The 57,671-nt window shown below is 43.0% G+C and carries 52 protein-coding genes and 1 pseudogene (2 of these 53 only partly in view); 21 read left to right on the top strand and 32 right to left on the bottom strand.

What is annotated here, in order from left to right; genetic code table 11:
- From C8D84_RS03195 to C8D84_RS13725, 3 genes are all read right to left on the bottom strand, one after another.
- Positions 1 to 868: the 5' portion of a M16 family metallopeptidase gene (locus C8D84_RS03195; RefSeq protein WP_109589996.1), read on the bottom strand. The gene continues 686 nt to the left of window position 1, outside the view; 868 of the gene's 1,554 nt are visible here — the first part of the coding sequence; it begins with the start codon at positions 866 to 868; its stop codon lies beyond the left edge, outside the window.
- 69 nt (positions 869 to 937) lie between these two features.
- Entirely contained in the window at positions 938 to 2,449 is a 1,512-nt protein-coding gene (locus tag C8D84_RS03190; RefSeq protein WP_109589994.1) for a M16 family metallopeptidase, read from the bottom strand.
- Positions 2,450 to 2,533: 84 nt separating this feature from the next.
- Positions 2,534 to 2,698, bottom strand: a complete 165-nt coding sequence (locus C8D84_RS13725; protein WP_157908393.1) for a hypothetical protein — start codon at positions 2,696 to 2,698, stop codon at positions 2,534 to 2,536.
- 866 nt (positions 2,699 to 3,564) lie between these two features.
- On the opposite strand from C8D84_RS13725, the gene ftsY reads away from it, so the two are divergent.
- Together ftsY and C8D84_RS03180 are read left to right on the top strand one after the other, a co-directional pair.
- Positions 3,565 to 4,476 (top strand): signal recognition particle-docking protein FtsY, encoded by a 912-nt coding sequence (gene ftsY / locus C8D84_RS03185; protein WP_228244446.1) that lies wholly within the window; start codon positions 3,565 to 3,567, stop codon positions 4,474 to 4,476.
- Positions 4,477 to 4,554: 78 nt separating this feature from the next.
- Positions 4,555 to 5,127, top strand: coding sequence for a methylated-DNA--[protein]-cysteine S-methyltransferase (locus tag C8D84_RS03180; RefSeq protein ID WP_109589990.1), 573 nt, complete (start codon positions 4,555 to 4,557; stop codon positions 5,125 to 5,127).
- 101 nt (positions 5,128 to 5,228) lie between these two features.
- On the opposite strand, the gene C8D84_RS03175 is transcribed toward C8D84_RS03180, so the two are convergent.
- Positions 5,229 to 5,978, bottom strand: a complete 750-nt coding sequence (locus C8D84_RS03175) for a YebC/PmpR family DNA-binding transcriptional regulator (protein WP_109589988.1) — start codon at positions 5,976 to 5,978, stop codon at positions 5,229 to 5,231.
- A gap of 409 nt (positions 5,979 to 6,387) precedes the next feature.
- Here C8D84_RS03175 and C8D84_RS03170 point away from each other — a divergent pair, with 409 nt between their 5' ends.
- Complete coding sequence (locus C8D84_RS03170; protein ID WP_045446426.1) at positions 6,388 to 7,218, top strand: ion transporter; 831 nt, start codon at positions 6,388 to 6,390, stop codon at positions 7,216 to 7,218.
- Positions 7,219 to 7,266: 48 nt separating this feature from the next.
- Here the strand turns inward: C8D84_RS03170 and C8D84_RS03165 are convergent, their stop codons facing one another.
- Positions 7,267 to 8,568: an ABC1 kinase family protein gene (locus C8D84_RS03165; RefSeq protein ID WP_109589986.1), complete on the bottom strand. Its 1,302-nt coding sequence runs from the start codon at positions 8,566 to 8,568 to the stop codon at positions 7,267 to 7,269.
- 141 nt (positions 8,569 to 8,709) lie between these two features.
- On the bottom strand, positions 8,710 to 9,246 hold the full coding sequence (gene aroQ / locus C8D84_RS03160) for a type II 3-dehydroquinate dehydratase (protein WP_109589984.1): 537 nt from the start codon (positions 9,244 to 9,246) through the stop codon (positions 8,710 to 8,712).
- A 477-nt stretch (positions 9,247 to 9,723) separates the two neighbouring features.
- Between aroQ and C8D84_RS03155 the strand changes: the two genes are divergently transcribed.
- Together C8D84_RS03155 and C8D84_RS03150 are read left to right on the top strand one after the other, a co-directional pair.
- A complete protein-coding gene (locus tag C8D84_RS03155) occupies positions 9,724 to 9,939 on the top strand; it encodes a cold-shock protein (protein ID WP_011513806.1) in 216 nt (71 codons plus the stop codon).
- A 289-nt stretch (positions 9,940 to 10,228) separates the two neighbouring features.
- A complete protein-coding gene (locus C8D84_RS03150) occupies positions 10,229 to 11,383 on the top strand; it encodes a DEAD/DEAH box helicase (protein ID WP_045452864.1) in 1,155 nt (384 codons plus the stop codon).
- Positions 11,384 to 11,532: 149 nt separating this feature from the next.
- Here C8D84_RS03150 and C8D84_RS03145 read toward each other — a convergent pair whose 3' ends face one another.
- The 9 genes and pseudogenes from C8D84_RS03145 to ilvA all read right to left on the bottom strand — a co-directional run bounded on the left by C8D84_RS03145 (position 11,533) and on the right by ilvA (position 19,106).
- Positions 11,533 to 12,435: a sulfite exporter TauE/SafE family protein gene (locus C8D84_RS03145; protein WP_109589982.1), complete on the bottom strand. Its 903-nt coding sequence runs from the start codon at positions 12,433 to 12,435 to the stop codon at positions 11,533 to 11,535.
- A 208-nt stretch (positions 12,436 to 12,643) separates the two neighbouring features.
- Positions 12,644 to 12,940, bottom strand: a complete 297-nt coding sequence (ccoS, locus tag C8D84_RS03140; RefSeq protein ID WP_109589980.1) for a cbb3-type cytochrome oxidase assembly protein CcoS — start codon at positions 12,938 to 12,940, stop codon at positions 12,644 to 12,646.
- Between the two features lie 125 nt (positions 12,941 to 13,065).
- Positions 13,066 to 13,839 carry a YdcF family protein gene (locus C8D84_RS03135; RefSeq protein ID WP_109589978.1) on the bottom strand — a complete coding sequence of 258 codons (774 nt, stop codon included), beginning with the start codon at positions 13,837 to 13,839 and terminating at the stop codon, positions 13,066 to 13,068.
- Positions 13,829 to 14,935: a UDP-N-acetylmuramate dehydrogenase gene (murB, locus tag C8D84_RS03130; RefSeq protein ID WP_109590089.1), complete on the bottom strand. Its 1,107-nt coding sequence runs from the start codon at positions 14,933 to 14,935 to the stop codon at positions 13,829 to 13,831. The genes C8D84_RS03135 and murB overlap by 11 nt, the downstream gene beginning before the upstream one ends.
- Positions 14,936 to 15,069: 134 nt before the next feature.
- Complete coding sequence (locus C8D84_RS03125; protein ID WP_055124912.1) at positions 15,070 to 15,567, bottom strand: low molecular weight protein-tyrosine-phosphatase; 498 nt, start codon at positions 15,565 to 15,567, stop codon at positions 15,070 to 15,072.
- A gap of 206 nt (positions 15,568 to 15,773) precedes the next feature.
- A complete protein-coding gene (locus C8D84_RS03120) occupies positions 15,774 to 16,214 on the bottom strand; it encodes an RNA-binding S4 domain-containing protein (RefSeq protein WP_109590087.1) in 441 nt (146 codons plus the stop codon).
- A 125-nt stretch (positions 16,215 to 16,339) separates the two neighbouring features.
- Positions 16,340 to 17,014, bottom strand: a complete 675-nt coding sequence (locus C8D84_RS03115; RefSeq protein WP_109589976.1) for an FMN-binding negative transcriptional regulator — start codon at positions 17,012 to 17,014, stop codon at positions 16,340 to 16,342.
- A 29-nt stretch (positions 17,015 to 17,043) separates the two neighbouring features.
- Positions 17,044 to 17,202: pseudogene (locus C8D84_RS13830) on the bottom strand (excalibur calcium-binding domain-containing protein); the annotation flags it as partial.
- A gap of 350 nt (positions 17,203 to 17,552) precedes the next feature.
- Positions 17,553 to 19,106, bottom strand: a complete 1,554-nt coding sequence (gene ilvA / locus C8D84_RS03105) for a threonine ammonia-lyase, biosynthetic (protein WP_109589974.1) — start codon at positions 19,104 to 19,106, stop codon at positions 17,553 to 17,555.
- Positions 19,107 to 19,301: 195 nt separating this feature from the next.
- Between ilvA and C8D84_RS03100 the strand changes: the two genes are divergently transcribed.
- The 5 genes from C8D84_RS03100 to rpiA all read left to right on the top strand — a co-directional run bounded on the left by C8D84_RS03100 (position 19,302) and on the right by rpiA (position 23,133).
- Positions 19,302 to 19,676: an ArsR/SmtB family transcription factor gene (locus C8D84_RS03100; RefSeq protein WP_109589972.1), complete on the top strand. Its 375-nt coding sequence runs from the start codon at positions 19,302 to 19,304 to the stop codon at positions 19,674 to 19,676.
- Positions 19,677 to 19,801: 125 nt separating this feature from the next.
- Positions 19,802 to 20,206 carry an arsenate reductase (glutaredoxin) gene (gene arsC, locus C8D84_RS03095; RefSeq protein ID WP_109589970.1) on the top strand — a complete coding sequence of 135 codons (405 nt, stop codon included), beginning with the start codon at positions 19,802 to 19,804 and terminating at the stop codon, positions 20,204 to 20,206.
- A complete protein-coding gene (arsH, locus tag C8D84_RS03090) occupies positions 20,196 to 20,942 on the top strand; it encodes an arsenical resistance protein ArsH (protein ID WP_109589968.1) in 747 nt (248 codons plus the stop codon). Before arsC ends, arsH begins: the two co-directional genes overlap by 11 nt.
- 81 nt (positions 20,943 to 21,023) lie before the next feature.
- On the top strand, positions 21,024 to 22,334 hold the full coding sequence (locus C8D84_RS03085; RefSeq protein ID WP_109589966.1) for an arsenic transporter: 1,311 nt from the start codon (positions 21,024 to 21,026) through the stop codon (positions 22,332 to 22,334).
- 139 nt (positions 22,335 to 22,473) lie between these two features.
- The gene (rpiA, locus tag C8D84_RS03080) at positions 22,474 to 23,133 is read left to right on the top strand and encodes a ribose-5-phosphate isomerase RpiA (protein WP_109589964.1); all 660 of its coding nucleotides are present in this window, start codon (positions 22,474 to 22,476) and stop codon (positions 23,131 to 23,133) included.
- A 132-nt stretch (positions 23,134 to 23,265) separates the two neighbouring features.
- Here rpiA and argF read toward each other — a convergent pair whose 3' ends face one another.
- From argF to dnaB, 3 genes are all read right to left on the bottom strand, one after another.
- Positions 23,266 to 24,183, bottom strand: coding sequence for an ornithine carbamoyltransferase (argF, locus tag C8D84_RS03075; RefSeq protein WP_109589962.1), 918 nt, complete (start codon positions 24,181 to 24,183; stop codon positions 23,266 to 23,268).
- 189 nt (positions 24,184 to 24,372) lie between these two features.
- Entirely contained in the window at positions 24,373 to 25,479 is a 1,107-nt protein-coding gene (gene alr / locus C8D84_RS03070; protein ID WP_109589960.1) for an alanine racemase, read from the bottom strand.
- 164 nt (positions 25,480 to 25,643) lie between these two features.
- Positions 25,644 to 27,047 (bottom strand): replicative DNA helicase, encoded by a 1,404-nt coding sequence (dnaB, locus tag C8D84_RS03065; RefSeq protein WP_055124901.1) that lies wholly within the window; start codon positions 27,045 to 27,047, stop codon positions 25,644 to 25,646.
- A gap of 348 nt (positions 27,048 to 27,395) precedes the next feature.
- On the opposite strand from dnaB, the gene pdxA reads away from it, so the two are divergent.
- Positions 27,396 to 28,487, top strand: coding sequence for a 4-hydroxythreonine-4-phosphate dehydrogenase PdxA (pdxA, locus tag C8D84_RS03060; RefSeq protein WP_146192880.1), 1,092 nt, complete (start codon positions 27,396 to 27,398; stop codon positions 28,485 to 28,487).
- A 324-nt stretch (positions 28,488 to 28,811) separates the two neighbouring features.
- Here pdxA and C8D84_RS03055 read toward each other — a convergent pair whose 3' ends face one another.
- The 3 genes from C8D84_RS03055 to C8D84_RS03045 all read right to left on the bottom strand — a co-directional run bounded on the left by C8D84_RS03055 (position 28,812) and on the right by C8D84_RS03045 (position 31,420).
- Positions 28,812 to 29,165: an MliC family protein gene (locus tag C8D84_RS03055; protein ID WP_109589956.1), complete on the bottom strand. Its 354-nt coding sequence runs from the start codon at positions 29,163 to 29,165 to the stop codon at positions 28,812 to 28,814.
- Between the two features lie 108 nt (positions 29,166 to 29,273).
- Complete coding sequence (locus C8D84_RS03050; RefSeq protein ID WP_228244439.1) at positions 29,274 to 30,476, bottom strand: low temperature requirement protein A; 1,203 nt, start codon at positions 30,474 to 30,476, stop codon at positions 29,274 to 29,276.
- Positions 30,477 to 30,514: 38 nt separating this feature from the next.
- On the bottom strand, positions 30,515 to 31,420 hold the full coding sequence (locus C8D84_RS03045) for a LysR family transcriptional regulator (protein ID WP_109589954.1): 906 nt from the start codon (positions 31,418 to 31,420) through the stop codon (positions 30,515 to 30,517).
- A gap of 144 nt (positions 31,421 to 31,564) precedes the next feature.
- Between C8D84_RS03045 and C8D84_RS03040 the strand changes: the two genes are divergently transcribed.
- The 3 genes from C8D84_RS03040 to C8D84_RS03030 are packed head-to-tail and all read left to right on the top strand — an operon-like array spanning position 31,565 to position 33,292.
- On the top strand, positions 31,565 to 31,957 hold the full coding sequence (locus C8D84_RS03040; RefSeq protein WP_109589952.1) for a DoxX family protein: 393 nt from the start codon (positions 31,565 to 31,567) through the stop codon (positions 31,955 to 31,957).
- A 53-nt stretch (positions 31,958 to 32,010) separates the two neighbouring features.
- Positions 32,011 to 32,565, top strand: coding sequence for an NADPH-dependent FMN reductase (locus C8D84_RS03035; RefSeq protein WP_109589950.1), 555 nt, complete (start codon positions 32,011 to 32,013; stop codon positions 32,563 to 32,565).
- Positions 32,558 to 33,292: a YoaK family protein gene (locus C8D84_RS03030; RefSeq protein WP_109589948.1), complete on the top strand. Its 735-nt coding sequence runs from the start codon at positions 32,558 to 32,560 to the stop codon at positions 33,290 to 33,292. The genes C8D84_RS03035 and C8D84_RS03030 overlap by 8 nt, the downstream gene beginning before the upstream one ends.
- Before the next feature lie 84 nt (positions 33,293 to 33,376).
- Here C8D84_RS03030 and C8D84_RS03025 read toward each other — a convergent pair whose 3' ends face one another.
- Entirely contained in the window at positions 33,377 to 33,703 is a 327-nt protein-coding gene (locus tag C8D84_RS03025; RefSeq protein ID WP_109589946.1) for a GNAT family N-acetyltransferase, read from the bottom strand.
- 219 nt (positions 33,704 to 33,922) lie between these two features.
- Between C8D84_RS03025 and C8D84_RS03020 the strand changes: the two genes are divergently transcribed.
- The 6 genes from C8D84_RS03020 to C8D84_RS02995 all read left to right on the top strand — a co-directional run bounded on the left by C8D84_RS03020 (position 33,923) and on the right by C8D84_RS02995 (position 38,943).
- The gene (locus C8D84_RS03020; protein WP_109589944.1) at positions 33,923 to 34,636 is read left to right on the top strand and encodes a pirin family protein; all 714 of its coding nucleotides are present in this window, start codon (positions 33,923 to 33,925) and stop codon (positions 34,634 to 34,636) included.
- A gap of 56 nt (positions 34,637 to 34,692) precedes the next feature.
- On the top strand, positions 34,693 to 35,631 hold the full coding sequence (locus C8D84_RS03015; protein ID WP_109589942.1) for a pirin family protein: 939 nt from the start codon (positions 34,693 to 34,695) through the stop codon (positions 35,629 to 35,631).
- 66 nt (positions 35,632 to 35,697) lie between these two features.
- Positions 35,698 to 36,306 (top strand): nitroreductase family protein, encoded by a 609-nt coding sequence (locus tag C8D84_RS03010; protein ID WP_109589940.1) that lies wholly within the window; start codon positions 35,698 to 35,700, stop codon positions 36,304 to 36,306.
- A 99-nt stretch (positions 36,307 to 36,405) separates the two neighbouring features.
- Positions 36,406 to 36,726, top strand: a complete 321-nt coding sequence (locus tag C8D84_RS03005; protein WP_109589938.1) for a DUF4298 domain-containing protein — start codon at positions 36,406 to 36,408, stop codon at positions 36,724 to 36,726.
- Positions 36,727 to 37,140: 414 nt separating this feature from the next.
- Positions 37,141 to 38,004, top strand: coding sequence for a 16S rRNA (adenine(1518)-N(6)/adenine(1519)-N(6))-dimethyltransferase RsmA (gene rsmA / locus C8D84_RS03000; RefSeq protein ID WP_109589936.1), 864 nt, complete (start codon positions 37,141 to 37,143; stop codon positions 38,002 to 38,004).
- Between the two features lie 96 nt (positions 38,005 to 38,100).
- The gene (locus C8D84_RS02995) at positions 38,101 to 38,943 is read left to right on the top strand and encodes a symmetrical bis(5'-nucleosyl)-tetraphosphatase (RefSeq protein WP_109589934.1); all 843 of its coding nucleotides are present in this window, start codon (positions 38,101 to 38,103) and stop codon (positions 38,941 to 38,943) included.
- 103 nt (positions 38,944 to 39,046) lie between these two features.
- Here the strand turns inward: C8D84_RS02995 and C8D84_RS02990 are convergent, their stop codons facing one another.
- From C8D84_RS02990 to C8D84_RS02955, 8 genes are all read right to left on the bottom strand, one after another.
- Entirely contained in the window at positions 39,047 to 41,527 is a 2,481-nt protein-coding gene (locus tag C8D84_RS02990; RefSeq protein ID WP_109589932.1) for a site-specific recombinase, read from the bottom strand.
- Between the two features lie 405 nt (positions 41,528 to 41,932).
- On the bottom strand, positions 41,933 to 43,717 hold the full coding sequence (locus C8D84_RS02985) for an acyl-CoA dehydrogenase C-terminal domain-containing protein (protein ID WP_109589930.1): 1,785 nt from the start codon (positions 43,715 to 43,717) through the stop codon (positions 41,933 to 41,935).
- A 320-nt stretch (positions 43,718 to 44,037) separates the two neighbouring features.
- Positions 44,038 to 45,831 carry an acyl-CoA dehydrogenase C-terminal domain-containing protein gene (locus C8D84_RS02980; protein ID WP_109589928.1) on the bottom strand — a complete coding sequence of 598 codons (1,794 nt, stop codon included), beginning with the start codon at positions 45,829 to 45,831 and terminating at the stop codon, positions 44,038 to 44,040.
- Positions 45,832 to 46,223: 392 nt separating this feature from the next.
- Positions 46,224 to 47,936: a putative bifunctional diguanylate cyclase/phosphodiesterase gene (locus tag C8D84_RS02975; RefSeq protein ID WP_109589926.1), complete on the bottom strand. Its 1,713-nt coding sequence runs from the start codon at positions 47,934 to 47,936 to the stop codon at positions 46,224 to 46,226.
- Positions 47,937 to 47,990: 54 nt separating this feature from the next.
- Positions 47,991 to 48,884: a 16S rRNA (uracil(1498)-N(3))-methyltransferase gene (locus C8D84_RS02970; RefSeq protein WP_109589924.1), complete on the bottom strand. Its 894-nt coding sequence runs from the start codon at positions 48,882 to 48,884 to the stop codon at positions 47,991 to 47,993.
- Positions 48,885 to 49,062: 178 nt separating this feature from the next.
- Positions 49,063 to 49,908, bottom strand: a complete 846-nt coding sequence (locus tag C8D84_RS02965; protein ID WP_109589922.1) for a methylenetetrahydrofolate reductase — start codon at positions 49,906 to 49,908, stop codon at positions 49,063 to 49,065.
- 13 nt (positions 49,909 to 49,921) lie between these two features.
- Complete coding sequence (gene ahcY, locus C8D84_RS02960) at positions 49,922 to 51,346, bottom strand: adenosylhomocysteinase (RefSeq protein ID WP_109589921.1); 1,425 nt, start codon at positions 51,344 to 51,346, stop codon at positions 49,922 to 49,924.
- A 353-nt stretch (positions 51,347 to 51,699) separates the two neighbouring features.
- Positions 51,700 to 53,646, bottom strand: coding sequence for a TonB-dependent receptor domain-containing protein (locus C8D84_RS02955; protein ID WP_109589919.1), 1,947 nt, complete (start codon positions 53,644 to 53,646; stop codon positions 51,700 to 51,702).
- 447 nt (positions 53,647 to 54,093) lie between these two features.
- Here C8D84_RS02955 and C8D84_RS02945 point away from each other — a divergent pair, with 447 nt between their 5' ends.
- Entirely contained in the window at positions 54,094 to 56,067 is a 1,974-nt protein-coding gene (locus C8D84_RS02945) for a mechanosensitive ion channel family protein (protein ID WP_109589915.1), read from the top strand.
- Between the two features lie 159 nt (positions 56,068 to 56,226).
- Here the strand turns inward: C8D84_RS02945 and C8D84_RS02940 are convergent, their stop codons facing one another.
- Together C8D84_RS02940 and C8D84_RS02935 are read right to left on the bottom strand one after the other, a co-directional pair.
- The gene (locus C8D84_RS02940; RefSeq protein WP_109589913.1) at positions 56,227 to 56,859 is read right to left on the bottom strand and encodes a DNA-3-methyladenine glycosylase family protein; all 633 of its coding nucleotides are present in this window, start codon (positions 56,857 to 56,859) and stop codon (positions 56,227 to 56,229) included.
- A 157-nt stretch (positions 56,860 to 57,016) separates the two neighbouring features.
- Positions 57,017 to 57,671: the 3' portion of a Smr/MutS family protein gene (locus tag C8D84_RS02935; RefSeq protein WP_055124887.1), read on the bottom strand. The gene runs 77 nt beyond the window's last position; 655 of the gene's 732 nt are visible here — the last part of the coding sequence; the start codon falls outside the window, past its right edge; it ends in the stop codon at positions 57,017 to 57,019.

Below are 57,671 nucleotides of genomic sequence, written 5' to 3'. Positions count from 1 at the left end.
CTTGCTCTAAGGTTAGGTTACCAGTGATGGCAACAGAGGCATTTGCTGCGACCAAGTAGCGGTTCTTGAAATCTATTAGCTGTTGCTTTTTGATAGTAGGAACGCTTTCAAGCGTACCCGCTGATGGATGGGCGTAAGGATGCTCGCCATACAATGCTTCGCTAAATGCGATGCTAGCAAGGCTGTTGGGATCTTGTTTTTGCTGCTGCAAGCCCACCAATAATCGTGCTTTATTACGTGCTAGGATGCTGTCGTCAAAAGCGGGTTCGCTGAGCATCTGAGTCATTAAATCAACGGCTGGAAGTAGATGCTTATCATCAGATAAGCTACGTAGCGACACAATAAACATGTCTTTATAAGCACTACTATTTAGATTGATGCCCAAGGTTTCAACAGCACGAGTAAATTCATTTTCGTCTAAGCGTTTAGAGCCTTGCGTCAACATAGTGGCAGTCATATTAGCAATACCAAAGCCTGTGTTACTAATACTGCCATCACGGGCGCTACCAGCGTTAAAACGCAAGTCGATATCGACAATCGGTAAGGCTGTTGTTTGTACAAAACGTACGGGAACGCCTGCCTTGGTTTTGAACTGCTGAATCGTTGGGATGGTAACGGTTAACGGTTTATCATCGTCAAGGCTAGTTAGCTTTGATAGTGCGGCAATCGGTGCGCTGGTATCCACTGCCGAAGAGCCACGATATTCTTCAGCACCTGTTGTGTTTGCTTGTGCTGTCATCGTCAACGTTGTTAGACCTAGCAAGATGCCAACACTAAGATGCGACAGTTTTTGCATGGTGGCGGTTGCTGATGGTATTGAGCTATAAGCTTTTTTTCTATTTTGCAACAAATCACTATTTTGAGTCATGGTTTTCTTCTTATAAATAAGGTCTTTATGATTGGCGCTTGTATCGAATAAAGAGCTAACACGACACGATTATTTCTCTGTCGCTGCTTGGTCTTTAGGTGGGATGACATGCATCACTGTTAAATTGTCCTTTACCAAATACTTTTTGCTAGCAGCTTGTATGTCAGCAATCGTCACGCTATCGAGTTTGGTGGGCAATTCAGCAAGCAGCGTATCGTCAAGACCGATAGACTGTAATGAGCCAATCATCTGCGCCTGACCTTCCATACTGTCTTGCGCATAGACGAGCCCTGTGACCGTATTGATTTTGGCACGCTCGATTTCATCGGCGGCGATGGGATCGGTTTTGAGCTTTTCTATTTCAGCCATAATGGCTTGTTGTGCTTGCTCTAAGCTGACACCTTCACGTGGAGTCGCTTGTATCAAAAACAGTCCATCGCCACGATCTAGCAAGTCATATGAAGTGCCCACTGTGGTCAGTAGACCTTGCTCGCGTATCAATCGACTTTCAAGGCGGGCAGAGAGACCACCGTCTAATACATCTTGAGCAAGTGAGAGCGCATAAGCTTGTTTTTCATTAGCTGCGCCAGCGGTGACGAGACTGGGTACGTTATAACCCATTAATAATACTGGTACTTGTACGGCTTGCTCGGAGTCGACTTGTTGATAGCCACGGAAGTCTTTTTGACTGACGGCAGGACGTTTAGGTAGATCGCTAGGTGTTAGCTCACCAAAGTAACGTTTGACTTGAGCCAATACCTCTTGCGGTTTAACGTCGCCAACGATGACTAACGTTGCATTGTTTGGTGCGTACCATGTTTTATACCAGTCTTTTAAATCTGTAAGGGTAATGGATTCAAGCTCATCCATCGGACCAATAACGGATTCACCTTTTGGACTATTCGGAAGCGCCAATAAGCGAAATGACTCATAAGCCTTAGCAAGTGGATTATCATCAGTGCGTTGGCGGCGCTCCTCCATGACCACTTGGTGCTCTTTGGTAAATTCCTGCTCATTAAACAGTAGGTTTTTCATACGATCCGCTTCTAGCTCTAATGCCAAAGGAAAGCGGTTGGCAGGGAATAGCTCGTAATAGCCCGTATAGTCGTAGCTGGTAAACGCATTATTGACGCCGCCAAATTTAGCAATCAAGCGCTCATAGTCGTCGCTCGAAACGTTAGTAGTGCCTTTAAACATCATATGCTCAAGCAAATGCGAGATGCCCCCTTTATCCAGTGGCTCATCTGCTGACCCAACTCGATACCAGATTTGAGTCATTACCACAGGTGCGCGATGGTCTTCTTTTACCACTAGCTTTAGACCGTTTTCTAATTGATATTCGTGTCGACCTGACATATCCATGGTCAATGCTGATGAGGGCTGAATGTCTTGACCTGATTTAGCGGTATTTAGCCCATCTTTACCCAAGGTATTTTCAATGACTGGCTTCTGAGCAGTCGACAATGTGTTGGCGTTGATAGTACTGGTTTGGCAAGCAGCAAGAGTCGTTGCTATTGCTAAGGCACAGGCAAGACGTAGAGAGGCGGTAGGTAAGGGCGACGATGATAAAGGCAGTGGCATGGTATATTCTACTTATATAAAATGGCAACTTGTAAATTGATCAGTGGTTAGAACACTCTCAATACTAGCGATAGATAGCAGGTTTTATAAAGATTTATGTGCCCCAACCATCACACTGGCTGTTGGCTTAAATTCTTGGGTGGTATTACAGCCTGTCGCGGATAGTACCAGTGTCGCTACTAATAAAGCTGCGCTGATGCTGATTGCTTTTTTACCGTACGTTTTGTCAGTATTAGATAGTGATGGCATAGATAATTCCTAAAAATGAGGGTTGAGTGAGCGATAGTGAAGTAATTGGTAAGTTTTGGAATAAGGCTTGTTCTACAATAAACTCTGGTAGAGTAGGCGAAGTTTAGCATGTGTAAGGTCAGATTTTTGTTGCCAAATCTTAAGCGAAACTTTCTAAATAGATGGTATGACTTGCCAGATTTGCAAAAATTGACGATAGGCTATGATGGTAAGGTCTGAGCACAACTCGAATTATGATAAACTAGGCTAAAAATTGACTCCCGTGTGTCATGACCCATGGCAAAAACATGACTACATACCAACCCATTTAAAATAATCAAATAACTGACCGTGATAACTTTTAGGGCAAGCTTATGAATAACTCCAATAATAGCAGTCGTGTAATCATTAATCTCGATGGCAATCTTGATGACCTAGATGACGATGATATTACCTTACCCAGTCTGCCTTCGCAATCTGTGCCCATTATCGATGAGAAAGAAGATGCAGGCTCTATCCAAGCGCCCAATGATCAAAGCATCGAAGATCAGCAAAAAGACAGCACGATAAACAAAGATGTCTCAAGTGCTGGTGCGGCACAAAACATTGCTTTGGGTGCGCCAATTGTGAGGACAGAAGAGCAAAGCACGTCTAAAAATGCCTCTGAGAGCTTTATAAGCGCTTCCTCAGCTGATAACGATAATAATAAAAATATTGATACTAAGCTTAGCACTATTTCTACTGCCCCAACCATGCCACTACAAGAGCAGCTTGGCGATAGCCCAAATGTCAGTCCTGCGAGTAGTGCTGTACAAGCGACCACTCAACCAGAAATCGAATCTACAGAGCTGCAAGAAAATAAGAAAAAAGGCAGCTGGTTTAACCGCATGAAAACGGGGCTAAGTAAGTCGCGTAAAAATCTTGCCGAAGGTATGGTCAGTATTTTGATCGGTGGCAAAGAGATTGATGATGAGCTATTGGAAGAAGTTGAAGACCAACTGTTGGTCGCCGATATCGGTGTCAACGCGACCAATCGTATTATCAAAAGTCTGACCGATCAGACAGACCGTGGTGATTTGATTTATGCGCATTCATTATATAAAGCGTTGCAAACTGAACTGGTTGATATTTTAACGCCAAAAGTCGCACCACTCATTATTGATACCAGCAAAAAACCTTTTGTGATTTTAGTTGTGGGTGTCAACGGTGTCGGTAAAACCACGACGATTGGTAAACTTGCCAAGCGCTTACAAGGTGAAGGCAAATCCGTCATGTTGGCGGCTGGTGATACCTTCCGCGCTGCCGCGACTGAACAGCTGCAAATTTGGGGTGAGCGTAATAATATTCCAGTCGTCGCTCAAGGTCATGGCTCTGATAGTGCTTCTGTTATCTTTGATGCCATGCAGTCTGCCAAAGCAAAAAATATCGATGTATTAATCGCTGATACTGCTGGACGCTTGCAGAATAAAACCCACCTGATGGCAGAGCTTGAAAAAGTGGTACGCGTCATGCGTAAAGCTGATCCAAGCGCACCGCACGAAGGTATGATTGTCCTCGATGCTGGCACGGGTCAAAATGCGATTAATCAAGTAGAACTCTTTAACAAAGTCGTACCATTAACCGGTATTACCATTACCAAACTAGATGGCACTGCAAAAGGTGGTGTGGTCTTTAATATTGCCGAAACGACAGATGTGCCTATTCGCTATATTGGGGTCGGTGAATCGATCGATGATTTACGTGCCTTTAGTCCAAAACAATTTGTCGCCGCCTTATTTGAGACCGATGATAAAGAGTAGCGCTCGATAGGTCATTTTAATAGATCATTTTAGTCGATGAACAATTTTTGAAAATATCATCATTTGAAAGGAAGCATCATGATAGTCACCACAGCCGCTTTTGGCGCACACCAGCTAACGTTAATTGCGAGTGTCAATGAGCATAGTAGCCCTAAGCTGGTAGAAGTCAATTGGCTGCTAGCAGGTGACTCTTGGCATAGCTCAAAATCCATTCCCAAACTTAAGAAACACTATGGGCTTGTCGATCAGAGCTTTACGCTTATCAATGAAGATAGCCTAAGCGAAAATGAGCCTGCCCAAGCGCTACTCATAGAGACTATAGCGCAATTAAAATCGTATTTTAAAGGTGATCGTCAGGCATTCGATTTGCCATTAGATATAAGCTTAGGAACCAAGTTTCAGCAACGAGTTTGGCAAGCGTTACAAGATATTGGCTATGGCGAAACAATAAGCTACGCGACACTGGCACAAAATGTCGCTAGTCCCAAAGGGTTTCGCGCGGTTGCTAATGCTAATAGTAAAAACCCTTTTAGCATTATTGTTCCGTGTCATCGAGTCATTGCTAGCGATGGCAAGCTTGGTGGCTATACAGGCGGACTAGATAAGAAAACATACTTGCTAGCGCTTGAAGGTGTCACTTGCAAAACCTAGTAGGAGCGAAGCGTTCGTCACATATTGCTAAACAAAAAAAGCCAAACGTTTGAAACGTTTGGCTTTTTGATGTGTGAGACATAAAGGGTTGCGGGATAAAACTATTGCTCAAGTTGGGTCATTACGTCAGCAGAAAAGTTTACATTGCTATAAACCTCTTGCACATCATCGATATCTTCTAACATATCAATCATTTTCATGACTTTTAGTGCGTCATCGACATTGTCTATTTCAGCACTGGTAGACGGTGCCATGGTCACTTCAGCATTGTCAGAGACCAAACCTGCAGCATTAAGCGCATCTTTGACGTGACCGAAATTTTCCCATTCAGTGATGACGAGCAAGCTTTCACCATCATTCTCGATATCAAGCGCGCCTGCATCTAATGCCACTAGCATGACTTCATCTTCTAGGCTTGTATCATTAAAGATGATTTCACCGCGCTTATTAAATAGATAAGCGACCGAGCCAGTAGTACCCAGATTGCCTTCGTTTTTGGTAAAGGCGTGGCGTACTTCACTGACTGTTCGGTTAAGATTGTCAGTCAAGGTTTCGACAAGTACAGCGACGCCGCCGATGCCATAGCCTTCATAGTTTACTTCGTCCATATTGTCATTGTCATCACCGCCTGTACCACGAGCTACTGCACGGTTGATAGTGTCTCGCGTCATATTGACAGATAGGGCTTTTTCAATGACAGCACGTAGGCGAGGATTCTTGTTAGGGTCAGGATCACCTTGCTTGGCAGCAGAGACAATTTCACGAATAATTTTAGTGAATACTTTACCTTTTACCGCATCCTGACGGGCTTTACGGTGTTTAATATTTGCCCATTTTGAATGGCCTGCCATATAACATCCTTAAGTTTTGCGTATTATTTATTGTGCTTAAAACAAGTGTTTAATAACAATCTTTTACTATGAGTGTGTCATGAATAAGAGTATTTATACATTTTAAGATTTTTCAATCTGCATGATGACACACTTCAGATCACCTGTTTCTATGATATAGCTTGCACTATCTCTTTGAAGTAACGAAGCAACAGAGCTACCGACACGTTAACGATTTGTATTTTGTTGAGAGTGCTTTTTTGCTACACTGTGGCAACTTAGTGATTGTATTCACATATGACCTGTGAGCAATATTATAAACCAATTTTATCTATTTTGACTAACTTGGCCTTATCCAGCGTATTTTAAATCATTGGTTGCCATCAAGCCATTAATTTTATATCGCTACTGACTCGATACTACTGACTATATGAAGCAACCGACGGCTGAAGCCATTACCCACCTGCGCAACCGCATTCATATTATTATTGAAGGCACAGATACCCGTTTGGGTAAACTTTTTGATATTGTATTATTGATTGCGATTTTGACCAGTGTGGCTGTGGTCATGCTTGACAGTGTGCTATACATGCGCCTGCAATATGGCACTATATTCTTCTATGCTGAATGGTTTTTTACCATTTTATTCACGATAGAGTATGCGCTCAGGTTGTTTTCAGCACCCAACCGCGTGCGTTACGTCTTTAGTTTTTTTGGGGTAGTCGATTTATTATCTGTGCTGCCAAGTTACCTAAGCCTCATGTTTGTGGGGGTACAGTATCTATTAGTGATACGGGTTTTGCGTATTTTACGTGTGTTTCGCGTACTCAAGCTCAAAGCTTATATGCAACAAGCGGGATTTTTGGCGTCGGCGCTTAAAACCAGTCAGCAAAAAATCACGGTATTCTTTTTGTCGCTGGTATTATTGGTCACGATTTTCGGCTCGATTATTTACGTGGTAGAAGGCCCTGAAAATGGCTTTACCAGTATTCCGCTGTCTATCTACTGGGCAGTCGTCACCATGACCACGGTCGGTTACGGTGATATGTCACCCAAAACGCCGTTAGGTCAAGCGATTGCGAGCATGGTCATGATTACGGGTTATTCGATCATTGCAGTGCCAACGGGGATTTTTACTTCTGAGCTGGCACGTAATATGCGTCCGCAACTCAATCCCGTCACCTGTCCTAATTGTGGCAAGTTCGGTCATGCCATTGCAGCAGAATTCTGTGATCGTTGTGGACACGCTTTGCATATTTAGCCGTGTTTGTGCGTTGTCTGCTTTCTTAACACTCTATATTTTATATCGTTATACATCAATGTATTCACTAACGAGCGGTGATAAGTCAATCTCAACACCGAGGTTGACCAAGTTCCAGTATTGTCCTGACACTGTGCGATCTAGCATCATGGTGGTTGCAGAAGGTTGGAATTGACCAAAGTACTTCAACGACGTCCGCATCTGAGCAATGACTTCGTGATGAACCTGACTTTGACCAAAATCAAAAGCGCCTTGTTGATAAGGTTGAATAGACAGAGGCTTTAGCCCAATGGATAGCCATTTCTCATAAAACTCTCCGGGGATATTTTTATCGTCATCACGGCGAATATCAAGAGCGATGAGGTCCTGCTCAAGGGCAGTCACATCTCCTTTAATGGCATGTTTAGCAAAACGGCGGAACAATTGAACTTCGCTGTCACTATAGCTACGAATGCCGCCAAAATCATAAGCCACCACACTACCATCTTTGCGAAAAGCAAAGTTGCCGGGATGTGGATCACAGTGCATACGGTATAAGCCAAATAGTTGTCCTGCGGTAAAGTGGAACAGGCGCTTGGCTATGTCTTGTTTGATGTCATTGTCCCAAGTCGCCGCGACGGTTAGGGTTTCTCCCATCTCTTCTGTTAGGGTTAAAACCCGTTTAGAAGAGTGGCTGCTAATGACTTTAGGAATGATAAGACCCTTGTCTTCTGCATGAAATGCGCCAAACACTCGTAAGTTATGCGCCTCTTTAATATAGTCCAATTCATCATGTAAACTTTGGCGAATCTCGTTGAATAGTTGCTCTTGCAACTGTTTGCTCATATTGAGCACACCCGCAATTTTTAGTGCCATGCGTACTTGTTTGAGGTCACTATCACAGTTTTCATCGACATCAGGATATTGGACCTTAACCACCACTTTTTGACCAGATGGCAAAACGGCTTTATGCACTTGACCGATGGAAGCCGCCGCAAACGGTGTTTCATCAAATTCGCTAAATAATTCTGCGACAGGCGCTTTAAGCTCGCGCTCAATTTGTGCACGTATCTGCGCATAGGGCATGGGCGGCGCATCTTTTTGCAGCTTTTCTAACGCTGTCGCTACTTCTGGTGGGAACACGTCTTTATATTGTGAGGCAATTTGCCCGACTTTCATCACCGCGCCTTTCATTTCACCCAACGTTTCGGCTATCTGAATGCCCACATCTTGCATCAGCTCTGAGCGTGCTTGCAAACGTTTTTCTTCGTCACTTGAGAGGTGCTTAAATGAGTTTTTAGCTGCTTTGCCGGCAATGCTTGCTGTCATGCCAGCCAATTTCATAAAGCGCTTTCCAGACGATTTTGCCATTCATATCACCATGTAGTGGGTTGTTTGCTCAGCCATAATTTTAGTATTTTAGTCAAACAATTGCTGTTTAACTCGTGTGCTATTGATAAAGTATAGTTAGACAATTCATGATTTTCGGTAATCAGGATTAAGCATTAAGCATTAATCGCTGATTGTGACAGAGTAGAGGCTATCAAGCCAGTAGGACAATGCCATTTGATAACCCAGATGCCCCAAACCACAAATAACACCGACGGCGACATCGTTTAGATAAGAATGATGGCGAAAAGGCTCGCGCGCATGCACATTGGATAAGTGTACCTCTATAAACGGTTTTTGTGTGGCCAAGAGCGCATCACGTAACGCAACCGAGGTATGAGTAAAGGCGGCGGGGTTAATGATAATGGCATCTACTTGCAGGGCGGTATCCGCTAAAAGTCCATGATATTGGATGTCATCTATCAGTTTACCTTCATGATTGGATTGTATACATATCAATTCAATACCGTGCTGAGCTGCGCGTGCGATCAGACGTTCCTCGATATCTGCTAATGTCGTATGACCATAAATCTCAGGTTCGCGCTTACCCAATAAATTCAAATTGACCCCATTAACCAGCAATAACTTATGAGTGAGTGTTTTATCGGCATTTTGCTTCGAAGGCGTGACGGTTGGTATAGACTGAGAAGGAGAGGTCATAATGGTCTCTATAACGATGAAACGAGGTTGAGGATTTATTATTTGTTATAAGGTTTAGATACTATATAAGCATGAAATGGCATAAGCGTAAAATTGCACAGTTTAATCAAACCTTTTTCTTTATGATAACAGCTTGATGGCGAGGTTATAAAAAAATTACATGAAAAATAAAGCTAAAGCCAAAAAATCATGTTAAAAGTCTTTATGTTGCTAAAAACCCGTGCTATGATATTTTTTATGCAATAATTATTGCAAGTTTGTTGCTACTGCCGAAGTAGAGCAATCAGTAAGACAGTCGTTATGTTTGTAAATACTCACTGTGTTGGTACATACCGTTATTTGCTATAGGTGCGATATGTAGATAATAGTAGTGAGGATAGTACTCTTAAGTTTTTGATTTCATCATCTTAGATCCCGTTTATATGCAATGTTGCAAAGGAATTTGGGGCTAAGCGGACTTTTTTAGGAAGCAATATTATGTCAGCTCGTGAGCAAGGTATCGTTAAGTGGTTTAATGACTCAAAAGGCTTTGGCTTCATTCAACGTGACAGCGGAGAAGATATTTTTGTCCATTTCCGCGCGATTCAAGGTGATGGCTATCGTTCTCTAAAAGATGGCGAAAAGGTCGAATTCAGTGTGGTAGAAGGTGATAAAGGTCTTCAAGCTGAAGAAGTCAGAAAAGTAGAAGAGTAATCTATCCAGTCATTAGAGCGGTTTAGCTATAATGTCTGTAGACACTACTGATATACTACTGAGTCAAGCCCGTTTTATCTTACCCATGTTGAGTCAAAATCAGCATGTTTGGTGGGATTAGGCGTTAGGCTTGGCTTTTTTTATGCCCGTATCTCAGTCAGCTATATATAGATTTCATATTGTTGCTGCTTAATTTAGACAGCAATATAACGGGTTATCATGAGCCTATTTATCATGAGTCTACTTATTGTTAGTAATGAACAAGTGATTAATTTAAAAGGATATTTTTTTGAGTAATTTTACCACGTTTACTGATTTGCCACTTTCAGCACCGACCTTACGTGCCGTAAGCGATCTAGGTTTTACGGCATTGACGCCCATACAAGCACAAATATTACCGCATACCTTGGCAAATCAAGATGCTATTGGACAGGCGCAGACGGGTACTGGCAAGACGGCAACCTTTCTATTGACTATTATGGAAGCCTTACTTAAACGTCCTTTTACCAATGATGAAGAGCGTTATTTGGGTGAGCCGCGCGCAGTGGTCATGGCGCCCACTCGCGAGCTTGCTCAGCAAATATTTGATGATTGTATCGCTTTGACCAAATATACTTCGCTACACAGTGTTTGTATTATGGGTGGCACCAATTATGAGACTCAGCAGCATGAGCTTGAGCGTCAATATGTCGATATTTTAGTAGCGACACCTGGTCGTTTGATTGATCTTGCCAATAAAGGCATGGTCTATTTAGATCGAGTGGAAGTACTGGTGTTAGATGAAGCAGATCGCATGCTGGATATGGGTTTTATCCCTGACATCAAGCGTTTGGTCGGTCGGATGCCAGCCAATACAGACCGTCAAAGCTTACTGTTTTCTGCCACCTTTAACCAAGATGTGATGAATCTAGCCTATCGCTGGTTGCATGAGCCGCAGTTTGTTGAAATCGAGCCAGAACATAAAACCAGTGAGTTGGTCGATCAGCACTTTTACTTACTGACAGAAGATCAAAAATTAGAAGCGTTGCAGCGTATCATCAGTGATACGGCAGTGGATAAAGTGATTGTCTTTGCCAATCGTAAAGACCAAGTCAAGCGTCTCTATCATAAGCTGCGTCAAGCACATAAAATTGTGATGTTGTCAGGCGATGTCATTCAACAAAAACGCGAAAAGTATTTACAGCGTTTTAAAGATGGTCATGCTTCTATCTTGGTGGCAACTGATGTCGCAGGACGCGGTATCCATGTCGATGATGTTAGCCACGTGGTTAATTATACTTTGCCTGATCAGCCAGATGATTACGTGCATCGTATTGGTCGTACGGGTCGTGCTGGACAGACAGGCATCAGCATTAGTTTTGTGAGTGAAGATGATGCTTTTAATATACCCGCGCTAGAGAAGCACTTAGATACTAAGTTTACCCTTGAGCAGTGGCAAGAATAGTGATTTATAAGCCGTCAGTTCTACTATAGTGTATAGCTGTTGGAATCATAAAAGCCCTCAACGTCATGATTGATGTTAAGGGCTTTTTTATATGGCAGATTTTGATGTTAAATGATTTTATATTTTAACAATATCTATTGTCGATGATTCTATTGAGCTTGTTCCATCATTTCAGAATGTTCATCGTGGTTCGTGTTGATCGCGCCATCACTCATATCATGCATACTATGATCCATACTTTGGGGAGTTGTGTTGTTATCAGTTGGCATCATATTATGGCTGCTGTGATCCATATTTGTATCCATCGGCATATCCATCATTTGTGAATCGCTCATTTGCATATGATCGCCTTGCATATTGGACATATCATGCCCCCCATGCATGCTAGACATTGCTATAGGGACAAACACAACGGCTAAGCCAGATAATACCATGACAGCGCCATTAAGCTGTCTCAAGCGAAAACGTCCAATCTTGTCACGTAACCAACCAACGGTTTCGTGCGTGGCGACTAGCATCGGTACGGTTCCTAAGCCAAACACAAACATGAGTGCAGCACCGCTTAGTGGATTGTGAGCGACCACTGCAAGTAATAATGCACCATAAACCAATCCGCAAGGCAAAAATCCCCAAAGCAGTCCAGCCGTTAATGCTCGCGGAAAGGTATTGAGTGGAAATACTTTTTGACGAAGTGGGCTGAGATATTGCCAAAATCGCATACCAAAACGCTCAAGATTTTTTAAAAATGGTGCGCCAAGCATGGTCACGCCGACGAATACTAACACCAAGCCTAGCAAGATACGTGGCGTACTATTACCTTTCATTAAGGGTTCTAGTACAGTGGTGCCAATCAGTCCTGCCATCAAACCCAAAAATGCGTAACTGGTCAAACGACCTAAATGGTAAGTTGCCACAAGAGCACGGCGCTTGGTAGGGCTGACGTCTTTCATCGATAGCCCAAATGCTGTTACCAGACCGCCACACATGCCTAAGCAATGCGGTGAACCAAAAAATCCCATCAGTAGTGCCGCAATAAGTAAAGCGGTGGTCATGGGGCGATTCTCCTAAAAAATGAAAAGCAAACCTACGTATACAATCGGCATTTAACCAACACTTAACAGTAGGTTACGCAGATAGTCCAAGCCTTGATAAGTGGTTATGGCATCCACCTCGTTCAATGTACTAAGTCGTACGATTTGCGCTCGGTTGCCATATATTCACACTTTCAATAGCTTCTACTATAGATAAGGTAGCTCAATGCTAGATTTTTGGCTGTTTATCAAGGTCAGCATGATCAATTGACTCTATATCAGGATGGATCACCTTATCATCAGCGACTATATCAGTCACTGTGGTATCGTCATTCTGCGAAATAGGCGCTGAGTAATCATGAGCCTGTATGGTTTGCCGTCGCTCTTGGCGATCATCCAATATGATGCGCTGTGATGCATTGTCCAAATCTTCAAACTGGTTTGATTTGACCGCATAGCGTACTGCCCAAATGGCAACCACAAATAGCATGAGACTTAATGGAATTAACAAAAATATACTGAGCATGGTAACTCTCTTAAATAGCATTTTCTTTTGTTATTATACACTCATCACAAGTATAGTGGATGACCGGTAGTGATTAGGGTGAGTGCTCAAAAGATATTGAACTGGCTACCTGCTTGTATTTAACTTTATTCGTCAGGTTTTTTTGCTGCGTTACCTCTAGGGGTTAACAGCTGCTGTGAAGTCACGTCGTTGGCATGACGACAATTCATTTGAGGACGTATCACATCGCGTAAATAAGCAGCAACCTCATAAACAGCGCGTCGAGAATGACTTAAGTTTTGCGCAGGTCTCATCCAGTCACGGCTCACTGGTAAAGGGGCGCTAAGTGGTGTGCTATTGATACCGTTTAAGGCAAACTGTCTACGAGCACGTGCCATATGGTAGCTGTCAGTAATGAGATACACATGACGCAGTGGAATACGTTTGGCGGTAAAACGCGCATTTTCGCAGGTATTCATACTGGCATTTTCGCTTATCAGCCCATCAATACCATGCTCAATGAGCCATTGACCGAGCCACGGCGCTTCAGCACCGCTTAGTACAATAGGTAGGGGTAAGTCGTGATAAGCGCTGGCAGCGGTACGGGCACGGTTGAGGCTGTAGCTATTAAGAATAATCTGATTGTCATGATCATTGGTTAGTCCGCCGCCTAACACCACATAAGCGGTAGGCGGTGAACTCAAGGCAGCAGAGGGTAGGCTGGGCAATGGCAAAAGCGTAAATAGATAAACAATCGCTTGGGAGAACAGCGGCGTGAATAGGCTGATGAGTACTAAAATAACAGTCGTTGAACCAAGTAAAAAGGTAATATTAATAATACGAAATAGCTTTATCATACGCTCAGCTGAACGCAAGTAATAACGCCATAGTCGCTTAGATAATAGCCGCTTAGACCACATGCTCATCATACCCAATAGAGCCGTCAGTATTTACCCAAACTGGCTCACGCGCTAACTGAATCGCAAATTTTTCATAAACCGTATTGACGATATGTCGTTGGGCATCTGCTACATTGTTTTGAGTGGCATGATAAGGGGCATGATTGGTCAGCACCAAGGCTTGCTGCTGATGGGTGACAATCGGTGCAATACCACCACCTTTCAAGCCTGTCTGTTCAATCAACCAGCCTGCCGCAACCTTTACCATGGCATCAGGCATAGCGTAGCCGACGATAGTAGGGTAGGTCGATTGTAAAGCAATAAAGTGCGATTGAGGAATAATGGGGTTTTGAAAAAAGCTACCACAATTTGGCAGTTGCTTGGGATTAGGGAGTTTTTGTTGGCGAATATCGATAATCGCTTGCATGATATCCGCAGGCACTGGCTGCGTACGATCGTCTTGCTCGGCATATCGTTGCGCAACGGTTTGCACATCACCATAGCTGGCTAAAATTTTGGTTGCATCGGTATGTAATCTGAATCCAACACAGCTGATTAACCAGGTATTAGGTGCACGTTTAAAAATGCTGTCACGATAGCCAAACTCGCAGTCGGCGGGTGTGAGATGATGCCAAGTTTGAGTGGGTAAATGATAGGCTCGTACATACTGTAAGCAGTCTTCTAGTTGGACACCATAAGCACCGATATTTTGTACGGGTGCCGCACCAGTTAGCCCTGGGATTAGTGCCAGATTTTCTAGCCCATACCAACCTTGACTGACCGTATATACCACCAAGTCATGCCAGTTTTCGCCTGCCATTACTGCGATATCGACGTGGCTATCTGTCTGAGCGGTTAGGCTGATACCGCGCATTTGGGGCTGCAATACGATAGCATTCAGATGCGCTGGTAATAACACATTACTACCGCCAGACAACACAAATAATGGCTTATTTTGCGCTATGTCTTTTTTATAATTTGCCATAAAATCGTCAAGCTGTGCTTCAGCCGTCAGTGTCACGACAGTATCCGCGACACAGGCTAAGGCCATGGTATTACCATGTGACAAATCGACTAGTTTACGGGTCAATAAGCTCGCTGGCAAATCAGTGGTCATGGCAAATTGAGTACTAGAATCCAAGCGTGAAACTGAGGTCATAACATAGCCCATGTGGCAGATAGATAATGGATTACACAGTGTTTATTATAAAGGATGAAAGACACAAAGGTGGCAGAAAGTTAGCTTTATCGTTAGCAAGCTTTCCAGCTTTCAATCCACGCTTGTGCGCTTGACTCAATACGCTCGATCACCTCTTCAAAGTCATCACCATCGCCTTTATAAGGATCTGGCACATCGTCGCCGCCATAAGTAGGATCTTCCTCACTAAATAAAGCCAACTTGGCCAAATTGTCTTCTGTCTCTATCAAGCTGTCTTTGATGGCTTGTAAATCAGCTAAATTCTGTGTATCCATCGCTAGAATTAAATCGAAATTACGAAAGTCATCGGCACTGACTTGGCGGGCGACCAGTTTATTGATTTTATAACCATGCGCTTTTGCATGGCGTTGCGAGCGAGTGTCGGGCGCATGACCGATATGCGAGTCACTCGTTCCTGCTGAATCTACTTTGATTGACAATCCAGCAATTGCTGCTTGCTGACGAAAGACTTCTTCAGCCGTTGGTGATCGGCAAATATTTCCCAAACAAACCAATAATACAGAAGACGGAGTACAGGTTTTCATCAGCATAATATGACCTTGTATAACAAAAAAACATGCTATAAGAGACCGGCATGTTAGTGCGGCTTTTATTAGCATGCAATTAATTAAGTGAATCGGCTGTCAGCGTAACGGTTAATGCCTTGAATGGCAAGAGTAGAAGCTAAACAATACGGTCATCTGTTCACGAATTTTCGATAATATTATTTATAATCTAAGGTCGTGCTTTGACCAGCTTATTCTTTTTTGTGCTTAAAGCGTTGAAGGTCACGGCGCTCTTTTTTGTTGGGTTTATTATCAGGCCGTGCAAGATTGGCAAGTTTGCGCTGCTCAGCATGATAAGCGCGGCGCTCTTCGCTTTCTTCAGTCTCTGAATACAAGACTTCAGCGGCGAGCGCATTACCACGTTGCGCCGTTAGTGCTTCAACGACGACGGTCTTTTCAGTCATGGCACTGGCTGAGCCTTGACGAATCTGTAGTTCATCGCCAATCATAATCTCTTTACTGGTCTTTACGCGGCTACCCGCATAATGTACCCGTCCGCTTTCGATGGCTTCTTTAGCAAGGTTGCGAGTGCGATAAAATCGTGCTGCCCACAACCACTTATCGAGACGCATACGCACGACATCAGGTTGGCTATGGCTAGGCTGATTGTGGTTTTTGTTGTGTTTACTCATCAAAACCTCATCGATATCCATAAAGTAAGATAATATTAATGGTGCTTTTTTTGCAAATTGAAAGAGCCTTGCGCTATCAAAATGTTTAAAAATAGATTTTTATGGTAAAGAGAGAAAGTCTCGTCTTAGCCATTATTCTGATTGGCAACTTTCATCGCCATTTCTGCCGCATCATTTGTCTTTAACTGCGCTAAACCATTAATCACACCTGAGATATTTTCTACGGTTTTATTTTGGCTTAATTTAAATTGGGCTTGTATAGAATTGATGGGCAGCTTAAAGCCAATAATCCCTCGGCACATAGCATCGATATAAGTAGCAGGTGCCTCATCTAATGACCAAGGATGGTCGGATAGCACCTCTTGCCGTGCAGTCATGGTTGCTAATATCCATTTCAGCGTATCGGTGTCTTCAAGCAGCTCAATTTTGGATTGAATATGGACACTTTGATAGTTCCAAGTGGGCACTTCTTTATGGGTTTTCGCTTTGCTAGGATACCAGTTGGGGCTAATATAATGTCCAGAATCTTGAAAAATAATTAACCACGCAGTATCTGGTAAGGTGTTCTGATAAATAGGGTTTTTACGACCAAAATGACCGTAAAGATAGCCGTGTTGAGCATTAGAGTTAACACCAACACTAGCATCAGGCATAAAGTTATCATTATGCCAGAAGAGCGGTATATGGCAGGCTTCGATGCCATCTTTGGTTTGAGCAACCAAGGTCGCTAAGGGGTTGGCTGCGATAAACCCAATGATGTTTTCTAGGTTTTCTTCGGCAAAAATAGCAGGAGTATGCATGCTGTTCTCAGTTTATATTTGATATAAAATCAGCGACACCACTGCTGCTCACATGGGATACCGTCATTATTACCATCCATTTTGGTATTCGGGCAGTGTTGTACAAAGTAAGTGGCTTCTGCGCATGACGTCATCTGAGAGCAATGTTTTCTGCCATCACAGGTAAAGCTTGATGCTGATGCTGACGACGTGAGTACTGGTTTTACTGCCGAGACTGATGTTGACGTTGCATCTGAGTCGACGTACGTTGGCGGTATATCATCCAGATCAGTTGAGGTAAAAGCGGCGTCAACTGGAGTATCAGTCGCAACGTCAGCGATAGGGTTACTGGTCGTGTTTTTAGGTTGCAGCATCTTATAACCCAAAAGTGCTAAAACCAGTAATAATACAAAGATCAATATCTTTTGAGTCACGGTTTATTACCTAGTCATGGTCGCTATGAATTAATGAAAGCTACCAATACATAATCATTATTCATTCATCAATGGCGGCTTTTTGGTGATTAACAAACAGCCATTGATGGATTGATAGTTTATTTTTATTTCAAAAATAATTGATAACCAATATTGTCATTGAGCATGGTGCAGTCATAGCCGATATCGAGTAACGCGTCTTGTAATTGACGAGAGTTACTCTCAGACGCTTGCAAACCGACCAATACGCGACCTTCGGCGGCACCATGATTGCGATAATGAAACAAAGTGATATTAAAGTCATCACCCAGTTTTTCTAAAAACTTCAGCAATGCCCCTGGACGTTCAGGGAAAACCACACTTAATAATTGCTCGTTTGTAACATGCGCATGACCACCAATCAAATGGCGGATATGTGATTTGGCAATATCATCATCGGTCAAATCATGAGCTGTATAGCCATCAGCTGCCAATTGGGTGCGAATGGTTTTACGCTCTTTGTCGCCTTCTTTTAGTGCGATACCGACAAATATTGATGCAGGTTCCATAGAGTCAGGTGATTTTTTACTATCGGCGCGATAATTAAACTCAGTAATATTGCGTCCATGTAAGCTACGGCAGAAATTTAAGAAAGCGCCTGTCTGCTCAGGAATCGTCACACCAAAGATGGCTTCTTTTTTCTCACCAATCTCAGTACGCTCAGCGATATAGCGTAAGCGGTCAAAGTTCATATTGGCACCGCAAATAATACCGACGCAGTTTTTGCCTTGTAGATTATGGGCTTCGATATATTTTTTCATACCAGCAACGGGTAACGCGCCCGCAGGCTCAACGATACTGCGATTTTCTTCAAAGATGTCTTTAACCGCCGCGCATACTTCGTCATTGGTACAAGTCACGACTTCAGGCTCGACTAAAGGACCTGATTTATCACTCTTTTGCATGCGGACAATTTCAAATGGCAATTCGCCGATTTGAGCAACTGCCACGCCATCGACGAACAGTCCAACTTGCTCAAGCTTAACGCGCTCATTGGCTTCAAGCGCCGCTTTAAGAGAAGCTGATTGCTCTGCTTCCACCGCAATCACTTTGACATGCGGCGCAACTTCGCCCAAAAATGCCGCGACACCTGAGATGAGACCACCACCGCCAACCGCAACGAACACATAATCCATATTGCGCCATTGCTGAGTTAGCTCAAGACCAATGGTACCTTGTCCGGCAATCACCAATTCATCATCGTAAGGTGGAATAAAGGTCAGACCTTCTGTTTCAGCGCGATTGATTGCATAACGGTTGGCTTCATCGAAGCTATCACCATACAAATCGACATTGCCGCCAAGCGCCTTTACTGCATCTACTTTAATGTCAGGTGTAGTGGTTGGCATCACGATGATATTGTTTAGGGCAAGTTTACGGGCAGAATAAGCAACCCCTTGGGCATGATTACCTGCTGAGGCGCAAATGACGCCGCGTACTTTTTGCTCATCACTTAACTGACTAATTCGATTATAGGCACCACGCAATTTAAAGGATTTGACCGGTTGCAAGTCTTCGCGTTTAAAACGAATGTCATTAGCAAAACGTTGGGTCAGCTTGGGCGCCGCTTCAAGTGGTGTTTGAATTGCCACGTCATAGACGGTGGCTTGCAAGATGGCTCGTACCCAATGTGACAGCATAATGTTCCCTAATAAAAAGTGTGGATGAATAGAAAAATTAAATAGATTAGCCTATGCTGATTTTAACGGTCTTGCAAGACCCTATTGCAGTTTTTGCAGCGATTTTAAGTTTTGATGAAAGATAGGGTTGGTTTTATCTCAATATTTTTTAAATAAAATATTGAATTATTTCCATATGTCTGTATTATTGGACATATGGAAATAATAAATGCTATCGCAAGCTTTGCTGCGCTCTCTCAAGATACTCGTCTAAAAGCTTTTAGGTTGCTTGTCAGCCAAGAGCCCGTTGGTCTGCCAGCAGGTGAAATAGCTCGCAAACTGTCTGTGCCTCATAACACGATGTCAGCTCATCTATCCGTGTTGGCACGGGCAGGGTGGGTGGTGTCTCAACGGCACAGTCGGCAGATAATTTACCGTGCATCACTATCACATATGGATCAGGTTATTCAGTTTTTACTACAAGATTGTTGTGCGGGACATCCAGAATTGTGTGCGTCTCTGATGGACAGTTTGAGCGGATGTGAGCGTGCTAAACCTGCTGATGCAGACAGTCTTTCAAACCATCAGTAAGCCCATAACGGGTTCAATAAATCTCTTTAATACTAGGGCGTGTCCTCATTTTTAGCTCACTTAGTTAATTTCGTTCAGGTTGAGGACATACCCTAAGCATATTCATAAATATAGGTAAAATTACTATGACATCACTAATTTTTCACAATCCAAAATGCGGTACTTCTCGCAATACATTGGCCATCATGAAAGCATCAGGCGAAAATCCAGAAGTGATTGAATATCTTAAAACCCCACCAAGCCGTGATTATTTAATTGAGCTATTGGCAAAAATGCAAATTTCACCAAGAGAGCTGTTACGAAGCAAAGAGCCTGTCAATGATGAGTTAGGATTAGACAATCCTGAACTGTCTGACGATCAAATCATTGATGCGATGATTGCCCATCCCATTTTAATCAATCGCCCTATCGTGGTCACCAATAAAGGTGCAGCATTATGCCGACCGTCTGAGCGCGTATTTGAGTTGTTAGAGAATCCCGTGAGCAGCTTCACTAAAGAAGATGGGGAAGTGATTTATCATGGCAAATAAAACAGCAGATTTAGATGTGATCGATTTGGGTGATTTGCCCAACATTGATGCAGACAGTATACAGCCTATCGATATTGAGTCTTTAATTGGTGCAAATGACCCGCGCCATGCGCCAAAGATACTGGTGCTATATGGCTCTTTACGTGAGCGCTCATTCTCTAAACTGGCCAGTGAAGAAGCGAGCCGTCTATTGCGTTGGTATGGTTGTGAGGTTCGAACCTTTGATCCGACGGGTTTACCATTGCCTGATGCTGCTGATGCAGATCATCCAAAAGTGCAAGAGTTACGAGAGCTGGCGCAGTGGTCAGAAGGTATGCTGTGGGTGAGCCCAGAACGTCATGTCAGTATGACCAGTATTATGAAAGCACAAATTGACCGGATTCCATTGTCATTAGGCGGTGTGCGTCCAACCCAAGGCAAAACTTTGGCAGTGATGCAAGTCAGCGGTGGCAGCCAAAGCTTCAATACGGTCAACCAATTGCGCATTCTTGGGCGTTGGATGCGGATGATTACCATACCCAATCAGTCCTCTATTCCTAAAGCCTTTTTGGAATTTAACGACGATGATCGTATGGATAAGTCTCCTTTATATTTGCGTCTCGTGGATGTTTGTGAGGAGTTGGTGAAATTCACTTGGCTGACTCGTGGACGCTCAGCCTATCTGACTGACCGTTACTCTGAACGAGTAGAAAGCGCAGTGGAGCTGTCGCAGCGCGTCAACCAAAAATCACTCTAATGTATCCTCTCATCATTCATTTTCTAATAATTGCTCTTACATAATTGTTCTTATAATAATTAAGCCTAAAAAGGTTACTCAATGATCGCATTGATGATATTTATCGTGACTTTGGTTTTAGTGATATGGCAGCCCAAAGGACTGGGTATTGGCTGGAGTGCAATGGGCGGTGCGTTGATAGCCTTAGCTTTTGGCGTGGTAAAGCTCTCCGATATTGGCATTGTGTGGGACATCGTTTGGGATGCGACTTTTACCTTTGTGGCGCTTATCATTATCTCGCTTATCTTAGATAAAGCAGGATTTTTTGGCTGGGCAGCATTGCATGTGGCTAGGCTTGGCAATGGGCAAGGACGTTTGCTGTTTCCTATGATTGTGATTTTAGGCGCGTTTATCTCGGCATTGTTTGCCAATGATGGGGCAGCATTGCTATTGACCCCGATTGTCATCGCTATCTTGCTGCGACTTAAATTTTCACCACCATCCGCTTTGGCATTTATCATTGCGACTGGCTTCATTGCTGATACGGCAAGTCTGCCGTTAGTCACTTCTAATCTGGTCAATATTGTTAGTGCCAATTATTTTGACATTGGATTTGGTCGTTATGCAGCAGTGATGATACCGGTCAATATTGTTTCTGTATTGGCGACGCTCGCCGTATTATGGGTGGTCTATGCGCGGCACATTCCAAAACACTACTCCATTGCTGATTTGAGTGCACCCGAGTCTGCGATTGAAGATCCGCTGGTTTTTAAAGCGGCCTTTCCACTGCTTGCGTTGCTACTTATTGCCTACTTTACGACTGAGTCATTGGGCATTGCTATCTCCTTGGTGACAGGAGTGGCGGCGTTACTGTTAATGGCTATCGCAGGTCGCTGGTGGCAAGGGGGTCGTGATGCCGTTGTTTCTGTATCTGATATCCTGCGTCAAGCGCCTTGGCAAATCGTATTATTTTCCATCGGTATGTACTTGGTGGTTTATGGTTTAGGTAATGCAGGATTGACTGCCTATGGTGCTCAAGTTTTGAATTGGCTAGGGCAGCAGGGTACGATCATCGCAACAGTAGGAACTGGATTCCTCTCTGCTATTGTAGCCTCTGTCATGAATAATATGCCGTCTACTTTAGTAGGTGCATTGGCGATTGATAGTGCGCAAGTACCTGATGCCACTCGAGAGCTCATGATTTATGCTAACGTGATTGGTAATGATTTGGGGCCGAAATTCACACCTATCGGTAGCCTTGCGACTTTATTGTGGCTCCATGTATTGGCAGAAAAAGACTATAAAATCAGTTGGGGGCAGTATATGAAAATTGGACTGCTTATTACCCCGCCCGTACTATTGGTCACGTTACTGGCTTTGGTTGTTTGGTTGCCTTATCTATCTACATTTTAAAATTTGAGTGAATGTCTTGCGATTAGCGTGGCTATTACGCTGACATTCATTAAACTCATCGGGTATAATGGCGGCGCATTTTACCTTTTTACCATTTACTTTTTTTAAAGCGATACGTTTATTTTGCCAAGGATTTATGATGAGTGATCAGCAAGCACAAAAGCAAGCCGCAGCCAAAGCGGCTCTAAGTTATATCGAAGATGACATGATACTTGGAGTAGGCACAGGCAGTACGGTCAACTGTTTGATTGAATTATTGCCAACTGTAAAGCTTGCTGGTGCGGTGGCTAGCTCACAGGTCACTGAAGACAAACTTCGTGCCCTTGGTATTGAGATAGTGGATTTGAACTTTGCTGGTACGCTTGATATTTATATCGATGGGGCAGATGAGGTCAATGAGCATTTGCAATTGATAAAAGGCGGCGGCGGCGCGCTCACTCGTGAAAAAATCGTAGCAGCGGCTTCTAATAAATTTATATGCATGGTTGATGAGAGCAAAAGCGTCGAGATACTTGGACGTGAGTTCCCTGTTCCTATTGAGGTGCTGCCGCAAGCACGTTCTTATGTCGCACGGCAATTAGCCCGTATGGGCGGTGAGCCAGTTTACCGCGAAGATTTTGTGACTGATTATGGTAATGTTATCTTAGATACTTATGATTTGGATGTGAGTAATCCAATAGAGCTTGAGAAAGCGCTGAATAATATCGTGGGTGTGGTGTGTAATGGTATTTTTGCGGCCAATCAAGCTGATGTATTGCTGAAAGCAGGTAGTAATGGTGTGACGACACTTATTCGTTAAAAAATGCTTACTCGTTAAAAATTGGTTAAGCAGTGGCTTATCGTTCATCATAAAATAAAAAGGCAGATCACACTAAATGTGGTCTGCCTTTTTCGTACTTACTCTTCCATAAATAGATTATGGCTACATTGTTTAAAGTTTTATTTTGTCTTTTAACAAAAATTCCATCAAGGCTTTTTGTGCATGTAAGCGGTTCTCTGCTTCATCCCATACCACTGAGCGTGGATCGTCAAGCATATCATGAGAGATCTCCTCACCACGATGCGCGGGCAGACAGTGCATAAATACCACTTCAGGATCGGCTTTATCCAATAGCGATGGCGTTACTTGATAAGCGGCAAAACGGCGCGCACGAGTGTTTTGTTCAGACTCTTGTCCCATGCTTGCCCATACATCGGTGACAATTAAGTTTGAATCTTTCGCGGCTTCTTGTACGTTTTCGACAATACTGACGCAATGCGAGAAGCGTTTCATCAGCTCAGGGTCAGGCTCGAAACCATAAGGGGCTGCTACACGTAGCTCAAAACCAAACTGATGGGCTGCTTGCATATAGGAGGCGCACATATTATTGCCATCACCGACCCAAGTAACGATTTTATCTTCGATACTTCCACGGTGCTCATAATAGGTTTGCATATCAGCCAGTAGCTGGCAAGGATGAAATTCGTCAGTTAAAGCATTGATGATAGGCACACTTGAGTATTCAGCAAAGGTCTCAACTTTTTCGTGACCAAAGGTACGAATCATGATGATATCGACCATGCTCGATATGACACGAGCGGAGTCTTCTAGCGGCTCACCACGCCCAAGCTGGGTATCATTTGGCGACAAAAAGATAGCACTACCACCAAACTGACCCATACCTGTCTCAAATGAGATGCGCGTACGGGTTGAGGATTTTTCAAATATCATGCCAAGCGTACGACCAACAAACGGCTGATATATCTCGCCTGCGTGTTGCATCTTGCGCAATTCGCTGGCGCGTTTTATAAGGTTTTCTAGTTCTTGTTTGGTTAAATCAGATAAGGTCAAAAAATGGCGCAAACTCATAGTAATCCTAGCAGTCGATCGCAGTCAGTGAAACGTCATCAGTCTTTAATAGCATCGCGTCAGTGCGTATACTGGGGTGACAACAAACTTTTAGTATAGCGCAATTAGGCTTAATGTAAATGTCCAATTTGCCGTGATTTATAAGTCTGGCAAACAGACATTACATGAATAGTGATGAGGTCAGTATAATTATACTTGTATGCGATTTGGGCGAATGCTTAGGCGGCATAGTAGCTCATAGCTAATCGTACCTGCATGTGCGGCGACTTCATCGACGTGCGGGGCATCGCCCCACAGTATTACTTTGCTGTCTAACGCAATGTCTTCTGGCGCGGTACTGACATCAATGACAGTCATATCCATTGCCACGCGTCCAATGACTGCGCATCGGTAGCTTTGATCGTTGGCAGTATCAATCACAGTGACATAGGCTTCATCGCTGATGACACGAGGGTAACCATCACCGTAGCCGACACTCACCAGCGCTGTTTTAGTGTCTTTTTGCGCTGTCCAACGACTGCCATAGCCAATAGCATTGTCCGCCTGCACTGTTTGCAGGGCGATAATTTGTGCGCTGAAATCCATCGCTGGCTGTAAGTCTAACTCATGCGCGCTTTTATCAATGACAGGGGCGCTACCATATAAAATAATGCCGGGACGTACCCAATCATAATGATGCTCTGGAAAATTAACGATACCAGCTGAATTGCATAATGAGCCTTTGATATCGTTGCTAACAGTCTCTTGCAAAGTGCTTAATACATCTGAAAAACGCTGTATCTGCATCGCATTTAATGGATGAGTGCTGTCATCGGCATTAGCAAAATGCGTGGCTAGTATCAGCTGATATCCCGCTTCATGCAGGCGCTTAGCCGCTGCCATAATACCTTCAGCGTTGAAGCCTAGACGGTTCATACCAGTATTATATTTAAGCCAAACCACTCTGGTCGCACTATTGGCTGGTGGGATATTGTCGAGTGCCCACTGCAATTGCGGTGCATGATGAATCACGCAGCTAATATCATGCTCAATGGCTTGCTGCCACTCATCAGTGGTAAATGCCCCTTCAATCAAACCAATGGTTTTGTCCCAGCCTAACTGTCGCGCTTCTAGTGCTTCAGTTAAGGTGGCTACTCCAATACCATCTGCTTGTTGCAATGCAGGCAATACTGCTGCTACTCCGTGTCCGTAAGCGTTGGATTTCACCATGGCCAGAACTTTCGAGCGTGGCGCCATTTTCTTAACTTGGTTTAAGTTGTGAGTAATGGCTTGTGGTTTGATTGTGATAGTACGCATAATTGGCTTCTTTATAAGTAGAATTATGAAGTTATAAAGCCAGTACTGCATCAATTGGGCTAATGCAGCACTGGCTATTTTATTAAAAACTATTTGTTCGCTTATGATTAAGCTTCAGTTTTTATCAGGTTTAGCTTTATTAGGCTTCAGTTTTATAAGATTAATCATTCGTCGTTCTCGAAACTGACGTTTTGATAGTATTCTGGCGTTAGGTTAATAAAGCGGGTAAATTGCCCTTCAAAGCCCAAACGTATGGTACCGATAGGGCCGTTACGCTGCTTACCAATAATGATTTCAGCCACGCCTTTGTGGTCTGTATTCTCATTATAAACCTCATCACGATAGATGAACATAATCAAATCGGCATCCTGCTCAATCGCACCCGATTCCCGCAAATCCGACATGATAGGGCGCTTGTTAGGGCGGTTTTCTAGACTGCGGTTAAGCTGCGACAAAGCGATAACAGGGCATTCAAGCTCACGTGCTAGCGCCTTAAGACTCCGTGAAATCTCAGAGATTTCTCCAACACGGTTGCCATCTAGGTTTGGCACTTTCATCAACTGCAGATAATCGACGACGATGGCGCCAAGCTTGCCGTCATGGTTTTTGGCGATACGGCGGCAGCGTGAACGCATCTCAGAGGGTGGCAAAGCAGTACTATCATCAATATAGAGATGTTTAGATTGCAAGTGCTGAATGGCGTTCATCATTTTTGCCCATTCATCTTCATTCATTTGTCCAGAACGCAGATGCGTCTGATTAATCGCGCCCCATGAGGACAGCAAACGCATGACGATAGACTCAGCAGGCATCTCCATCGAAAACACCACAACAGGCAGATCTTCGTTAAATAAAATCCCTTCTGCCAAGTTCATTGCAAAGGTGGTTTTACCCATAGAAGGGCGCGCAGCCACGATGATTAAGTCACCTGCCTGCAAGCCTTGGGTTTTATTATTCAACTCAGCAAACGGCGTCTGCAAACCAATCATGCCATCGGGATTGGATTTTAGCTCTTGAATCTTATCAATAACGTTGGTCAAAACAGCAGTAATACCCACAGGTCCACGCTGTTCAGCGCGTTTATTATGCTGCTCATTGATGCTAAATATCTTACCTTCAACACTGTCTAAAATATCACTGACGGTCTGGTCTTTAGGGTTATAGGCGAGCGTGAGCATCTCATTGCCAGTCGTAATCAGTTGGCGTAGAGTAGATAGTTCACGGACGCGCTGAGCATAGGCGGTCAGGTTAAACAAGGTCGCAGGGCTTTGGCTCAAAATATCTGCCAAGTAGCTATCGCCGCCTGCACTTTTAAGGAGTTTTTGTGCTTCAAGCCAGTCGTGTACCATGACCGTATCATAGGGTTCGTTGACTGCCGCTAAATGAGCAATAGCATCAAAAATATACTGATGTCGCCCTGCATAAAAATCATCTTTGGTAACGATATCAGCAATCTTGTCGTACGCCTCTTCGATACTCATTAAGGACGCGAGCAATGCTTTTTCAATGTCGATATTGTGCGGCGGTGTCTGATTGAGTAAGTCGTCGGTTTTTTCGTTGTCTGCCATGATTGCCTAATGTGTCAAAAGTCGATATAAAAGAGGGTATAAATGGGTATGTGACATCAGGGTTTTATTGGGTGCTGATACAGCAAATAAAACGCCATGTGCCACTATAATTGAAGTACCAAAACCTGATCTCGGTGTTGACTGGTAAATGCTATAATGAAAAGCGAAAGTTTAACACATAATAGGCTTTTTTTCGGCACCGATAGACAACTATCTATTCTAGATGACGGTTGTAATAAGTAAAAAATCATCTATACAATATAAGTGTCAGTGCTTATTTTTCCCATAAAAAATACAATAAAATTCACGACTCAATATAAATATAAAGGCGTAGTTACGATGCAAGATATACAAAAAAAATTGCCATTATTAATCACAACTGGTGAGCCTGCTGGTATTGGGATGGATATCGTGCTGCTATTAGCGGCTGAGGGTAAATTGCAAGATTTTGAACGCCCAATTTGGGTCACCGCTGATAGCACCGCTATGACAAAGCGTGCAGATGAGTTGGTTACAGCTGATGTATTGAAAAACCTTCCCATCTGGCAAACTATTGATATCGATGCCGATGACTTTAATTTTAACGTTGTAGAGCAGATGTTGCAGCCAGATACGGACGTGGATAGTTCTTTTGTTCTGCTTAATATATCTTGTGCTGAGCCAGTTGTCTGCGGACAAATTAACACGCACAATTCGGCAATGGTCGCTAAGCAGTTAGACATTGCCCATCAGTTGGCAACCAACAAGATAGTGGCGGCTATCGTCACTGGACCATTGCAAAAGTCTGCATTGATAGAAGCTGATATTAAGCTATTAGATGGCACGATGTTTAGTGGTCATACAGAGTTTTTTATGCAGCAAAGTGGCTGTGATAAAGTGGTTATGATGCTCGCCAATCAAGCCATGAAAGTGGCGCTTGTTACCACGCATTTACCGCTAAAAGATATCCCTGCTGCAATCACGTCTGACAATGTACGCCAAACGGTACAAATTGTCGTCGATGATATGCGAGAGAAGTTTGGCTTAACGCAGCCACGTATTTTAGTCTGTGGTCTGAATCCACATGCAGGCGAGGGCGGGCATTTAGGCGTCGAGGAGATTGATATTATCAATCCCGTATTGCATGAGTTTATCAAAGCAGGCGTCGATATATCAGAGGCAATGCCAGCGGATACGTTATTTACACCCAGACATCTAGCCAACTGTGATGCGGTGATTGCGATGTATCATGACCAAGGGTTGCCGGTGCTGAAATCACATGGTTTTGGTGATACCGTCAATCTTACTTTAGGTTTGCCGTATATCCGTACCTCGGTTGATCATGGGACTGCGCTTGATTTAGCAGGGCGAGTCGGAGCTAGTGCCACCAGTTTGTATCAAGCATTGAGCATGGCAAATGAGATGGCAGACAAATCGCTTATTAATAGACCGCTTGCATAAGTCGGTGCCTTAGCGATATTTATCACGCAGTATTGGTTAACATTAGTGTGAGTAATGGCTATTTATGAATTATCAAACAGGGTCTAATATAAGTGGTTCCATTATACTAGTCTGTTATAAGTGGTCTGTTAATAGGTTTGAAGGGTGAAATAGGTGGTTCCCTTGGGGTATATCTTAACAACCCAAAATATGCATGCCAACACTCTAAAGACTAAGTCCCTAAATAAGGAATTATCTAAACAGCAAGATTGTATAATCAAAAAGGTTTCACTCCTGTATTCACAGTAGTGAGACCTTTTAATTAGATAGCATTAATATCAATACTTATACTTTACAGTTGACACTATATTTCTGACCGTTTGCCATGCTTACGCTCATGACACCGTAATCTGCTTTGGTGTGCCAATCATAGCTCATCTTAGGGTCAGTAGTGTTATTATAACGAGCGCCAGAACCTGAAACCGCTTGATTCAAGGTCAGTTTTTTATTATTGACACCAACTTTAGGCAACGTCACATTTAGATTGGCAACTTGACCATTAGATGAGTATGCGGCTAGTACTTGTCCACCATCTTCACACATCATAGTACTGGTTTGATGGTTGCCAGTCACAGGAGCATTAGTAGCACAAGCCGCTAAAAATAACATTAATGGAGCCGTAGCAAGTAATTTTTTCATAATAGTCCTTGTTGATAAAAATATTTGGTGAAAAAGCAAATGATAAAAAAAATTATGGTATAGCAAACTAAAATTGTGAATGTTAAATTTTGCTGTAAATTATTATATTTAAGCTATGTTTAGCACTTCCCATTGCTTATTGTCTTGATGAAAGTACCACGTCATTATTATAGGCGCGAGCAGGCTTAGCCAAATACCATAAGTAATCGATAGCCCTTGCGCTACTGTGATATAGCTCAGCAAAATAATAAAGGTGGCCAGAATAATAGCCGTCATATTGTGACTTGATCTGCGGCACATCAAGGCTCGAAGTAAAGTTAGAGTCACTAAAAAGCCAAATAGCATCATCATCAATAATCCCATAGCATAAGGCTGGGTGACCGCACCATTCAGAGTATCTGCCCAAGCATCGGTCACTAAATTAAGCGCGCTGCCTAACGCTGCAAGCGTAGCGAAAACAAAAAAGTGCCCATAGCCGAATAAGAATAAATCATAACGGCGACGCTCTTTGTCCAAAATAGTACCAAACGGGATAGTAAAATAAAGCCACCATAAGGCAAAAACCAATGCCACGAGGCTTGAACCTAATAATATAATAGCGCTAGCAGCAGACTCGGAATTGACTAAAAAGGTTCGAATGCTGTTACTGACCCCTAGCACGCCTTCGCCTAAAACAATAATGGTCAAGAGACCATAACGTTCAGCCATGTGATGAGGATGCCAATTTATGTTCTGTGCGGCACGCGCCCATATTGGCATCAGTAATTCAGCGGCTATAAATAAAAACAACGCAGGCGTTTGTACCGAAGCAGGTAGAAACAACCAAAGTATCCAAACACTTTGTAGCATTAATAAGCCAATAATACTGCGACCAGCCACCCTTTTGTGACCTTCTACTTGGCGATAGACACGCCACCACTGGCTACAGCTGGCCAATCGCATGATCGCGTAACCAGTGACTCCTATCCATGTTAGCCCTTGCTCAAAAAACTGATTGATGTTGGCTGCAATCATTAATGAGCCAAACATTTGCAGCAATACTGAGAGACGATAGTACCAATCATCAGGATCGTAGCCGGAAGCAAACCATGTGAAGCTCGTCCAAGCATTCCATAAAATAAAGAAGGCTATGATAAAGGTCAAAAACCCTAAAAAGTCACGCTCAAGCAAACGATGATGTAGCCCGCTTGCGGCTGCTGAAACGGCAATGACATAGACTAGATCAAATAATAACTCTAGCGTAGTTGAGGGTCGATTTGGTTCATTGGGATCGCGGGCGCTTATTGTATTAATGGCAGGTATAGTGATCATTTAAGCTTGTCCGTTAAGTGTTGAGCCGTAAATGCTTATCAAAAGTTATCCCAGTACGGATTATCACCAAAACGCTCGGCAATAAAGTCAATCAAATAACGACAACGCTGCGATAAGAATCGTTTTTTAGGATAGACCGCATAAGCGTTTAAAGTGGGCAATTGATACTGCTGGAGGATAGGCACAAGCTCACCGCTGATTAAGGCTTGATATGTAATAAAAGTTGGCAGAAAAGCAATACCATGACCTTTGACTGCCATCTCCCGCAAAAAGTCCCCATTATTGGCTTTGATTTTACCGTTTACGGCGACTTGATGCTTCTTACCTTGCTCATCTATCAGTTCTATCGTGCTAGATTTGCTCATACCATATTGTAGAAACTCATGTTCTGACAGATCGTCAAAAGTCTTTGGCGTACCCATCCTCTCTAAATATTCGGGACTGGCGCATAACGCATAACGAATCAGTGCCAGACGTTTGGCTTGATAACTGGAATCTTGCAACTCTCTAATACGAATCGCTAACTCAAACCCTTCCTCAATCAAATCAGTATGCCGATCGGAAAAATCCAGCTCAAACTTTAACTCAGGATGCTGATTGGCGTATTCATCAATAACATCGTTTAAATGCATCAAACCAAAGGACAATGGTGCTGTCATCTTTAATGTCCCTTCGATACGTGTCGGAGTACCACTCGTTTCTTCATTCAGCGCATCCACTTCACTGAGTATATGGTGCACCTTTTGATAATACTGTTCACCAGCTTGGGTTAAGTTTGATTGACGCGTGGTTCGGCTAATCAGTTGACTGCCCAAGCGCGTCTCTAACTCTTTTAAACGCCGGCTTACCGCAGATTTTGCGATGTTCAGTTGTTCTGCGGCTTTGGTAATACTGCCTGCTTCGACAACACGCACAAACATTGCCATATCTTCTAACTGTCCCATGTAAACCACTCCTTAATTGTTCTACAAATAAGAACTTACATTTGCAATTATCACGGTTTATCTATGCATAAGCAACGAATACAATAAGACCGTCGCATAATCAAATAAAATTTAAAAAAACCAAACTATTATTGGAGAATACTTATGGACAAATTACAAGCGCTTAGCGCCCCAATTGGTCGCCTATTTTTATCAATGATTTTTATTTTTTCAGGCTTTACTAAAATTACCGGCTACGCGGCCACTCAGGGTTATATGGAATCAATGGGTGTGCCTGGAATGTTATTGCCGCTGGTTATCGCGGTTGAACTTTTCGGCGGCCTCGCTATTCTCTTTGGTTTTAAAGCGCGTTTCGTTGCTATTTTACTCGTTGGATTCAATATTATATCAGCGCTGCTTTTCCATCAATTCTGGATAGATGAATCACAGACGAACCCTTTCATGAAAAACATTGCGATGGCGGGTGGTTTCTTGATGATATTTGCTCATGGAGCAGGTGCTTATTCCATTGATAACAGTAATCATCGCAGAATATAGTAAAGTAAATGGCTTAGAAAATATCGTCTTATCATCATAATCAAGGAGCCGCTATGAGCGCATCCCTAAACATCGCCTTAATTATTGGTAGTTTGCGAAAAGAATCTATCAATCGTAAATTTGCAGAATATATGGTGTCGCAGATGCTTGAAAGCGTGTCTATAAAAGAAGTCTATATCGCAGACTTACCGCTTTATAATCAAGATTATGATGATACGACTATCGATAGCTATGAGCGTGTGCGTCAGCAGCTGAAAGGCGCTGATGCCGTACTAATTGTCACGCCAGAGCATAATCGAACCATGCCTGCTGCCCTAAAAAACGTCATCGATATCGGCTCTCGTCCTTATAAAGAAAACGTCTGGACAGCCAAAAGAGTAGCCGTAGTAACCGCCTCCCCTAGTACTTATGGTGCTAGAGATAGTGGTCTAGATGTACGTAAAAGCATGCAAATGCTATCGGCACAAATGATGATCAGCCCTGAGGTATATTTAGGGAATGCTACTGACAGCTTAGATGATGCGGGTGAAGTTAGCGAGCGCACCCAAAAATTCTTACAAAGGTTTGTCGATGAGTTTGTAGTATTTGCTGGACAGACTAGTGAGTAAAACGGTAACTAATAATAATACTGCTCCTGTACATGATGAGCCACCAAGCTTTTGGCAACGCTATCAAGCGCCTATCCTATTAACGATAGTTGGTGGGGCGATTGATACCATTGGCTTCATCACTTTATTTGGCTTTTTTACCGCTCATGTCACGGGTAACTTAGTACTGGCTGGTAGCGGTTTGGTTAAAGGTGAAGATGGCTTGTGGATTAAGCTGGCATCGGTGCCACTTTTTATAATAACGGTGGTTATTACCAAAATATACATTGATAAAAGCCGGAAGCAAACGTTAGTACTCAGTCATTTATTTTTGGCAGAAGCACTATTTTTGAGCGCCTTTATGATAGCAGGATTGTCCTTTCAACCTTTCACTGAAGCAGGCGATATAACCGTCGCCATCACTGGTGGTTTGGGCTTAACGGCACTTGCCATTCGTAATACGGCTAGTAAAACAGTCATCAAACATATGAGTCCTACGGTATTAATGACGGGTAATACGACCCAACTGAGTATTGGTCTTTCAGATTATATTGCCAACCGTAGCGCTGATAATGCCAAAAAATTGGGGCATAGCGCGGCATTGGTTATCAGCTTTGTGATTGGCGCGCTACTCGGCGCGGTGCTGTACGTCAATCTCAGTTATTGGGCAGTCGGTTTGTTTGTCATTCCTGTGCTGTACCTATCACTACTAGCGCGTAATCCAGAGTTCTTACAGCATATTAGTTAATAAAAGTTTTACCGTTATTGAGTAATGCCATTCATCGTAAAAAGCCATGATGATTTATCATGGCTTTTTTTGGTTCATATTGTCTTAGGCTTTCGCACCATGAAACACCGAATTGGCTTGGTATTCTGGATGCTTATCAATATAGGATTTCACATAAGGACAGGTTGGTTTAACGCGTAAATTTCTAGAAGCGGCATTATCTAAGATGATTTTGACTAAATAACCAGCAATACCACGACCACTAAGCGAATCAGGCACAAATGTGTGCTTATACTCAATACCTTCTTCACCTGTGGATGTGGTAAAAAACTCATACTCTTCAAAAGCAACCTGATCATCGATATGAATTTCAAAACGTTTTTGAGCTTTGTTGTCGATAACTTCATTATTCAATGTATGTAGATTTGACATGGTTTCCCTCTCTTTATCATTAATATTTTTTATACCTACTTATTGGTACTAACGGGTGACGCGAATGATGGCGTGACTACTATATTACGTTAATTCTAAGCATCTATTGTTCTATAAATAAGAATAGTTATTTGCAATAAGCACTGTTTATCTATATCTGCTCAACAATTATAATAGGACCATAGCTTAAACAAGCCAATTAAAAATAAAGGATAACTTATGAAAACGACCTATCATGCAGCAAATTCTCGTGGCGATGCTAACCATGGCTGGCTCAAAAGCAAGCATACCTTCAGCTTTGCCAATTATCATAATCCAGAGCGTATGGGTTTTGGTGCGCTACGAGTCATCAACGACGACTTTGTTATTGGCGGTCAAGGTTTCGGCAAGCACTCACACCGCGACATGGAAATTATCAGTATTCCTCTAAGTGGGAAGTTAGCTCATGGAGATAATATCGGTAACGAAGGCATCATCGAAACGGGTGAGATTCAGGTCATGTCAGCGGGTACGGGTATTACTCATAGTGAGATGAATGGCGATGCCAATGAACCTGTCAAGTTTTTACAAATTTGGGTGATTCCCAATAAAATGGGCGTGACGCCGCGTTATCAGCAAGTGCGTATGGATGAGCACATGAAAGCTAATGAGTTTAACCAAGTGCTCTCGCCAAACGCGGACGACGCTGGGGTTTGGATTCATCAAAACGCTTGGTTCCATATGGGTAATTTCAATAAAGGCGTGACTCAGACTTATGATTTAAAAGATGTCAACAACGGTGTTTATGTCTTGGTACTAGAGGGTAAAGTGACTATCAACGGTAACGTACTTGATACTCGAGATGGTCTTGGTATCTCAGACACCAAAAGCTTCACGATGGATGCTGATGAGGACGCTAGAGTATTGTTAATGGAAGTACCTATGATAATCTAAACTCGTCTTTATGATTATCATTATGAATAATAATTAATTAGGAAAGGAGTTATCTTATGAGTATTCAAACCCTAGAGCCAAGGTTGGCTGATGTTGGCGGTATTCCGATTGCTCGGTTATTACCCAATAAAGGAAAACAGCCTATCGGTGCGTGGTGCTTTTTAGATCATGCAGGACCCGCTGAATTTGATCCAGATGAATCAGGTATGCAAGTGGGTCGCCATCCACATATCAACTTACAAACCTTTAGCTGGATGCTTAATGGCGAAGTACTGCATAAAGATAGCTTAGGTAACGAGCAAGTCATTACTAAGAACCAAGTCAACGTCATGACAGCTGGTACAGGTTTGAATCAAGGCATCAGTCATACGGAACAAAGCGTGTTTCCAGACACTGGTGGTTCGTCGGATGCGGCGCGTGCTATCAGCATGGTACAGCTCTGGATTGCACTACCAACGGATCAAGAGATTGAGCGCGGTTTTCATCATTATCCAGAGCTACCAACGTGGACGGAAGATAGTGTTGAGATGATTCTGACCACCGGTAGCTATACCAATGTGTCAGGTCAGCACTTTGAAGCGCCTACTATCCAATACTCCAAGCTGGTCGGTATCGACGTGTACTTTACCGAAGATGGCGAGGTGACGCTGACTTTAGAACCAGGCTTTGAATACGGTATCTTAGTCTCAGAGGGTGAGATAGAATCTGAAGGAAAGGTATGTAAGCAGGATCAACTCTTTCGTTTCCACGATAGCGATGTTGCTGATAACGAAAGCATTAAATTGGTTGCTAAAAAAGGCACACGTATTATGTTTATCGGCGGTGAACCTTTAGAACAAAAAGTACTGCTATGGTGGAACTTTGTTGCTGACAATAAAGCAGAGATTGAGCAATCTATTATCGACTGGAATAATGGTCATGAGCGTTTTGGTAATGTCGATTCAGATATGAAACGTTTGCCAGCGCCTGAATTACCTGAAGGTTTTAAAGGTTGATTACCATTTAGCTTTATAACTGAGTTCTTAATTACTTAAATTCATCAATAATCACTGGAGAAAATAATGTCAGACCTAAAAACATTACAACAATTGGCAGAAAAACGTCGCTCTATCTATGCATTGAGCAATCAATTGCCAGTATCAAATGACGAAATCGTTAAGTTAGTTGAGCATGCGGTTTTGCATACGCCATCCGCTTTTAACTCACAATCGACGCGTATCGTGGTGTTATTCGGTGAAGATCATAAAAAATTATGGGACATCACTGAAGAGACACTCAAGGTTATCGTCGGCGATGACGAGAAATTCCAAGGTACTAAAGATAAAATCGCAGGCTTTAGAGCGGGTGCGGGTACAGTATTGTTCTTCGAGGACAAAGGCGTCGTGAGAAACATGCAAGAAGCAGCCCCTTTATATGCGGATAAATTCCCAATCTGGGCACATCAAACCAATGCTATGCATCAGTATGTGATTTGGACGGCATTAGCGAGCTTAGATATCGGCGCTAACTTGCAGCATTATAATCCTGTCATCGATCAGAGAGTTGTTGATGCTTGGGACATCGCTGAAGATTGGGAATTGAATGCTCAAATGGTATTCGGCGCTATTGAGCAGCCAGCAGGTGACAAAGCGTTTCAGCCTTTAGACAAGCGTATGAAAGTATTTGGCTAATAATTTTTAGCGTTAAAGACCGTGTAACCAATGAAACTGCTATGAAAATATCGTAGCGGTTTCATTGGTTTTTTTATAATTATAAACTGGGGTAATATAATGAATGTTTTTGATGCCCAAGCGCTGCAAAAAAAGTATGAGCGTTGGCACGAGCTAAATGAACAGATGCAAGATGCTCAGGAAAAATGGCTAGAAGCCAATACATTATTATCTGAGCTGCAAACTTACTATCAGAGTGAGCAGTGGAGAAAAGATCATGAAAGCAATTTGATGGTGGAATGCGCAGACAATATATATTCCATCATTAGTGAAGACGCTCTTTGGAGTGCATTAACCGATCATCAAGAACAGGCAATTTGCTGGATGAGATGTTATAGATCGTTAATCATAAACCTTGTTTTTCAAAGCAAGGTATATTAACTGCCTCTTCTATACTGAAAATAGCGTACTAGGAGTTAAAGACAAGAAGCTTATATTTATTAAGATTTTCTATCGCTTTAATATTGAGTGTTCTATTTAAGCGGTAATCAGATTCAAGCACATATAAGTAAGATTACTACTCGGGAGCACATCGCCAAAAAGTTCATTATTTCCATAAAAGACTATTCCTATAATAGTCGTTATAATAAACGATTTTAGAACAAAATAAGGCACTGTGTCGATTGCGCTAAGATATGAGTGGTGTATCGATAAAATATCTCAAAAATACAGCAAGTTTACGAGCTGTGGTATAATTTTGTATTACAAAACGAGCCAATAAAAGCGCCTATAAAACCAGTATATTGCTGCCATAGCGCTATAGCCCATTTATCTTTTACCCATTAAGACTTTTTTATGTCCAAAATTTCGTTTGATGCTCAGTCTATTACCAACAGCCTACGCGCTGCCAAACACCAACCGCGTAAGCGCTTTGGTCAAAATTTCTTACATGATCGTAGTGTCATCCGTGAGATTGTTGAGAGCATTCGCTTAGAGCGCGATGACAATTTGATTGAGATTGGGCCAGGGATGGGCGCACTAACTGAGCCATTATTGGCAGAAGTGGATGCGATGACTGTGGTCGAGCTGGATCGTGATTTGGCAGATAGCCTACGTATTCGTATCGGTGCAAACAGCCATCCAAACTTTACGATCATCAAAGACAATGCCATGCATGTCGACTATTGCGAGCTGTATAGCGATAAGCGTGGCAAGCTCCGTGTGGTTGGTAATCTGCCGTATAATATTTCTACGCCTATCTTATTTCATTTGCTCAGTTATGCCGATGTGATTCAGGACATGCACTTTATGCTGCAAAAAGAAGTGGTCGAGCGTATCACCGCTGACGTTGGTAGCAAAACTTATGGTCGCCTATCTGTCATTATGCAGTATCACTGCCATACCGATTATCTACTGACCGTACCACGTGGTGCTTTTAATCCCCCACCAAAAGTAACCAGTGCGGTTTTTCGTTTGACGCCGCATATTATTAAGCCAGTCGTCGCAGAGGATGAAGAATATTTCGCGCTTGTGGTACGTGAAACCTTTAACCATCGTCGTAAGACGTTACGTGCCATCTTTAAAAAATCAACGTTGCTACCGACATTGAGCGAAGAAGATTTTGCAGCGTGTAGCATCGACCCACAAGCACGTCCTGAAGTCTTAAGTGTGAAGGATTTTGTGAATTTGAGTAATCAAGCGCGTAAAGTAGAGGTTTAAATCGAGTTACTTCTGATTGGTCGTCAAAGACATTTATATGGAAATGACGACATAAAACTTTCACATAAAAATATCACGTAAAAACACTGAGGATTTATGAGCTTTCGCCATCAGTATGTCATCGGTGACCTGCAAGGTTGCTATGCGGCGTACCTTCATTTACTTGAAATATTGGATTTTGATCCTGCACAAGACAAGCTATGGTTTGCAGGGGACTTGGTGGCACGTGGTGAAGATTCGTTAAGTACCTTGCGTCATGTCAAAGCACTTTGCGAGCAAGGCGCAGCCGCGACAGTACTCGGCAATCATGATCTCAATTTGATCGCTGTCTGGCGCGGTGCGGCAAAGATTAAAAAAAAGGATCAGACAGCGCCTATTTTTGCTGCCGATGATTGCGATGAACTGCTTGAATGGCTACGTCATCAGCCAGTATTGGCTTTTCCTGATGAGCAGACGGTCTTGGTTCATGCTGGCATTCCACCGCATTGGACGGTTGAAGATGCCGAAAAGTATGCGCAGCAGTTAGAGTCACAATTGCAAAGTAGTTTAAAACAGCTGGATCTTTTGTTGCCAAATTTATATAGTAAGACTGCTGATGACTGGCATCCAGATATTAATGGCTTTACCAAAATGCGTGCAATTGCCAATTATTTCACTCGTATGCGGCTGTGCAAGCAAGACGGCACGTTAGAATTTAGCTTTGCTGCAGGGTTAGAAGCGTCTATGCCAGAGGGGTTTTTGCCTTGGTTTGAATGGCAAGTGCCGCGGAATCGCAAGGTATTATTTGGGCACTGGGCAGCGCTGAAAGGTGAGGTAGACTTACCGCATGCGCGTGCACTTGACGGCGGCTGCGTTTGGGGTAATGATCTATTGGCTTATCGCTTGAGTGATGGAAAAATCATCAGGTCAAGTGCGCACTGCTTACAGCCAGAAACATAATATTAGGGCATGGGCTCATTTCTATCTCCGTTTTTAAAATGAGGTCAGGCCGCAACTATTTTGGCTTATCAAAACGATTTGTTAAACCACCAAAACCTTCCCATTAGCTGGGTAGCTTCGGTGGTTTTTTGGGTTTAGGTAGTGAGGTTTTAGCATCGCCAGCGGCCTTGTTTTCAGGGTTGCTGTTATCGCTTTCAAGATGGGCAGTCGTCTCATTACCCTCAGTAAAGGCGTTATGCGCTTTATCATATTGGATATCACTACTATAAGGAACGCTATTGAGCTCCTCATCTATCAGCCCATCATCGAGCTCAATAGTTTTTTTGGTACTGATATGATTGGTGGTGCTGTGTGTTTCACGGCTTTTTAGCGCAGCGTCAGTGTCAGCATTTGAGATGTTATTATCGTAATCTATATCTGTGATAGCCTGTTCATTTTGCATGCTTTTTTGCTTGGATTTAGGTAGAATTTTTACATCAGACAAACGGCGCACTACATAATTGTTGGGAATAGTTTGTCCTCCTTTATGAGCGCTGGTATCGTCAAAAATCATATGTCCTTGGCTGTCGATACGAGCATACTTCATTGGCTTATCACGTGGCCAGAAAAAGTCTGAAGGATGGGTAAGCATATGGCTGAAAAGCTGCTTGGTTAAACGACTCCACTCCATGAATTTGACTTCTTTAGAGCGCAGTGCCACAAATAAGGCGAGCGAAAAGCTGACCATGAGGTTTACCATGCCGATAAGGGCAACGCCTAAAATAGAAATAAACACAATCTGCCAATCCCACTGGTTGGCAGATATATTAAACAGTCCATGCGCCAAATTCGCCGAGGCAAACGCAATGTGGCGAATATCAATCGGTAAGCCAAATAAATAGCCAATTGTTGCAGTACTACCTAAGAACACCCCGAACAAGAAATTGCCCATAATAGCGCCAAGGTTGGCTTCTATAAAGCCGCCTAAACGCTGTAACCAAGTTTTTGGTAGTAGGTATTGAAGTAGTTTGTGGCGCTGAATACGGGCACCGATTTGGTTGTAGACCGCCAAGTTATCGTAGTAACCAGCAATAAGACCCGATAAAAATAAATAGACGCCAGCAATGGCCGCGTGGGGCAATGCCAGTGAGTGAAAAGGGTCAAGATCATGCAGTAAGTGTGCAGCCTTGTCGGTATTGATCATCGGCGCACCAGTATATTGTAGCCATGCAAAAGAGATAATCAGAGCGACTGGTATTGCTAGCATGATATTGCCCATAATCGCCACAAACTGGGTACGTAAAATATCGACCACCAATTCTGATAGCTTATTTAACTGGTGTGACTTTTTGCCAGAACCGTCCGATATAGTAGAGGCAATTGCCGCCGCCGTCATAGCAGGCTGTTTGGTAGCAACCGTACCATGAACGATATGGATAAAAACAAAACCCAATCCATAAATCATACTATTTACAAAGGCGCGTCCCATCGGTGCGAGGGCTAGGTTATAGGCTAATATCTTAAGCGTTGCCATAAAAGCAATAATAAAACCACCGATAGAGGCTTTCTTGAACATTTTTTGGTAGCCCGATTTATCGGTACTAATATAATGTTCACCCACACGGCTGGCATTTTCAGTGACTTTGCGCGACAGCAGCTTGGTATTATTATCAATTAAGTATCCAATACTATAACGGCGGCTAGCAGTGGTAATCAGTGCTTGAATCAACTCAATGAGCGCCTGATCACGCTTATCATAATTATCTGCTACCAGTTCAGTTAGGATGCGCATACGCTGCAAGCTTTGGTCTAAACGCAGCATCATGTTGGTCAGGCGAATAGAGATTCCCGTTTTATAAATGCGCTTGCGTATGGTGGCAACGATATCTTCGCATTGTTCAATCATGACCAGTAACGGCGCAGGATCTACCGCTTTTTCGGGCGTGATATCCGTTAAAGTATCAAGCTCATGCGCTTCTCGGTACTGATTGACGTATAAGACCGCCTCTTGATTTTGTGCCACAAATGACGCTGAATAATTCAGCATTTGCGGATAAAATTCCATCAAATCTGGATGCAAGCCAATACCGCTGATACGGTATGACAAAATGATAATCGCGTTCAAAATACTGTTTTTTGCTGTCGCAACTAAGTTTAAATGCTGCTCATCGACTTTGAGTAGCTCAACTAGTTCATCCCATTTGTCTTTTTTAATATTGGCAAGCCAGCGCTCATCAGAGCGTTTATCAAATAAATAACCGACCAATTCTACGACAGAATCTTCTTGTGGCAATAGCGGTAAAAAACGGTGTCCGATAAGGCGACGTAGACTATTAAAAAAGCCCTGATCCGACATGATGCCGGTATCGGTATATAAAGCAATTTGGCGATATTCAATAATCAGTTTCAAGACGAAACTTGACAGTCCATCTGCATATTCTGGATGTTGACGTAAAATGTCAATCAGCTCTTGAATGTTTTGATTGGCTAATGTGGGCTCTTTATCACTCACTCGTAGCTCATCGATTAAGCGCTTGAGTACCGCAGGATCCGGCACATCACTTAAGGCTGTAATCTGTTGTAAAATGTGTTTTATTTCTGACACATTGCATCCCTTGTGGTGGTTATTTCAATCATTGTTATTATTTAGTATGAGCAAAGATATAAGCGCTTTGAATGGCTATATTGGTTATCAATGTCGCGATATCTACCACTATTGATGGTTAGGTTTCTAATTTGCAGCTCACTAGTTTGGAAGTTATTGGTTCAGAGCTTATTGGTTTCGGCGTTAAAGATATCTGTAGCAATCTTAATGTTGTGACTTTGCGTTATTTTAATCGTAACAATGCCTGAGCGGTTAATTATTTTGTTAGCAGTTATTTTGTGGCGCTCATTATATCGATTGTGGAAACCATCGCTGTGATGATATTTTTGGCAAAAAAAGGGACAGTAGCGTGACTGTCCCTTTATCGTAGTGCGGTATGGCCTACTTTATTATAAAAGTAAGAAATTAGCTAGCAGGTACATCAAAGTAGCTAAGATCAAAGTTCATCATTGGATCACTACCAGCTTGAACCATTTGTGCATGAGCATCAATGCGTGGCAAAATACGACCGACGAAATAATCGGCAAGCTTGGCCTTATTGGTATAAAACTCACCTTCTTTACCGTTAGCGGCTTCGACCATTAGTGCAAACATGTACGAGTAGGCGAGGTAACCAAAGGCATGCATGTAGTCAACGGCACAGCCATTGACTTCGTTTTTACGCTCGCCAATGTTGCTAAGCACAGTGTTGGTTAGCGCTTCAATCGTGTCAGCTGCATCTAGCGTTGCTTGCTTGATACCATGATCTGCTTGCATGTTATTGACGAAATCACGAATTTCACCTAAGAAGTGGGTGACGTATTTGCCGTTATTTTTTGCCACTTTACGACCTAGTAAGTCAAGTGCTTGAATACCGTTGGTGCCTTCATAAATCTGTGCAATACGGGTATCACGGACGATTTGCTCCATACCCCATTCGCGGATATAGCCGTGACCGCCAAATACTTGCTGGCAATCAATGGTCGCTTCTAATGCTTTGTCGGTCAAGAACGCTTTAGCCACTGGCGTCAATAGAGCAACACGTGCGGCAGCAGCTTGCGCAGCCTCTGGATCAGTACTAAATTTCTCTTCATCAAGATTTTTAGCCACGTACATCGCAAAGCAACGTGAGGCTTCGGTATTGGCTTTGGCATTTAATAGCATACGGCGCACATCCGCATGATGAATGATCGCATCAGCAGGTTTTTCTGGACTTTGCAGTTGGGTATCGCTACGACCTTGACCACGGTCATTGGCGTATAGCGCTGCGTTTTGGTAAGCAAGCTCAGAACCACCAAGGCCTTGCAGACCCATGGTGACACGCTCATAGTTCATCATAATAAACATTGATGATAAACCCGTGTTTTCGGCACCAACCATCCAGCCTTTAGCGCTGTCAAAGTTCATGACACAAGTGGCTGAGGCTTTGATACCCATTTTATGCTCGATAGAGCCGACTGCTAGGGTGTTACGCTCGCCTAAGCTGCCATCTGCATTGACCAAAAATTTTGGTACGACAAATAGTGAAATCCCTTTTGAGCCTTCTGGCGCGTTAGGGGTTTTTGCCAATACCAAATGAATGATGTTTTCGGTTAAGTCATGCTCACCGCCAGTAATAAAGATTTTGGTACCAGAGATATCAAAGCTACCATCGTCATTAGGCACAGCTTTGGTTTTGATAATACCCAGATCAGTACCAGCATGTGGCTCGGTCAAGCACATGGTGCCCGCCCACTCGCCGTTGTACATTTTTTCTAGATAGGTTTGCTTTTGTTCTTCAGAAGCCGCTGCGTTTAGGCAAAGCGTCGCGCCAACAGTTAGGTTAGGGTAGAGGGCAAATGATTGGTTGGCAGTGAATACCATCTCTTCAGTCAGCATGGTCACCATTTTTGGGAAACCTTGACCACCGTATTCAGCGTTACCGCTTAAGCCAACCCAGCCTGATTCAGCATACTGTTTATACGCTTCTTTAAAACCTGTCGGGGTCGTGACGACGCCATTACCTTCAAAGGTTGCGCCTTCTTCATCGCCGCTGCGGTTGATTGGCAAAAGAATGTTTTTTGACAGTTTTGCCATTTCTTCCAAAATCATATCGACTGTTTCCATATCGACATGAGCTAAGTTTTCGTTATTTTGCCAAAATTTAGGCGCGTTAAATACATCATTTAAGATAAAGCGCATGTCATTGAGAGGGGCATTATAAACAGCCATAAACATTCCTTTGGTTCAAATAAATAAAATTAAAGTTGTTAAAGATATCAATTGTTCTTTTGGTCTAACCTTAGCGGTTAATAATCAAAGTTTAGCAAATAAGCTTGCGCACGGGTGTGTTTCTTCGTGAATTGTGCGTACACCAAAAGTATTGATAAAGGATAGCCTTTATAAAAATAAGAATAGATTTTTAGAAAAGGTTAGATTTCTTGAAAGTGTTGACTCTACTCGTTATTAATTTTAATAGCGCTAAGAAAATCGGCAACACACCTGAGTATGTTGCCGATAAAAATACAGTATTAGCAGTATTTAACGTCTAATTAAAAAGCGAACTGATCAACGTCCATGCTCATGTATGGTTCAACACCAGTGCTGATACGCTGTACGTGAGTGGTGGTACGTGGCAATAGCTTAGCAAAGTAGAACTGCGCGGTTTTTACTTTCGCGTCGTAGAAGGCTTGTTCGCTAGTACCGTTAGCAAGTTCAGTTTGTGCTACTAATGCCATGCGTGCCCATAAGTAGGCTAGCGTCACATAACCGCTGAAATACATATAATCAACCGCAGCGCCGCCAACCGCATCTGGGTTTTCAGTGGCTTGCATGCCGATGCGTGCAGTCAAATCACCCCATTCTTTAAGGTGTTTGGCAAGTGGGCGAATAAACTGACCCATCGCATCATTTTCTTTGTTTTCTTCACAGAATGTTTGGATGATTTTGACGAAGTTTGCAAGCAGTTTGCCTTGTGAGCCCAATACTTTACGACCTAGTAGATCGAGTGCTTGGATTTCAGTGGTACCTTCGTAAAGACACGCAATGCGTGTATCACGCACGTTTTGCTCCATGCCCCATTCGCTGATAAAGCCATGACCACCATAAACCTGTACGCCATGGTTAGCCGCTTCTAGACCCGTTTCAGTCAAGAACGCTTTAGCAATAGGTGTCAATAGTGACAACATTTGATCAGCAAATTTAAGCGCATCGCCTTCGCCTTTTGCAACAGTATCGGCAAAATGTGAGAGGTAATAGACTAAAGCACGACCACCTTCAGCAAAGGCTTTTTCAGTCAACAGCATGTTACGAACCGCTGGATGTACAATGATAGGGTCAGCGACTTTTTCAGGGGCTTTAACACCAGATAATGAACGCATTGCTAGACGATCTTTGGCATAAGTCAATGAGCCTTGGAACGCATATTCTGCTGCGGTTAAACCTTGAACTGCGGTACCAATACGCGCCACGTTCATAAAGGTAAACATGCACTGTAGACCACGGTTTTCTGGGCCAATCAGATAACCCGTTGCGCCATCAAAGTTCATCACGCAAGTGGCTGAGGCTTTGATACCCATTTTGTGTTCGATAGAGCCACAAACGACGTTGTTGTTTTCACCTAGGCTACCATCTTCGTTGACCGTTACTTTAGGAACGATAAACAGTGAGATGCCTTTTGTGCCAGCAGGCGCGCCTGGTAGACGAGCCAATACAATGTGAATGATATTGTCCGTTAAGTCATGCTCACCCGCTGAAATGAAGATTTTTTGACCAGTGATGCTATAGCTGCCATCTTCTTTAGGCTCGGCTTTGGTGCGGATAATACCTAAATCAGAACCTGCATGTGCTTCAGTCAAGCACATGGTGCCTGACCATTCGCCGCTGACCATTTTTTCTAGGTAGGTTTGTTTTTGCTCGTCCGTACCGTGATGCTCGATGGTTTGAATGGCACCATGCGATAAACCAGGGTACATAGAGAATGACCAGTTAGCCGTACCAACCATTTCATTAATGACGGTTGATAATGAGAACGGCATGTTTTGACCACCGAAGTCTTCTTCAGCAGATAAGGCTGGGAAGCCAAGCTCACAATACGCTTTGTATGCTTCTTTAAAGCCTTTTGGCGTAGTGACTTGACCATTGTCAAACTGGCAGCCTTCAGCGTCACCACTTTGATTCAATGGTGATAGCTCATTTTCAGCAAAGCTTGCCGCCATTTCAAACAGGCTGTCCATTAGCTCGCGATCCGCTTCTTGGAATGCTGGCAGGGTTTTATAATGGCTTTCGCTGTCGAGTAACTCATGCATCACGAATTGAATGTCACGTAAGGGCGCTTTGTATTGCATAACTTCCTGTCCTTTTGAGAATATAACCAATTATCATCAAGGGTAGGCACATGACTGCACTGTTATTTAGTGCACAAGTCCAGCCCATATTAATCTAACGAGCCCAAATAAATGCTAGGCAATAATGTAGATTGACGATGTTGTCGGCTATATAAAGTAGTATTGAAAAGAATGGCGATGGTCAGAGTAAGCTTGAAACTTAATAAGCTCTAACAAATTCACTATAAAAGATAGGCTTTCAGAGGGGATTATACAAGTTTGGTGACAGCACTGATAAGTCATGAACCTATCTTGCATCGGTTATACAATCGACGTTAGGCGTTAAGAGGAAATGCGAATAACCATATGAAAATACTAATGATACTGGATAAATAAACATCCGTTAAATGGGTTTATTTGGCAGCGTACTGCTGAATCAACATCTCAGTCGCAGCCTCTGCTGGCACTGGTTTGCCAAACCAATAGCCTTGACCCTGTTGACAGCCCATTTTTAGCAACACATCGCGCTGTTGTTCGGTTTCGATACCTTCGGCGACTACCTGCATATCAAGTGCCATTGCCAAGTCTAAAATAGCTTTTACAATGGCATGTTGGGTACGATCAGTGTCGATGTTGGATATAAAACTTTTGTCAATTTTAATGAAATCAAACGGATATTCTTGTAAGTAACTCAAAGAGGCATAACCGGTGCCAAAGTCATCCAACGCCAGACAAATTCCCAGTTCCTTGAGCAAATTAAGCTGTTTTTTGACATTTGCATGACGCTGAATTAACGATGATTCAGTGACTTCAATATGTAGCTGATGCGCAGAAATACGGTGTTGTACCAGTAAATTGCTCACCATCTCAGAAAACTCAGGGTGGCTAAATTCGGCGGCATCTGCATTGATACAGATATGTTGACAAAATCCTTGCTGTTGCCAAGTCGATAACTGCTTAGCAATTTGAACCGCCATGTGCGAGAACAGCTCAAACGACAGTTTATGAGTGATAATGGCATTGATAAAATGTATCGGCTTTAGCAGTCCGCGAGTCGGGTGTTGCCAACGTACTAGCGCTTCAAAACCAATAATGATGCCCGTAGCCAGCTCAAACTTTGGTTGATAATAAGGAACAAACTGATTTTCAGTGGTGGCGGCTCTAAGTTCTGCCTCTAACTGCAAGCTACCCGCAGTGGCTTCGTCAATGGCCGTATCATACCAGCAAATGTCATCACCGCCTTGCTGCTTGACATAATGCAGGGCTTTTTCAGCCTTGGTCAATAATCCTGTCACTTCGTCGTCGTTAGTGGGAAAGTAACTGACCCCGACGGAAATATGACAATAAATCTTGGCATCTGTCGCAGTGTTTTCATCTAAGGAGAAGGGGCGTTCACACATTTGCATCAAGCTATCTAGCTGATGACGTACCATATTAGCGTCATTGGATTCGAATAATAACGCAAAATCATCGCCGCCAAAATGGGAAAAACACTGTAAATTATCGAGCTTGAGGTTCTTCAGGCGTGTGACAAAGTTCTTTACCAAGGTGTTGATGCCGTCAGGGCCAAGCAAGCTTGCTAGATTGCGATAACGGTCAATATTAAAGCGCACAATCACGACTTCCTGATAGCTGTCCAACAATAGGTCGCTGGTCTGACTCAAGAAAACCTTACGGTTTGGTAATCCAGTCAATTGATCATAATTGAGCAAATGCGCCACTTGCTTTTGATCCTTGATGACCGAGGACATATCACGCACCATACCGATATAGTAAGTCTTATGATTGACACAGATTTTGCGATAAGTCATGTGACAGTCAAGTATTTGTCCATAACGGTTCAGCATCGAAAAGTCGTTTTCATAAAAACCATTGCAGTCTAGATGGTCAGTGATATCTGCTAAAACGGCCCTTTCCTCATCTGATAAAAATTCTGCCGCATAAACACCAAGTGGTCTGCCAAGCAAAAATGACACACTGTAGCCAATGATAATCTCATAACTGGCATTGACCGATAGATAGCGTAAATGGGCATCCAAGATGAATATGGCATCATCAAGCTGCTCACATAACTCGGCCAGCAGTTGCTGCTTGTCTGCGATTGAAATAGGGGCGAAAGCAGTCATAGTTGGACTCATCATATCGAAATAGAGCAGCAGTTAGGATTACGCATAGGGTATTTACCCATAATAGCTCAAAGCATGCAGAGTCGCCAACGCCACCACGGGTGCAGTCTCGGTGCGTAAGATTCTTGAGCCAATTTGCCAAGGTTCAAAACCAGCTTTGGCTGCTTGCTGGCATTCATCAACACTCAGACCACCTTCAGGGCCTATTAGTAGCTCAATATAAGGAGATTGTTGCGTTAAGACTGTTGGTAGCGACCTAGGCATTGCTGGTTGTCCTGCAGCTGGTACGCTCAGTTGCAGACGCAAATCTGCTAGTTGTTGTAATATTTGATAATAAGGGTCTTTGCTAAGGGTTGTGACAATAGTACTGGTAATAGGAGGGCGAACGTCCATTTGCGAATCGGCAGAGTGAGTTACTGACTTTTGTAGCCAGTCGTTTATGGACACAGGTGCAATAATAAGCGGTGGACGGTTAAGACCGCATTGTTCACACGCAGCAATGGCAACTTGCTGCCAATGTGCCAGTTTTTTTTCTACTTGGGCAGGCTTTAGATTGACCTCGCCATGATGGCTACTTAGCAATTGAATAGCAGTGACACCAAGCTCGGTGGATTTTTGAATCGCATAGTCCATGCGTTCACCGCGGCTCATCACTAAACCGATTTTAGTGAAGACAGCGGCACTTCGGTCAGTATCTACATGTGCTAATAATGTCACAGTGGCGTGTTTTTTACTGATGACCTGTAGCTGCACTTGATACTCGCCGCCAAAGCCATCAAATAATATGCCTTGATCGCCAATATTGGCACGCAATACACGGCACCAATGATGGACGATACTCTCTGTTAATTCGGCACTATCTCCAATAGCCAAGGTGCTAAGTTGAGGATGGAGTGAGCTTCTTTCATCACTGATGTCATTGCTGGTGTCATAAAAAAAACGTCGCACAGTTGCTTAGTCCTATTGTTTGAATAATATTTTCAAATATCTTAGCAGAATATCGTTTGAGAGGGTAAAGGGATTATCTTTAGTAGAATTTGCATTAGTGCAATTCTTATACCAAAAAGACTGGCGCTCCTATGAGCGCCAGTCTTTAAAAAATACATTTAATAAATATGATGAGCAATTAAGCTAAGCCGAGTGCTTCAATCAAGCGCTTGTTTGGCTCAACCTTATTCATGCTATAAAAATGCATGGCAGGTACGCCCTCAGCAATTAAGCGCTCGCATAAACGATAGACGACATCAAAACCAAATTCACGAATGGCTTTGCGGTCATCGCCAAAGTCAGACAACTGCTTACGTACATAACGCGGAATATCAGCGCCACAGCTATCGGCAAAGCGTACCAAATTACTTGAGTTAGTAATTGGCATGATACCAGCGATTAAAGGCTGAGCAACCGTATCGATACCACGCTTCTCTAAGGTATCACGCAAATATAAGTAACTATCAGCGTTATAGAAAAACTGGGTGATTGAAGCATTGGCACCCGCTTGGTATTTATTGACCAAGTTGTCAACATCAAACGCAAAGCTACGCGCTTGTGGATGCATTTCAGGATACGCTGCGACCTCGATATGGAAATGATCGCCTGAATGTTCACGGATAAACTTAACCAAGTCTAACGCAAACGGCAGCTCGCCCATACCGACTTGACCTGACGGTAAATCACCACGCAGGGCGACTAAGCGCTTGATGCCCAAACCTTTATACAGATCGAGCAATTCAGCGATTTCCGCCTTATCATCACCGATACAAGATATATGCGGCGCAATGTCAGTATCGCCGCGTGCGCATAGTGCTTGGACGATATCTAAAGTGCGATTTCGGGTTGAACCCCCAGCACCGTAAGTCACCGAAAAATACGCAGGTGATAGCTTATTCAACTCATCATAAGTACTGAGTAGTTTTTCATGACCTAGCTCGGTTTTGGCAGGGAAAAACTCAAAGGAGAAAGCAGGCTTAGTCACAGTCTGGCTCCTTTTAGTATTTGTAAGCGTCAGGCTTAAATGGACCTTCGACAGGCACACCCAAATACTCTGCTTGTTTTTCAGTTAGCTTCGTTAGAGTACCGTTAAAACCAGCAACCATCGCCGCAGCGACTTCTTCATCGAGCTTCTTAGGCAGTACTTTGACGTATAAATTGTCAGTACGTGCGTCTGCTGGCAAGTCTGCGAATTTCTCGTCAAACAAATACATTTGTGCCAATACTTGGTTAGCAAATGATCCGTCCATCACGCGTGATGGGTGACCAGTCGCATTACCCAAGTTTACCAAACGACCTTCAGCAAGCAAAATTAAGTAATCATTTTCATCATCTGAGCGGAAGATTTGATGGACTTGTGGCTTAATCTCAACCCAGCGCCAGTTATCACGCATAAACTGAGTGTCGATTTCGGTATCAAAGTGACCGATGTTACATACAACAGCACCTGGTTTCAGGGCTGCTAGCATGTGACGATCACAAACATGGTAGTTACCAGTGGTGGTAACAATCATGTCAGTGTCTTCAAGCAGACGGGTGTTGATGTTTTCTGCGCCACCAGTGTTATCACCATTGATGTAAGGTGACAATACTTCAAAACCGTCCATACATGCCTGCATGGCACAGATAGGATCGACTTCTGAGACACGGACAATCATGCCTTCTTGACGTAAGCTTTGCGTAGAGCCTTTACCCACATCGCCATAGCCGATAACTAAGGCGCGACGACCAGCAAGGAACATGTCAGTAGCGCGTTTAATCGCATCGTTTAAGCTATGACGGCAGCCGTATTTGTTGTCGTTTTTAGATTTGGTAACTGCATCGTTGACGTTGATAGCAGGTACTTTTAATGTGCCTTTATTTAGCATTTCAACTAAGCGATGGACGCCAGTGGTAGTCTCTTCTGAAATACCATGGATGTTATCAAGAAGCTCGGCATAATCATTATGAATCAATGCGGTCAAATCACCGCCGTCATCTAAGATTAAATTAGCATCCCAAAGCTGACCTGACTCTTCGCCGCCAACGTGGATTTGCTGACGTAAGCACCATTCGTACTCTTCTTCTGTTTCGCCTTTCCAAGCATAAACAGAGATGCCAGCAGCAGCAATCGCAGCAGCAGCATGGTCTTGAGTTGAGAAGATGTTACATGAGGTCCAACGTACTTCAGCACCTAGCGCGACGAGTGTCTCGATAAGAACGGCAGTCTGGATGGTCATGTGGATACAGCCAGCGATTTTTGCGCCTTTAAGCGGCTGATCGGCTTCGTAGCGACGACGCAAACCCATTAGGGCAGGCATTTCAGCTTCGGCAAGGGTGATTTCACGGCGACCGTAGTCAGCAAGGCTGATGTCGGCGACTTTATAGTCAGTAAAAGAGGGATCGATCGTATGGGCAGATGGGGTGTTAGACACTGCGTCCATAATATGCTCCTATCAGTGGTTAAGGTATGATAAAAAGAATAAAAACGCAGGTGTCGTTATTTGCGCTGTCAATAATCAATGAGATGATTGTTTAACAGTTACCGAGCCTAACATGATGACTGATTAGCAGGGCTTTAAAGCCTAAATGCACTATCAGATATTATGGCGCAACACCTCTCGGAGGTCGTTATTGTAATTGATGAGTCATGAATTGTCACCTGTTGGATAACATAAATAGCTGAGGGTATAGGCACGTAAGAAGGCGAGCGGTAATATGTAGCAATAAAAAAGACCATCGATTGATGACCTTTTTTATTCTCAGTTCAGGCAGTTTAAATAGTGCTAAGAGACATTTAGAACCAGTTATAGGTCAGGGATGTGAAGAAATTGGTGCCGTCTTGATTGTAACGCGAAGCATATTGACCAAAACTCTCATTAGTTGAGTAATCTACGTTAGTCAAATTGTTAATACGACTTGTCCATGTCAGATTTGGACTCAAGTAATAATTACCACTGATATTGAATAACGTATAGTCCTCTATAAAAGTGCTATTATCTGCAACATTATAGGTTTTACCCACATATTCTGCTTCAGTACGAATATCGAACTCTGCAGCTTGGTAACCTATATATACCAAGCCAGTATTTTCAGGGCGATACACTAATTGTTTGCCTTTGTTAGCTCCTGAGTCCTCTTCAGCATTGGTGCGAGTGTATTGACCACCAAATAAAATATTACTGAGCTGCCAGTCTGAGGTAAAGCTATAACCTGACAAGCTTGCTTCATCAATGTTCAGTGCTTGATATTTGTCAATACTATCATCGTATCTGTTATCAATAAGATTGTCGACATCACTATTAAAACCAGTCAAACGAGTAGTTTGTATCGTATTGGTAGATTCAATAAACACTTCTAGGTTTTTACTCTTCTCGACTTTTAAATCTTCATTTGGAACATAGTAAGCACTCTCGATGTATAAGTCATTGAGAGTAGGCGCTCTATAACCAGTAGCGAAGCTAGTACCTAGGCGTAGGCTAGGCGCTAGCTTTACAGCATAACCAAGACCAAATGTAGTTTCGTGACCAAATTGTGAGTTATCGTCGAAACGAACATTGGCTTGAAAATCGTAAGCATCCTCATTTACTTGATAACCAGCAAAGCCACTCTTAATATCACGGTCATTTATTTTATAGCTGTCTTTACCGCCGGCACTAGGAGTGTTATCTGTAAGGTCTACTTCCTGCTGCAACCATTCGGCACCTGCTTGAAATTGTCCTACAGGTAATTCATAAGTGCTTATCAAATTCGCCTGTTTCTGTTTGGTTTCAAAGGCATCGCCTACTTTGTTATCAATCTTATCCAAACTCTGACCCGCTGATAGTCGTACTGTCAGCTTATCGTTTTCGTATTGTGAAAATGCTGATACGGCACCATTCTCTTGATCAATCTCTGCATTGGGACCTGGTCCAAAACTAAAGTTATCAAACTCTGTCGTTGACTGAGAAAAAAGTCCAGTTGCGCCAACGCTTATATTTTGAGTAATAGGCATACTAGCATTTAAGGCAAAGTTATTGCTCTCAAAGCCATCGTCATCTTTATCATTGCCTGTTCGGTTGTCAAGCGCGCTGATACCTTTGGTTTGATTCCGACTAGCGGAAAGACTCAGTTTTGCGCCTTGAGCATTTGCAAACTGCGCTGTTGCACCATAAATATAGTGGTCATGTGAGCCAACACCTGCGGTCACAGAAAAGTTAGTTTGATCAACGTCACTGCCTTTAGTAAATATTTGAATGACGCCGCCCATAGCATCTGAACCATAAATGCTAGAGCCTGAAGCACCGTATAAAATTTCAATACGATCAATTTGATCGGTCGGTAATAAGGCTAAAGCGGGCTGACCTGTTGACATTGAGCCATAACGAACACCGTCTATTAGCACTAATACACGCTTACTATCATAGCCGCGAAGATAGAAATTACTGCTTTGACCCATACCACCATCTTGTTTAATGCTAAATCCTGGCTGCCGTCTAAGTACTTCTAAAACCGTCTGACCTTGAAAGCGTTTTAAATCTTCTTTATCTACAACCCGAGTTTGTGCAATCACATTGCTGGTTTTAGTAGGGGTACGGGTTGCTGTTACGATGATTTCATCAAGCTCAACTTGTGGTAGCTCGCTATCGCTAATAGTAGCAACGTCAGGTGTCACTGCCATTGCTGTGTTAACCGCAAGTAAACCTAGTGCGCTTAAGATACTCAAACGAAGGTAGGTACGTGAAGATGAACGTGATAAAGGCATAGTCAATTCCAAAATAATCATATTAAAAAATGCAGGGAAAAAGTAACCATACTGACGTTAATATGGCTAAAAATTACAAAAAACAGTGGACAAGCAAAACTGCGTTCATTATCTACAAAACAGACCGCTTTATAAACCACTTTAACCTAATGTTTATTCACGGTAAGCTGAGGAGTTTTCATGATAGATTGCGGTTTATTCATTTAATGATTGTCACTCTCATTCATAGGAGGTATTTACAAGGAGTGTCGTGAAAGGTAATAAAAAATTAGAAGTCATAAGCAAAGGCGAGAGCAGATAACTCACATAGAAGACCATAAAAACGTGTAATCAAAAGCACTGCTGTTATAAATAATTGCTATTATAGGGAAGCACTCATTTGTTCTTCGTTGTACCATTCATAATGCTAAGAGGTTTGTTTTGTCTATTAAGTATCGCCTGATTCCTATGATTACCAGTCCCGAGTTGTCTTCACCATACTCAATCATCAAAATGCCACTAATGGCAATTTTGTTTTTGCTTGTGATGCTGTTGAGTGCGTTGTTGCCCAATAATGCATTTGCTGCTGAAGCCAGCGCATTGGGGATGGGTAGCAGTACCAGTGAGGAGTCGGCGAGTACGCCGATACCAGATTCATTCGGACGCGATACACCGCGCCATACTGTACAGGGCTTTATCAGTGCGTTAGGTGAAAATGACTATCTGCTGGCGAGTAATTATTTAAACTTATCAAAGTCTGACAATCCAACCACAATCGTTCGTCAATTCAAGCAAGCGCTGGATGCAGGCGGGCGTTTTCAGCCTGATTTGCAGATTAATAATACGCCTGAAGGTAACCTAACTGATCAGCTACCGCCAAGCCAAGAAAACGTCGGTGCGATTAATGTGGGCGAAAAAAGCGTGCCACTGATACTTGAAAGAGTGGTGTCTAAGCAAGGAGAGCAGTACTGGCAGTTTTCTACGGATACGCTTAGCTCAGTACCAGAAGTCATAGAAAATACCGAACCGACGTTAGTGTCTCGCTATACTTTTGATTCATTAGAAGGCAAAAAGCTGTTTGGTTATCAAGTGGCGGATTTAGCCGCAGCGTTAATGATGACTGTCGGCAGCTTTGTGTTTACTTATATCATGGTATGGCTGCTGTACCATCTATTACGAATCGTCTATCCTCGTGTGCGCGGCGTACCATTGCCATTACCTGATAAGGTCGTATTGCCTCTGGCAGTGGTCATCATGGCGCTGATATTGTCAGAAGTGATGGTGTATGCAGGCGTGTCGGTGACGCTACGTGAACCGATCAATCGTTTTACTGAGATTGCATCTTGGCTTGCATTGACTTGGTTGCTGTTACGAGTCATCGATGCCATATTCACTCGTGCGGTAAATTTAAGTTATAAGAAAAATTATACTGAACGTGTCTCTATCTTGGGGCTGCTACGCAAAGTGGTCAAAGCGTTGCTGCTGATCTTTGCCGTGATTGTTATCTTCGGTAATTTGGGTTTTGATTTGACCACAGGTATTGCCGCCTTGGGTGTGGGTGGTTTGGCATTAGCACTGGGTGCGCAAAAAACCATCGAAAACCTTGTTGGTAGTGTCGTGGTCGTGGCGGATTCGCCCGTACGTATTGGTGATTATTGTAAGTTTGGCACTTATGAAGGCACAGTCATTGATATTGGTATTCGCTCATCACGTGTGCGCACCTTGACGCGCACGGTTGTGACTGTACCAAACGGTGATTTCTCATCAATGCAGATTGAAAACTTTACGTCCCGCGATATGTTTCGCTTCTTCCATCAGTTATATATTAAACGTACTGCTGATATTGATGTGGTCTTTAAGATGGTCAAGGACTTGGATGAGTTTATAGATGAGCATTATTTGACCAACCAAGAATGGAATCAGGTCAATATTTTAGAGCTACGTCAAGACTGCTATATCATTCAATTACAGGCGTATGTTAATGCTAATGGCGTGACTGAGTTCTATGACAAACAGAACGTTTTATTTGTTGATTTATTGAACCAAGTGGCAAAATATGATGTCGAGCATGCTTTGCCAACGCAGCAGCTTATTGTCAATCAAACTGAGCTTGAGCATCACATAGAAAACGAAATTGAAGATAAGAATAAGGAAGGTAACGTCGCGGAAACGACAAAAGATATGTCAAATGATGACCATGCTGATGATGATGCTAGCGACAATAAGGATAACAGCAACGATGATAAGCATGCCGTGGACTTGAGTAAAGGTAAAGATAAGGTCAAGACAGATGAAAAAGGCAGTCAGAAAAAGACTAAATCTGTAGAGAGTAAAAAAGACAATGCGTTGAAGGCATTGAGAAATAAAAGCCGTATGATAAAGAAAATCAAATTCAAGTACGCAAAAAGAAAATCTGGATTTTCTATATGGAATCAGCCATAAAATTATGGATTAAAAACGGTATAAGATAAGCACTTGAGGTAAGTATCAAGCGTTTATCTTATACCATTCACAAAAATTAGAGCAGCAAAGAAAACGAGTGCTAGACTAAGCTTAAGCTAAGCGAGTTTGACATAGTGAATCGTACTTTGGTGTTTGGCCTTATAAAGGGACAGCGGTTTGATTACGTAATAAGCCGTAGTATGACCATAGCAACAGACTGGCAGCGCTGCGATGTGGTGACCAATCTTGAGTTAGATTCTTTAACTGTTTCGGCGTTGGGCGTTCCGTTAAGCCTAATAACGCCATCGCCGCTACTTTAATCGCTAGATCATCGATCGCAAGTACGTCTGCACGTTTCAGAGAGAATAATAAATATATCTCAGCCGTCCAGCGACCAATACCAATAACGGCCGTCAGCACTTCTATTGCTTCTTCATCAGGCAAAATTTCTAACGCAGCAAAGTCTATATCATGATCGACTAATGAGCGAATGTAACGGGTTTTTTGTTTAGATAATCCTTGCGCTCTTAAGTCCTCATCTGTTGCTTTGATAATTGCCTGTGGATTCGTCAAGGCGGCATCAAGTAGTCTTTGCCAAATACTGGCTGATGCTGCCACAGACAGCTGTTGACCAACCATTGCTCGCATCAACTGCTCAAACCCACCGACATTATGCCGTAGACTGGGCATACCAAATTGTTCATAGATAGACAAAAATCTTGGCTCGATAACAATCAAAGCCATGATATGTTCATGTAGCTGTTGCGTGTTCTCAATGGTCTGTATGCTCATAAATGCTTATCCTTATTTATGCAAATATCGCTATCGCTAGATGTTAAATATAGGGGCTATAGTCGATAAAGATTAAATAATGATTTTATGAGCATAACAAAAAGGACTGCCAATAAGCAGTCCTTTTGATTCTTCATACTAACTCTAACACTAAAAACTATTCACCATCAGCTTTAGATTTTTTGAGCAGTACCAATACCGCACCATTACCACCATCTTTTGGCGGTGCAGAGCAAAATGCCAATACTTCTGGTAGTTGACGCAGCCAACCATTAACGCACGTTTTTAAAATGGCTTCACTGCCTTTACCATGAACGATTTTTACCATAGTCTCGTTTTTCTGTTTTGCTTGGCTTAGGAGTTGAGTCATTGCCACGCGCGCCTCTTCGATGGTACAACCATGAATATCTACGGCGTCATACCAACGTAGCTTGCCTTTTTTAAGCTGATCAAAGATTTTATTCTGCAAAGTCGGCTGTTTGTAAGATAAATAGGCCTCAGCAGCGACAGGGTTGAGTAGTGCTTGCATATCTGACAAGCCAGCTCCCAAATCACTCGCTTCACTACCTTGCGCAGCAGCACGTTTAGACAAGGTGGTCGCATCAGGCTTGCCCGCTTTGCTAGCATTGGCAGGTGAGCGTACGTTTTTGTCTTCAAGCTGATTGACGCCATGCATTGCTTGCATAAACAGAACTTTGTCATCGTCAATATGCTCGCTAGCCATTTGCTTGACGGTCTTGTTTACTTGCTTTTGCGTGGGCAATGATACAGGCTCAGTAGGCTTTTGGTTTTCATCTTCAGGCGAATTGGTA

The organism is Psychrobacter immobilis (assembly GCF_003148585.1).
GTDB classification, from domain to species: domain Bacteria; phylum Pseudomonadota; class Gammaproteobacteria; order Pseudomonadales; family Moraxellaceae; genus Psychrobacter; species Psychrobacter immobilis.
This window is presented reverse-complemented; position numbering and strand designations above follow the sequence as displayed.

What these genes read in the sequence shown, in the direction of transcription:
- rsmA (WP_109589936.1), top strand. Translation starts at nt 37,141, where the DNA reads ATGTCCAAAATTTCGTTTGATGCTCAGTCTATTACCAACAGCCTACGC.
- C8D84_RS03165 (WP_109589986.1), bottom strand. Translation starts at nt 8,568, where the DNA reads ATGGCAAAATCGTCTGGAAAGCGCTTTATGAAATTGGCTGGCATGACA.
- C8D84_RS03125 (WP_055124912.1), bottom strand. Translation starts at nt 15,567, where the DNA reads ATGCTGATGAAAACCTGTACTCCGTCTTCTGTATTATTGGTTTGTTTG.
- C8D84_RS03100 (WP_109589972.1), top strand. Translation starts at nt 19,302, where the DNA reads ATGGAAATAATAAATGCTATCGCAAGCTTTGCTGCGCTCTCTCAAGAT.
- C8D84_RS03120 (WP_109590087.1), bottom strand. Translation starts at nt 16,214, where the DNA reads ATGAGTAAACACAACAAAAACCACAATCAGCCTAGCCATAGCCAACCT.
- C8D84_RS02995 (WP_109589934.1), top strand. Translation starts at nt 38,101, where the DNA reads ATGAGCTTTCGCCATCAGTATGTCATCGGTGACCTGCAAGGTTGCTAT.
- aroQ (WP_109589984.1), bottom strand. Translation starts at nt 9,246, where the DNA reads ATGACCTCTCCTTCTCAGTCTATACCAACCGTCACGCCTTCGAAGCAA.
- C8D84_RS03175 (WP_109589988.1), bottom strand. Translation starts at nt 5,978, where the DNA reads ATGGCAGGCCATTCAAAATGGGCAAATATTAAACACCGTAAAGCCCGT.
- C8D84_RS03180 (WP_109589990.1), top strand. Translation starts at nt 4,555, where the DNA reads ATGATAGTCACCACAGCCGCTTTTGGCGCACACCAGCTAACGTTAATT.
- C8D84_RS03055 (WP_109589956.1), bottom strand. Translation starts at nt 29,165, where the DNA reads ATGAAAAAATTACTTGCTACGGCTCCATTAATGTTATTTTTAGCGGCT.
- C8D84_RS03085 (WP_109589966.1), top strand. Translation starts at nt 21,024, where the DNA reads ATGATCGCATTGATGATATTTATCGTGACTTTGGTTTTAGTGATATGG.
- argF (WP_109589962.1), bottom strand. Translation starts at nt 24,183, where the DNA reads ATGAGTTTGCGCCATTTTTTGACCTTATCTGATTTAACCAAACAAGAA.
- C8D84_RS03145 (WP_109589982.1), bottom strand. Translation starts at nt 12,435, where the DNA reads ATGACCACCGCTTTACTTATTGCGGCACTACTGATGGGATTTTTTGGT.
- C8D84_RS13725 (WP_157908393.1), bottom strand. Translation starts at nt 2,698, where the DNA reads ATGCCATCACTATCTAATACTGACAAAACGTACGGTAAAAAAGCAATC.
- ftsY (WP_228244446.1), top strand. Translation starts at nt 3,565, where the DNA reads ATGAAAACGGGGCTAAGTAAGTCGCGTAAAAATCTTGCCGAAGGTATG.
- C8D84_RS03025 (WP_109589946.1), bottom strand. Translation starts at nt 33,703, where the DNA reads ATGTCAAATCTACATACATTGAATAATGAAGTTATCGACAACAAAGCT.
- C8D84_RS03115 (WP_109589976.1), bottom strand. Translation starts at nt 17,014, where the DNA reads ATGCATACTCCTGCTATTTTTGCCGAAGAAAACCTAGAAAACATCATT.
- C8D84_RS02975 (WP_109589926.1), bottom strand. Translation starts at nt 47,936, where the DNA reads ATGACTGCTTTCGCCCCTATTTCAATCGCAGACAAGCAGCAACTGCTG.
- C8D84_RS03045 (WP_109589954.1), bottom strand. Translation starts at nt 31,420, where the DNA reads ATGGGACAGTTAGAAGATATGGCAATGTTTGTGCGTGTTGTCGAAGCA.
- C8D84_RS03170 (WP_045446426.1), top strand. Translation starts at nt 6,388, where the DNA reads ATGAAGCAACCGACGGCTGAAGCCATTACCCACCTGCGCAACCGCATT.
- C8D84_RS03190 (WP_109589994.1), bottom strand. Translation starts at nt 2,449, where the DNA reads ATGCCACTGCCTTTATCATCGTCGCCCTTACCTACCGCCTCTCTACGT.
- arsC (WP_109589970.1), top strand. Translation starts at nt 19,802, where the DNA reads ATGACATCACTAATTTTTCACAATCCAAAATGCGGTACTTCTCGCAAT.
- C8D84_RS03020 (WP_109589944.1), top strand. Translation starts at nt 33,923, where the DNA reads ATGAAAACGACCTATCATGCAGCAAATTCTCGTGGCGATGCTAACCAT.
- C8D84_RS03010 (WP_109589940.1), top strand. Translation starts at nt 35,698, where the DNA reads ATGTCAGACCTAAAAACATTACAACAATTGGCAGAAAAACGTCGCTCT.
- alr (WP_109589960.1), bottom strand. Translation starts at nt 25,479, where the DNA reads ATGCGTACTATCACAATCAAACCACAAGCCATTACTCACAACTTAAAC.
- C8D84_RS02985 (WP_109589930.1), bottom strand. Translation starts at nt 43,717, where the DNA reads ATGGCTGTTTATAATGCCCCTCTCAATGACATGCGCTTTATCTTAAAT.
- C8D84_RS02940 (WP_109589913.1), bottom strand. Translation starts at nt 56,859, where the DNA reads ATGAGCATACAGACCATTGAGAACACGCAACAGCTACATGAACATATC.
- murB (WP_109590089.1), bottom strand. Translation starts at nt 14,935, where the DNA reads ATGACCACTGATTTGCCAGCGAGCTTATTGACCCGTAAACTAGTCGAT.
- C8D84_RS03050 (WP_228244439.1), bottom strand. Translation starts at nt 30,476, where the DNA reads ATGATCACTATACCTGCCATTAATACAATAAGCGCCCGCGATCCCAAT.
- C8D84_RS03155 (WP_011513806.1), top strand. Translation starts at nt 9,724, where the DNA reads ATGTCAGCTCGTGAGCAAGGTATCGTTAAGTGGTTTAATGACTCAAAA.
- ccoS (WP_109589980.1), bottom strand. Translation starts at nt 12,940, where the DNA reads ATGCTCAGTATATTTTTGTTAATTCCATTAAGTCTCATGCTATTTGTG.
- C8D84_RS03040 (WP_109589952.1), top strand. Translation starts at nt 31,565, where the DNA reads ATGGACAAATTACAAGCGCTTAGCGCCCCAATTGGTCGCCTATTTTTA.
- ilvA (WP_109589974.1), bottom strand. Translation starts at nt 19,106, where the DNA reads ATGCTGTCACATTGGGTACGAGCCATCTTGCAAGCCACCGTCTATGAC.
- dnaB (WP_055124901.1), bottom strand. Translation starts at nt 27,047, where the DNA reads ATGGCAGACAACGAAAAAACCGACGACTTACTCAATCAGACACCGCCG.
- C8D84_RS03035 (WP_109589950.1), top strand. Translation starts at nt 32,011, where the DNA reads ATGAGCGCATCCCTAAACATCGCCTTAATTATTGGTAGTTTGCGAAAA.
- C8D84_RS02955 (WP_109589919.1), bottom strand. Translation starts at nt 53,646, where the DNA reads ATGCCTTTATCACGTTCATCTTCACGTACCTACCTTCGTTTGAGTATC.
- C8D84_RS02980 (WP_109589928.1), bottom strand. Translation starts at nt 45,831, where the DNA reads ATGCAATACAAAGCGCCCTTACGTGACATTCAATTCGTGATGCATGAG.
- C8D84_RS02945 (WP_109589915.1), top strand. Translation starts at nt 54,094, where the DNA reads ATGATTACCAGTCCCGAGTTGTCTTCACCATACTCAATCATCAAAATG.
- ahcY (WP_109589921.1), bottom strand. Translation starts at nt 51,346, where the DNA reads ATGGACGCAGTGTCTAACACCCCATCTGCCCATACGATCGATCCCTCT.
- C8D84_RS03005 (WP_109589938.1), top strand. Translation starts at nt 36,406, where the DNA reads ATGAATGTTTTTGATGCCCAAGCGCTGCAAAAAAAGTATGAGCGTTGG.
- rpiA (WP_109589964.1), top strand. Translation starts at nt 22,474, where the DNA reads ATGAGTGATCAGCAAGCACAAAAGCAAGCCGCAGCCAAAGCGGCTCTA.
- C8D84_RS03015 (WP_109589942.1), top strand. Translation starts at nt 34,693, where the DNA reads ATGAGTATTCAAACCCTAGAGCCAAGGTTGGCTGATGTTGGCGGTATT.
- C8D84_RS03135 (WP_109589978.1), bottom strand. Translation starts at nt 13,839, where the DNA reads ATGTGGTCTAAGCGGCTATTATCTAAGCGACTATGGCGTTATTACTTG.
- arsH (WP_109589968.1), top strand. Translation starts at nt 20,196, where the DNA reads ATGGCAAATAAAACAGCAGATTTAGATGTGATCGATTTGGGTGATTTG.